33 protein-coding genes are annotated in these 40,937 nt (G+C 41.9%); 24 read left to right on the forward strand and 9 right to left on the reverse strand.

Annotation, left to right across the window (positions count from 1 at the left end; genetic code table 11):
- Positions 1-184 precede the first annotated feature (184 nt).
- Positions 185-1,372 carry a formimidoylglutamase gene (locus LY11_RS24560; protein WP_111636246.1) on the reverse strand — a complete coding sequence of 396 codons (1,188 nt, stop codon included), beginning with the start codon at positions 1,370-1,372 and terminating at the stop codon, positions 185-187.
- 73 nt (positions 1,373-1,445) lie between these two features.
- Here LY11_RS24560 and LY11_RS24565 point away from each other — a divergent pair, with 73 nt between their 5' ends.
- The 6 genes from LY11_RS24565 (at position 1,446) to LY11_RS24590 (ending at position 8,969) form a co-directional block, all read left to right on the forward strand.
- The gene (locus LY11_RS24565) at positions 1,446-2,414 is read left to right on the forward strand and encodes an NAD-dependent epimerase/dehydratase family protein (protein WP_111636247.1); all 969 of its coding nucleotides are present in this window, start codon (positions 1,446-1,448) and stop codon (positions 2,412-2,414) included.
- A gap of 1 nt (position 2,415) precedes the next feature.
- On the forward strand, positions 2,416-3,714 hold the full coding sequence (locus LY11_RS24570; protein ID WP_111636248.1) for an HAD-IB family phosphatase: 1,299 nt from the start codon (positions 2,416-2,418) through the stop codon (positions 3,712-3,714).
- Position 3,715: 1 nt separating this feature from the next.
- Entirely contained in the window at positions 3,716-4,675 is a 960-nt protein-coding gene (locus LY11_RS24575) for a tryptophan 2,3-dioxygenase family protein (protein WP_111636249.1), read from the forward strand.
- Between the two features lie 127 nt (positions 4,676-4,802).
- The gene (locus LY11_RS24580) at positions 4,803-5,867 is read left to right on the forward strand and encodes a branched-chain amino acid aminotransferase (RefSeq protein ID WP_111636250.1); all 1,065 of its coding nucleotides are present in this window, start codon (positions 4,803-4,805) and stop codon (positions 5,865-5,867) included.
- Between the two features lie 117 nt (positions 5,868-5,984).
- Positions 5,985-6,713 carry a DUF4377 domain-containing protein gene (locus LY11_RS24585; RefSeq protein WP_170132769.1) on the forward strand — a complete coding sequence of 243 codons (729 nt, stop codon included), beginning with the start codon at positions 5,985-5,987 and terminating at the stop codon, positions 6,711-6,713.
- A 135-nt stretch (positions 6,714-6,848) separates the two neighbouring features.
- Entirely contained in the window at positions 6,849-8,969 is a 2,121-nt protein-coding gene (locus LY11_RS24590; RefSeq protein WP_111636252.1) for a DPP IV N-terminal domain-containing protein, read from the forward strand.
- A 52-nt stretch (positions 8,970-9,021) separates the two neighbouring features.
- Here the strand turns inward: LY11_RS24590 and LY11_RS24595 are convergent, their stop codons facing one another.
- Both LY11_RS24595 and LY11_RS24600 read right to left on the reverse strand, forming a co-directional pair.
- On the reverse strand, positions 9,022-10,803 hold the full coding sequence (locus LY11_RS24595; RefSeq protein WP_111636253.1) for a hypothetical protein: 1,782 nt from the start codon (positions 10,801-10,803) through the stop codon (positions 9,022-9,024).
- A gap of 59 nt (positions 10,804-10,862) precedes the next feature.
- Positions 10,863-12,641: an AsmA family protein gene (locus tag LY11_RS24600; RefSeq protein WP_111636275.1), complete on the reverse strand. Its 1,779-nt coding sequence runs from the start codon at positions 12,639-12,641 to the stop codon at positions 10,863-10,865.
- Between the two features lie 184 nt (positions 12,642-12,825).
- On the opposite strand from LY11_RS24600, the gene miaB reads away from it, so the two are divergent.
- The 11 genes from miaB to LY11_RS24655 all read left to right on the forward strand — a co-directional run bounded on the left by miaB (position 12,826) and on the right by LY11_RS24655 (position 28,529).
- Positions 12,826-14,259: a tRNA (N6-isopentenyl adenosine(37)-C2)-methylthiotransferase MiaB gene (gene miaB, locus LY11_RS24605; protein ID WP_111636254.1), complete on the forward strand. Its 1,434-nt coding sequence runs from the start codon at positions 12,826-12,828 to the stop codon at positions 14,257-14,259.
- A gap of 36 nt (positions 14,260-14,295) precedes the next feature.
- Positions 14,296-15,531: a sigma-54 interaction domain-containing protein gene (locus tag LY11_RS24610; RefSeq protein ID WP_111636255.1), complete on the forward strand. Its 1,236-nt coding sequence runs from the start codon at positions 14,296-14,298 to the stop codon at positions 15,529-15,531.
- Between the two features lie 3 nt (positions 15,532-15,534).
- On the forward strand, positions 15,535-16,044 hold the full coding sequence (locus tag LY11_RS24615) for an LptE family protein (protein WP_111636256.1): 510 nt from the start codon (positions 15,535-15,537) through the stop codon (positions 16,042-16,044).
- A gap of 56 nt (positions 16,045-16,100) precedes the next feature.
- Complete coding sequence (locus tag LY11_RS24620; protein ID WP_245952883.1) at positions 16,101-17,192, forward strand: hypothetical protein; 1,092 nt, start codon at positions 16,101-16,103, stop codon at positions 17,190-17,192.
- Between the two features lie 14 nt (positions 17,193-17,206).
- Positions 17,207-17,566, forward strand: coding sequence for a preprotein translocase subunit SecG (gene secG, locus LY11_RS24625; protein WP_111636258.1), 360 nt, complete (start codon positions 17,207-17,209; stop codon positions 17,564-17,566).
- Positions 17,567-17,787: 221 nt separating this feature from the next.
- Positions 17,788-18,081, forward strand: coding sequence for a co-chaperone GroES (gene groES, locus LY11_RS24630; RefSeq protein ID WP_111636259.1), 294 nt, complete (start codon positions 17,788-17,790; stop codon positions 18,079-18,081).
- A gap of 50 nt (positions 18,082-18,131) precedes the next feature.
- Positions 18,132-19,772, forward strand: coding sequence for a chaperonin GroEL (gene groL, locus LY11_RS24635; protein WP_111636260.1), 1,641 nt, complete (start codon positions 18,132-18,134; stop codon positions 19,770-19,772).
- Between the two features lie 138 nt (positions 19,773-19,910).
- A complete protein-coding gene (locus LY11_RS24640) occupies positions 19,911-25,295 on the forward strand; it encodes a PKD domain-containing protein (protein WP_111636261.1) in 5,385 nt (1,794 codons plus the stop codon).
- 7 nt (positions 25,296-25,302) lie between these two features.
- Positions 25,303-26,331 (forward strand): PorP/SprF family type IX secretion system membrane protein, encoded by a 1,029-nt coding sequence (locus LY11_RS24645; RefSeq protein ID WP_111636262.1) that lies wholly within the window; start codon positions 25,303-25,305, stop codon positions 26,329-26,331.
- 75 nt (positions 26,332-26,406) lie between these two features.
- Positions 26,407-27,063 carry an MgtC/SapB family protein gene (locus tag LY11_RS24650; RefSeq protein ID WP_111636263.1) on the forward strand — a complete coding sequence of 219 codons (657 nt, stop codon included), beginning with the start codon at positions 26,407-26,409 and terminating at the stop codon, positions 27,061-27,063.
- A 38-nt stretch (positions 27,064-27,101) separates the two neighbouring features.
- Complete coding sequence (locus LY11_RS24655; RefSeq protein ID WP_111636264.1) at positions 27,102-28,529, forward strand: L-serine ammonia-lyase; 1,428 nt, start codon at positions 27,102-27,104, stop codon at positions 28,527-28,529.
- A gap of 6 nt (positions 28,530-28,535) precedes the next feature.
- Here the strand turns inward: LY11_RS24655 and LY11_RS24660 are convergent, their stop codons facing one another.
- From LY11_RS24660 to LY11_RS24680, 5 genes are all read right to left on the reverse strand, one after another.
- Positions 28,536-29,252 (reverse strand): SGNH/GDSL hydrolase family protein, encoded by a 717-nt coding sequence (locus tag LY11_RS24660; protein ID WP_111636265.1) that lies wholly within the window; start codon positions 29,250-29,252, stop codon positions 28,536-28,538.
- A gap of 61 nt (positions 29,253-29,313) precedes the next feature.
- A complete protein-coding gene (locus LY11_RS24665) occupies positions 29,314-29,649 on the reverse strand; it encodes a DUF2752 domain-containing protein (RefSeq protein ID WP_111636266.1) in 336 nt (111 codons plus the stop codon).
- A 5-nt stretch (positions 29,650-29,654) separates the two neighbouring features.
- Positions 29,655-30,209, reverse strand: coding sequence for a DUF5684 domain-containing protein (locus LY11_RS24670; RefSeq protein ID WP_245952884.1), 555 nt, complete (start codon positions 30,207-30,209; stop codon positions 29,655-29,657).
- A gap of 79 nt (positions 30,210-30,288) precedes the next feature.
- Positions 30,289-30,984, reverse strand: coding sequence for a lipoyl(octanoyl) transferase LipB (lipB, locus tag LY11_RS24675; protein ID WP_111636267.1), 696 nt, complete (start codon positions 30,982-30,984; stop codon positions 30,289-30,291).
- A gap of 11 nt (positions 30,985-30,995) precedes the next feature.
- Positions 30,996-31,673 carry a 4'-phosphopantetheinyl transferase family protein gene (locus LY11_RS24680; protein WP_245952885.1) on the reverse strand — a complete coding sequence of 226 codons (678 nt, stop codon included), beginning with the start codon at positions 31,671-31,673 and terminating at the stop codon, positions 30,996-30,998.
- Positions 31,674-31,696: 23 nt separating this feature from the next.
- Here LY11_RS24680 and dcd point away from each other — a divergent pair, with 23 nt between their 5' ends.
- From dcd to LY11_RS24705, 5 genes are all read left to right on the forward strand, one after another.
- Complete coding sequence (gene dcd / locus LY11_RS24685) at positions 31,697-32,233, forward strand: dCTP deaminase (protein WP_111636269.1); 537 nt, start codon at positions 31,697-31,699, stop codon at positions 32,231-32,233.
- A gap of 69 nt (positions 32,234-32,302) precedes the next feature.
- Positions 32,303-34,993, forward strand: a complete 2,691-nt coding sequence (locus LY11_RS24690; protein WP_111636270.1) for a carboxypeptidase-like regulatory domain-containing protein — start codon at positions 32,303-32,305, stop codon at positions 34,991-34,993.
- Between the two features lie 7 nt (positions 34,994-35,000).
- Positions 35,001-35,762 (forward strand): enoyl-CoA hydratase/isomerase family protein, encoded by a 762-nt coding sequence (locus tag LY11_RS24695; protein WP_111636271.1) that lies wholly within the window; start codon positions 35,001-35,003, stop codon positions 35,760-35,762.
- A 3-nt stretch (positions 35,763-35,765) separates the two neighbouring features.
- The gene (locus LY11_RS24700; protein WP_068404114.1) at positions 35,766-36,641 is read left to right on the forward strand and encodes an SDR family oxidoreductase; all 876 of its coding nucleotides are present in this window, start codon (positions 35,766-35,768) and stop codon (positions 36,639-36,641) included.
- Between the two features lie 100 nt (positions 36,642-36,741).
- On the forward strand, positions 36,742-37,023 hold the full coding sequence (locus LY11_RS24705) for an ATP-dependent Clp protease adaptor ClpS (protein ID WP_111636272.1): 282 nt from the start codon (positions 36,742-36,744) through the stop codon (positions 37,021-37,023).
- Here LY11_RS24705 and LY11_RS24710 read toward each other — a convergent pair.
- Complete coding sequence (locus LY11_RS24710) at positions 37,020-37,622, reverse strand: thioredoxin family protein (protein ID WP_111636273.1); 603 nt, start codon at positions 37,620-37,622, stop codon at positions 37,020-37,022. The two genes, LY11_RS24705 and LY11_RS24710, sit on opposite strands and share 4 nt — an antisense overlap.
- Before the next feature lie 95 nt (positions 37,623-37,717).
- On the opposite strand from LY11_RS24710, the gene LY11_RS24715 reads away from it, so the two are divergent.
- Positions 37,718-40,204, forward strand: a complete 2,487-nt coding sequence (locus LY11_RS24715; protein WP_111636274.1) for a TonB-dependent receptor domain-containing protein — start codon at positions 37,718-37,720, stop codon at positions 40,202-40,204.
- Between the two features lie 481 nt (positions 40,205-40,685).
- The coding region (locus LY11_RS24720; protein ID WP_146610911.1) for a transposase at positions 40,686-40,937 on the forward strand (252 nt) is incomplete at its 3' end.

The following is a 40,937-nucleotide window of genomic DNA, read 5'->3' on the forward strand; positions in this document are numbered from 1 at the left end:
AATGAAACAATCAATGGAAACCCAAAGGCATCAGAGAACTTTCGTAAAAGTAGCAAGCCTGGAAAGGTGACTGCGATGGAAATGTTGAGTACAATAAATTAAGACCACATTTTAGTTGTAAGCTGTGGTCACCGCGGAACTTTTGTTCATCAAAAACAAGACAAATGGACTTCATCCAATTAGTCTAAAGCAGCTTTTGATAAGTACGCCACCATAAATCAGGCACTTCCCCGTTAACAGCCATGGTATAATCTTCATAACGGCAAGGCACCAAATGGAAACGCTCATTTTTAGACACTCCCGAAGGATAGGGAACCTGCATCCACCAACGGTCAGATTTCTTGCTTTTCACAAAAAGCATTTCACCTGAACCATCGTTTAAGCTTGCACGATAAATTAAATATTGAGACTTAGGGTTTAATGGAAAATCTTTTTTACGGTTATAAAAACCATCTACAAAATACCAAACCATCTGGCCCAGCAACATTGCTGACTGGCTGCCATGATCAAACGTGGGGTTAAATTCATAAAAGCCAATAGAGGTTAACTTATCGTTTAATCCCGCATAATGGGCAATCTTGCAAGCCTGCTCTCCATAAAAACCATTAGGGCCGGCATTCCCGTTTCCAGAAGAATCTGAAGATCGGATGCACGAAAAGTCAAAGCTCATCATGTTTGCATTTCTAATGACAGGTTCAGCAGAACTCACATCAGTCAGAAACTCGCCCAAACGGTGAACATCGAAATATAGCTTATTCATCACTTTTAGACTATCTTGATTCACCAGGTAGGTCTGATAACCGATATTGCTAAAATTAAACAGGTAATTAGGCTGGTGCATAAAGATTTTATTCAGATAAGTATCCGATCTGGTCGCAATACTACCCTGCTCATTTTCATCCTCATCCAGATCAAATTTACTATCAACCACCACCAGATCTACTTTCTGCTCCAGCGCTTCGTAAGCCATGTATTGCGCATAAGTCAGATCCTGGCCACCACCAATAATAACCGGCACAATATCCAGTCTCATCAACTCAGTCACAACCATTTTAAGCGCGACATAAGTATCAGAAATCGTCGCTCCGGCTATAATGTTCCCCAAATCAACAATCCTGCTGTCAAATGCACCTTCATGCAGCAAATAAAACTGCTCCCTGAAGTAATCAGGACCTAAAGAACAACCATTATTGTTTACCGCAGCACGGTCATCCTTTACCCCCAGAATCGCAATATCGAACGTTTTATCACCCAGTTCAGGAAATTTTTCCGTGTAAAAACTAGCCTTCATTCCCAGCTGACTGGTATAAAAGCCCTGTTTAGGCGTGAATTTTTCGAGAGCTAAAGGGGAGAAAAAATCGGATAAGGACATAATTAATGGTATCTATGCTGTCAAATATCTATTTTTGAGATCATATATTAATGAACATCCTAAAAAAAATGAAATGATTTTAGTTACCGGTGCCACAGGATTTTTAGGAGCTGAACTCATTGACCAGCTTACCGGGCAAGGAAAGAAATTACGTGCCCTGAAAAGAGAAGACTCCGTAATACCTGCAATACTAACCGGCAATACATTGATTGAATGGGTAGTAGCCGACATTAATGACCTCTCTACGCTTGACGATGCTTTTGAAAATATCACAAAAGTATACCACTGCGCAGCTAAAGTATCATTTGATCCGAAGGATAAAGCAACCCTGCTGAAAGTTAACATTGAAGGAACCAGTAATGTGGCTAATTTATGTGTACACCATAACGCGAGGCTCCTTCACGTCAGTTCTGTTGCCGCATTGGGGGAACCTAAAAAAGGTATGCAGATTACCGAAAAAGACTTTTGGGAATACGATGCCAATGTCCACTCCTATGCCATTTCCAAATACGAAGGAGAAATGGAAGTATGGCGCAGTATGGCGGAAGGCCTGGACGCAGTGATTGTGAATCCATCGGTCATCATTGGCCCTAATGCCGGATATACAGGCAGTGGCGCGATCTTCAAACTCGTTAAAGACGGTTTAGGCTATTATACCAAAGGAGCAACCGGAATTGTGGATGTCGAAGATGTAGCAAAAAGCATGATCCTGTTGATGGAAAGTGAGATCACAGGTGAAAGATTTACAATATCAGCTGAGAATTACCATTATAAGCAGTTTTTTTCAGAGATTGCTAAAGGAATGGGTGTTAAAGCCCCATCCAAAGAAGCTAAACCGTGGATGCTTGGTCTTGCATGGCGGGCAGCAAAACTAGCCTCCTTATTCACAGGAAAAGCAGCCGCACTGACCAGCGATGCCGCTAAAAGCAGTTTAAATATCAGTTTATACAGTAACGATAAAATCAGGAATAGTACGGGTATCACCTTTAAGCCCCTGCATCAAAGCATTCAGGAAGTATGTGCAGGTTTAAAAAAACTTTAAAATGAAGCAAAAGAATATTTACATCATTGATTTCGACAGCACTTTCACACAGGTAGAGGCTCTGGATGAGCTTGCCCGCATTTCCCTCAAAAAACATCCCGATAAAGAAGCCATCTTCAAGAAAATTGAAGACCTGACTAACCTGGCAATGGAAGGAAAACTATCATTTGGTGAGAGTCTGGCGCAAAGAGTAAAATTACTGGAAGCCTCAGAAGATCACCTGAAACAATTGATCACCCGGTTAAAGAAAAAAGTATCAAAATCTTTTTCCCGCAATGCGGAGTTCTTTAAAAAACATGCAGACCAGGTATTGATCGTATCGGGTGGCTTTAAAGAGTTTATTACCCCGGTAGTGAGCCAGTACCATATCAAAAAAGAAAATATTTACGCGAATACTTTTGTGACTACAGGTGATGGCAAAATCATTGATTATGATCATGCCAATCCATTAAGTGAAGAAGGTGGCAAAGTAAAATTAATGCAGCACCTGAACCTTGAAGGCGATTTATACGGCATCGGTGATGGTTATTCGGATTTTCAGCTTCGTGAGAGCGGAATGATTAAAAAATTCTTCGCCTTTACAGAGAATATTTCCAGAGAAAGTATCGTGAGCAGGGCTGACCATGTGACCCCAAGTTTTGACGAATTCTTATACGTTAATAACTTGCCGCGGGCGATTTCTTATCCGAAAAACAGGATTTTATGCCTGGCAATTGGAGATATTCCGGAAGAAAGCCTGGCACTTTTAAAGAAAGACGGTCTTTCTATCCGTCACAAAACGTCTTTTGAAGACAAATATGTCAAAGATGTCCATATGGTTCTGCTGGGAAAAGGTGAGAAAATGGACCCGGAGAAATTAAGGCTTGCACTGAAGTTAAAAACGATTGGTTACCTGGGCAGTACCACCAGCAAACTGGATTTGCAGGCATGTACAGCTATGGGTATCGTAGTTTTTGAAGATCCGAAGAATAACCCGAGAAACGCCAATTTCATCCCTAAAAGGATGTTGGATTTCATGAACAAAGGGACTACTTATCTGAGTGTTAACTTTCCGAATTTACAGTTGCCGAGAATTGATGCTTCACACCGGTTAATTCACGTCCACCATAACGTTCCGGGGATTATGGCTCAGATTAACACAGTTTTTGCGAAACATAATATCAATATTGTAGGCCAGTTCCTGATGACCAATCCACTGATTGGTTATGCAATTACAGACATCAATGCAGAATATGATAAAGACCTTTTTAAGTCTTTAAAGAAAATTGAACAAACTATAAAATTCAGAGTACTTTATTAAAATGGAGCTTACACCAGAAATAAAAAGCAAGCTGGATAAATTACAGGAAAAGTATGAAGCTATGGGCCAGGATATGGCCGCCTATCTGGATGGGTTGCTTTATGCCGACTTCTTAACTTATTGGGATTATATCCATCTTGACACCTTACTGAGTCTTCAGAGTCCTAAAACACCCTTTCCGGACGAAGAGATTTTCATTATGTACCATCAGATTACAGAGCTTTATTTTAAGCTTTGCCTGCATGAGTGTAAACAAATTGCAGAACATCCTGCGCTGACCGTTGAGTTTTTCACGGCGCGCGTGAAACGTATCAATGCCTATTTCAATGCACTAACCAGCTCTTTCGACGTGATGGTAGACGGGATGGAAAAGGAACAGTTCCTTAAATTCAGAATGTCTCTGTTACCAGCCAGTGGTTTTCAATCTGCGCAGTACAGAATGATCGAAATTTGTGCAACTGATTTTACCAGGCTGGTCGATAAGAGTAAAAGAGAAGAGCTTGTCAATGCCAGTTTAGAGGAGAAATTTGAAAATATCTACTGGAAATTCGGGGCTACTGAATTATCGAGCGGAAAACAAACACTCACTTTAAAACAGTTCATTACCAAATATGCTGCACAGTTTTTGCAGTTGGTTAAAGACCGGGAGTTCAACAATTTTTCTGCTTTGTATACGCGCTTTGAAAAGGAAGGTCAGAATGTGAGTTTATTGGCTGAAGAGTTAAGAAAACTGGATCTGTTCGTGAATGTGGAGTGGCCGTTGTCACACTATAAATCGGCAGTCAGATATTTAGAGCGTGACCCGGTAGACATCGCTGCCACCGGAGGAACGAATTGGCAGAAATACCTGCCTCCGCGTTTCCAGAAAAGAATCTTTTACCCATTTTTATGGACGGAAGAACAATTGGAAGAATGGGGTAAGTCGTGGGTGCTGGGTGTACTGAAAAGTATCAAAAAATAAGTCAATGACTATAAACCGCTCTTTAATGACAACACAGTGCCCGGCACCGGACAAATGTCATAAAGAGAAATAAAATATTATATAAGACGAATATTTCGTAATTTTGTACTGACAAATAAGAGAAACCGTGATAGATACATTAACTATAAAAACCACAAAAGCTGGTCATTCCAGACTGGCTGAAACAGATTATACTGACTTGCCTTTTGGAAAAGTTTTTACAGACCATATGTTCGTGGCTGATTACGAAGACGGTGAATGGAAGAATTTTGAAATCCTTCCTTATGGCCCGATTCCGATGAGCCCTGCTATTTCTGCTTTACATTATGGACAGGCAATTTTCGAAGGGCTGAAAGCTTACAAACAGGCAGACGGTGGCGTAAGTGTGTTCAGAGCTGATAAAAACTTTGCACGTTTTAATAAATCTGCAACCCGTATGGCGATGGCAAATATTCCTGAGGAAGTTTTCATGCAGGGTATTGCAGCGCTGATCGACATTGATAAAGCATGGGTTCCGGCTGAAGAAAATTATTCTTTGTACCTCAGACCAGTGATGTTCGCTACAGATCCTGTTTTAGGCGTAAGACCGTCCGCAACTTACAAGTTTGTAATCCTTGCCAATCCAAGTGCTCCTTATTACAGTAAACCTTTAAAAGTTAAAATTGAGACGCATTATACGCGTTCTGCTGAAGGTGGTGTTGGTGCAGCAAAAACTGCAGGAAACTATTCAAGAGCAATGCTGCCAACTGTGGAAGCGCAGGCTGAAGGTTTTGATCAGCTGATCTGGACTGACGCTAAAGAGCATAAATACCTGGAAGAATCTGGTGCAGCTAACCTGATGTTTGTCATTAATGGTAAAATTGTAACCCCTGAAGTTCGTGAAACGATTCTGGACGGAGTTACCAGGGACACGATTATCCTGCTGGCAAAAAGCATGGGTACTGAAGTAGAAGAAAGAAGAGTACTGATTCAGGAAGTGCTGGATAATATCGAAAACGGAAGCTTAACAGAAGCTTTTGCTGTAGGTACGGCTGCAACAGTTACGCAGATCAGCGAGATCACTTATGAGGGTAAAACTTACCAGCTGACAGATCCTGCTACACGTACAGTCTCTACTGCAATTGCTAAAAAATTAAACGATATACGTTACGGAGTTACGGCTGATGAGTTCGGCTGGAACTGGTCGGTTTAATTCAAAATAAAATAATTTAAAAAAATGGGGATGTTCATAGTTTATGAGCATCCCTTTTTTTATATTTATGGAAAGGTAGCCATTCCGGCATCCTGTTGGGGTAACACAGCACACAAAATGAAAACACAATTAAAAAACTTCAGCACAAAATTAATTCTGACCCTGGCTTTCATAGCGGGTCTTTCCAGCTATAGCAAAGCGGAAGATATCCGGATGGTCGTTAAGGAAGAACGTGCAAACTGTACAGGCATGGGCCCTCAAACCTGTTACCTTGTTAAATATACAACCAGTAAAGATTGGGAATTCTTTTATGGCGGTATTGTAGGTTTCACTTATCAGCCGGGTTACCGCTATACCTTGCTGGTTTCCCGTACTAAACGGGCAAATGTTCCAGCAGATGCTTCCAGCTATATCTACAAAGTGAAAAGGGTTTTAAAGCGCCAGAAAATATCGCGCGGTATCGAAAGCACCTTAACAAATACTGCCGAGGCTAATTTCGTCTTTAACCATAGGTGGAACTTAATTCAGCTAAACGGTATTACACAGGAACAATCACCTGCTTATTTGATCTTTCACCGCGAAGACCAGCGTTTTAATGGCTCTGCGGGCTGCAATAATATTTTCGGAAGTTACGAGTTCAGTAAGGGTGCCATTACGTTTAAACAAATCGGAAGTACGATGATGGCCTGTTCAGAAGAGAAAATGAAACTGGAAAATGATTTTGTAAACCTACTGAATGATAAAACCTTCAGATACGACATTGCTGATCAGACTTTAAACTTTTATCTGGGCAATAAACTGGTCGCGATGTTTGGCATGACTGATCTGGAAACCGGTACGCAATAATAAATTCAAAAACATATCTTCAGGAAAGCATGGTGCATTAAACGCAGCATGCTTTCTTTTTATCAGGTAACATCTATTACACAATACAGATAATGCGCCGCCACTTTCTTAGTTTTGTGTGACTAAAATTCACACATGAAGAATTCTTTACTATTCAGTCTGGCAGCCGGGCTTTGTTTCAGTTTCAATCTGCAAGCCCAGGAGCACAGACTTAATTTTGCTCAAACGCAGGGTAACTTTCCTTCGTTAACGAAAAGCCTGAATAAAGTTACAGGATGGAGTGACGAAAATCATTACATAGAAAAAGACGATAAAACACACCATTTATATGCGGTAGATATAAATTCGGGTAAAAAAACGGCTTATACCCCACCACCTGAAAGCGATGTGGAGGTCACAGTAAAAGACAATGATATTTATATTCAATATGGTAAATCAGCGCCTAAACGCTTAACCAATACTCCTGAAGAAGAGTTAAACCCAACGCTTTCCCCGGATGGTAAATATGTAGCATTCACCCGTAAGAGTGATCTTTACGCTGTTGATGTGAATACAGGTAAGGAAATCAGGTATACGACTGATGCTACGGATGTGATTTACAACGGTTATTCTTCGTGGGTTTATTTCGAGGAAATACTGGGCCGTCCAACAAAATATAAGGCATTCTGGTGGGCCCCGGATAGCAAGCACCTTGCTTTTATGCGTTTCGATGATACCAATGTACCGATGTTCCCGATCAATGGTTCAACAGGACAACATGGTTACGTGGAGAAAACCCGTTATCCAAAAGCTGGAGATCCTAACCCTGAAGTTAAAATAGGATTTGTTCCTTCGGCAGGCGGTAAGATTGTATGGGCTGATTTCAATGAAAAAGACGATCAGTATTTCGGTACGCCATACTGGAGCTATGATGGCAGCAATATGATGGTGCAGTGGATGAACCGCGGACAGGACAACCTGAAATTTTATGCGGTTAAACCAGAAACCGGCGCTAAAAAAGAAATCTATAATGAGAAACAATCTTCATGGGTAGATCTGGATTACGATGGCCGGATTACCTATTTAGAGGATAAAAAACATTACATCTTAAAAAGCGATAAAACAGGCTGGGCACATTATTACCTGTACACACTTGACGGCAAACTGGTCAATGTGCTGACCAGTGGTAAATGGCAGGTGAAAAACATTGTTAAAGTTGATGAGAAAAACAAAGTAGTTTATTTCATGGCGAATAAAGAAGCAAATACGACAGCCGATTTATACCGTGTAAATTACAATGGGAAAGACTTGAAAAGATTGACTTTCGGTGCTTATACGCATGAAGTAGAAATGTCTCCTTCGGGCGATAAATTTATTACGACCTATTCCAATGTTTCCACACCCACTAAACAGGCTTTAGTGGATAACAATGGAAAAATCATCAAAGAAATCGCGGACAGCAAATCTGCTGATTTTGCCAGTTACACTATCGGAAAAACAGAAATGATTACCATTCCAACTGATGATGGCTATAACCTGCCAGCAGTGATCACTTATCCTGTAGATTTTGACCAGACTAAACAGTATCCTGTAATATTCAGTATCTATGGGGGCCCTGATGCTGGAACAGTAAAGAATACGTGGAAAAAAACTGATTTACAGTGGTGGGCAAATGAAGGGATTATACAGATAGAGGTGGATCACCGTGCTTCTGGTAAATTCGGTAAACAGGGTGTCGCGTTAATGCACAGAAACCTGAGTAAATGGGAAATGAAGGATTATATTACGGCTGCAAAATGGTTAAAAGCAAAGCCATGGGTTAATAACAAAAAGCTGTTGATTACTGGCCATAGCTATGGTGGTTATATCACTACGATGGCTTTGACTTATGGTGCTGACTACTTTGATTTTGGTTATGCAGGAGCTCCGGTTACGAGCTGGGAACTTTATGACAGCGTATATGCAGAGCGCTTTATGGATACGCCGAAGGAAAATCCTCAGGGCTACAAAAATGCTTCGGTATTGACCTATACAGAAAAATACAAAGGTTTGCTGCGAATTATGCACGGTGACATGGATGATAATGTTCACATGCAAAACACGATTCAACTGATCAATAAGTTAGAGGACGAGAATAAACATTTCGAACTGATGATCTATCCGGGTGGCAGACATGGTTGGAAAGGTGTGAAAAGCAAGCATGATTTTTCAGAGCGTGCCCGTTTTTATTATATGAACCTGTTAGAAAAACCAGCACCTGCAGAGGTTTTGCAATAACAATAAGCGCTTTAAAACAGTAAAGGCTGAATGACTATATGGTTGTTCAGCCTTATTTTTTTCTTTTCCGCCGCGCCTCTCTCCGCTGCTCCCGATCACTCTTCATCTTCTCAAACTTCGCAATCTGCGCATCAATCTCTGCCTGTTTTTCCGGTGTTAAGCCAACCGTATATTTGATGCCCTGCAACAAGGTCTTCCAAACGAAACTAAAAAAGGAAATCCTCGGATCGCGCTGAAAATAAATGGAAGCCCCAACCATCTTACCCTTCTCATCCGGGTTATCCGGCCTGATGACCAATGAGTTTGCCAGCATCGAAAACAACCCAAGCTTCACTAATCTGTTTTTGCCCTCGACCTTCTTCATTAAACCAATCGACAAATCCTTATAGCGGAAACTCAAATCACCACTAGCCTTTGCCTGATCTGCCACCACATTAAAACTCAACTTCTTCACCATGCCGCTATTTACCTGCAACATACCCAAAGGCTTCGTAATTCTGTTTAAAAAGCCCCCATCCATATCTCCAAGCTCACCTTGATAAGAAAATGCCCCGTTCTTAGCATTAAGATCAAACTTAAAATTGACCATTAACTTCCCCTGCCCCATCATGTAGGTATTCAGATTAGCCAGCATAAAAGGGTTCTTAGCCTTTACCTTCGCCTCATTCGTGACATTTAAAATCGTTCCTGAAGTCTTTTCAAAAGTAATCCTGCCCTTCTGTTTACTATCACTGTCAAACTCCGCATAACTAATATCCACGTCACTCAAATTCAACTTCTTCACGGTTAACTGTGCCTTAACCAGCTGTAACAACTGATGCGGAAATTTCCCCATCCGCTCTACCCCCTGCGAAGGCAGCTCATTATTATTGAAAACTGATACAAAACCATTCGTGATATTCATTTCTTCAGCCGCAAGTTCCTGCTTCTTGATATATAGCGGCAGATCGATCCCGCTCAAACTAATATCACTGAGCTGAATACTAAATCTTTCTTTAGAAAAACCAACCTTACGTCCAAAATCCATTTCCGAATACCGGGGCACTACCGCAAACTTCTTCACATTCAATTTCCCCGTCGAAGCCGCAAAAGAAAACTCATTTAACTGTATATGATATAAACTATCCGGCGTAGCGAACTGATAATCATTCAAATTGATCAATACATCTTTTAACAGGTAAATCCGGGTCGGATCTGTAGCCGACTTCGCATCAATCAGCCAGTCTTTCAACGTAATATCCAGCTTATCCAGAGAATCTACCTCTGGCACAGGTACATTTTTATTGATATACTTGAAACTCACATCCTTTAAACTGATCGTGTTGACACTCACCAGCTTCAAAAACTTAGAAATATATTCGTAAGGAGATTTATTAGGTCTTGGAGGCTTGTTTTCATTGAAATCAAACTGCCTGTTAATCATCACCACCTTAGGATGCTCAAATAACAACTGCTCCACACTCAGCTCTTTATTCCTGTAAATACTGAAAGGATGAAAATTCCGGATGGTCAGTTTCTTCAGGCTAACCTCATAAATATTATTCGGTGCCCGTTTGAGCTTAATCAGCTTATTAAAAATAATAGTATCAGGGATAATTTTCACATCACTCACAGACGCATTCCCCAACAGGAAGTTGGTATTTACAGTAGAAAACTCAATACGATACAGGCTATCCGTAGAATTCAGCACCAAATCCTTCAGTTCCTTCATAATAACAGGCCTTAGCTTCACGCTAAGATACCATGACATCGCGTCTGCCGCTGCAAACAGCAAAAACATGACAGCCGCAACCCATTTAATTACCGTAAATGTTTTTCGGGTTTTTCTCCTCATGCCTAACCAGCGTCTAAAAATTACAATATACGTTTTTAGGAAAATAAAAACCAGTCATTTTACCTCTTCCCGTTAATTCTTTCCGCCTTTTTTACCTGGCGCTCCTTTAATTTATTCACCACCTCTTTCCGGCTTTTTTCCGGACTCTGCATCGGGATGATCCCCAACCCTATCGTTTCTCTCATACCAACAAAAACGCTCTTCCATAATAAGTTGAAAAATGAAGCTCCCGGAGGCCGTTCAAAATGAATCTTCGCCGTCCTCAAATCTCCGCCCTTAGACGGGTTTTCATCCTTAATAATCAATGTATTCGCTAAGAAAGAAAGCAGGCCCTTTTTCTGAACAGGTTTCCCATTCTCCCCTTCTTTTAATAATTTCACTTTCAACTGATTATAATACAGCTGCATAGTCCCGTCAGAACCCTTTTCATTCGCCTGAACATCAAAGTCTATTTTCTGTATCTGCCCGGTTTCAATTTCCACCATACCCAAAGGCTGAGCGAGCGGATTCAATTTCACCATGTCCAGCTTTCCAATATGTCCTTTAAAAGAAAAAGCACCATTTTTTGCCAGTAAATTGAACTTAATCATGATGCTCAGCTGTGCAGCCTTAATCATCAGTGCATTTAAATCGGCCACGGCAAAGTGATTTCTGGCCAGTGAAGAAGGATCATTCGTTACATTCAGTACGTGACCGGTCAGCTGGTCAATATTCACCGTTCCACGCTGCCGGGACATCGGATTATACTCAGTATAGGCCACACTTACCTTATTCAATTTTAACGTATCAATCGTAACTGGTACCGGTAAGCGTTGCAAGGCCATATGCGGAAAGTTATTCCCTTTATTTGCTGCGCCCGGCGGCATTTCCCGGTTCATAAAAACCTTAGCGACAGTTTTACTGACCTTCAGGCTCTGCGCATGGATTACCCGGTCTGTATTAAATTTCACAAAATTAATCCCTGTAAAAGCAATTTCACCAAAAACCAGGTCATACCGATCTTTCTGAACTTTAAGCTTCCTGCTGAAAGCCAGGTCAGGATACATCGGGATCATTTTAAATCCTTTGATCCTGATCGTCTGACCAGTTGCAGATCCGGTTATCGTATCTACTTTCATCGTATAAAGCTTATCCTTCGTTAAAGAATGATAACCTGCCAGTTCAAATGATACATCTTTTGCATAATAAAACCGCGTTGTATCTTGTTCGGTAGCCGCATCCAGCTTAAAATCACGGATCTGTACGTTCAAATGTCTGACTGAATTCAGTAGGCGGCCATCTGATCCGTTGATATAGTCAAAATCAGCATCTGCAATCTTAATTCCTCCGATATGAACAGCTGCAAGCGTTTTTGAAATCAGTTCATAAAGACTGCGTTTATCTTTTTTAACGGTATCAGGCTTTTTATCAATTTTATTGTAAATCATATTAATCGAAGGGTTCTCCAGAATAATATCATTCATCAGTATTTTTTTATGCCGCCAGACTTCAAATATCCCGATATGACGCAATCTTAAACGTGCTAACTTTACCTGGAACAAGTGTGTAGGTGCTGTTCCTAATTTCTTTCTTGCGTTAAAAACTGCAGTATCCGGTGCCAGCAAAATACTGTCAACGGTCACACTTCCGGAGAGCAGGTTCAGGTGAATATCCTTAAAGTCAATTTCATAAAGATCAGCTGATCCTTTGGAAACCACCTCTTTAATCTTTTTAGTCAGCACAGGTTTCCACTGCATACTCAAATAAAGTGATGCGCAGCCAACAGCGATAATCAGGGTTAAAAGTACTCCAGCGAGCCATTTCCATATTTTATTTTTCCCTGATCTACGGTCTGTCATATTTCTGTATTTAACTAATATTACAGATAATGCCTTATAATGTTTTTGATATTTACAACGTTCAATGTCAGTATAGCGTCTAAAAGGGCAAGTTATGAGGTTAAACCTGATTTTTAAATGCTGCCAATTTGTCATTTACAAATTAAATTTAGTATTTTTGTCCCTTTAAGAATGTTACTCCTTTATGATCGATTTACAGCTAACAGACAAAACACATGATGAAGGCCGCCAGGGCGAAGCTCTGCTTGTTGATGCCCCAAAACTGCTTAATGCGAGGAAGCTATACATTGAAAGTTATGGTTGCCAGATGAACTTCGCTGATAGTGAAATTGTTGCCTCTATCCTGTTAGATCAGGGTTTTGAGACGACAGGTAATTATCAGGAAGCAGACGCAATTTTTATCAACACCTGCTCGATCAGGGAAAATGCCGAACAGCGTGTCCGTAACCGGTTATCACAGTTTGGTATAGAAAAACGTAAAAACCCTAAACTGATTGTCGGGGTTTTAGGCTGCATGGCAGAACGTTTGAAATCTAAATTCCTTGAAGAAGAGAAATTAGTGGATCTGGTTGTTGGCCCTGATGCTTACCGCGATTTACCACAACTGATAGAACAGGTGGGTGATGGTCAGAAAGCAATCAACGTTTTGCTATCCAGAGAAGAAACCTACGCAGATATTAGTCCTGTCCGCTTAAACGGAAACGGGATTACTGCTTTCATTTCCATCATGCGTGGTTGTGATAATATGTGTTCTTTCTGTGTAGTTCCTTTTACAAGAGGGCGTGAACGCAGCCGTGATCCGCATTCTATTCTTGCTGAAGCGCAGGATTTACACGACCGCGGTTATAAAGAAGTTACCCTGCTTGGACAGAATGTAGATTCGTACAAGTGGAAAGGTACCGCAGAAGCCGAAGATGGCGCTGAGATTATGGTCAACTTTGCCCAGTTACTGGAAAAAGTAGCACTGATCAGCTCTGAACTACGTGTTCGTTTCTCGACTTCTCATCCAAAAGATATTACAGACGAAGTACTGCATACTATTCAGAAATATGATAACATCTGTAACAATATCCACTTACCGGTACAATCGGGAAGCAGCAGGGTATTGGACCTGATGAACCGTACTTATACCCGCGAATGGTATATCAACCGGATTGATGCGATCAGAAATATTATTCCTGATTGTGCAATCTCTACAGATATTATCGCTGGTTTCTGTACAGAAACGGAAGAAGAGCATCAGGAAACCTTATCCATGATGGATTATGTGGGTTATGATTTCGCTTTCTGTTTCAGCTATTCTGAAAGACCAGGAACAATGGCTGCAAGAAAACTGGAAGATGATATTCCGGAAGACGTTAAAAAACGCCGTTTACAGGAAATCTTATTGAAACAACAGACTACTTCTCATTACAGGTTACAGAAATCTGTAGGAAAAACAGTCCGGATCTTAGTAGAAGGTTTCTCTAAAAAGTCTGACAAGGACCTTTGCGGAAGAAATGACCAGAACGCCATGATCGTATTCCCGGCAGTAGAAAATGTGAAGCCAGGACAATACGTAAATGTGATTATTGAGCGTTGTACATCAGCGACTTTACTGGGCAGGATTACAGCTTAAAAAATATACTCCAGTGAGCATTTAAATATAATTATTTTGGACGTACAAGATATTAAAAACCGATTTGGGATTATTGGTGGTTCTCCACTTTTAAACCGTGCTATAGATATTGCCAGGCAGGTAGCGCCAACGGATATGTCAGTATTAATTACTGGGGAAAGTGGTAGTGGAAAAGAAGTGTTTTCACACATTATCCACCAGATGAGCACCCGTAAACATGGTGCTTTTATTGCCGTAAACTGTGGTGCGATTCCCGAAGGCACAATAGATTCAGAATTATTCGGACACGAGAAAGGCTCTTTTACTGGTGCTCATGAAGCACGTAAAGGGTATTTTGAAGTAGCAAACGGAGGAACGATCTTCCTGGATGAGGTTGCGGAATTACCTTTAGGTACGCAGGCCCGTTTATTAAGAATACTGGAAAGCGGGGAATACCTGCGTGTAGGTTCTTCCAAAGTACAGAAAACTGATGTCCGTATTATTGCAGCAACCAACGTAGATGTGTATAACCGGGTAAAATCAGGTAAATTCCGTGAGGATTTATATTACCGTTTAAACACCGTGCCTTTGCGCATTCCTGCTCTACACGAAAGAAAAGAAGATATTTTCCTGCTGTTCAGAAAGTTTTCTGCCGATTTCAGCGATAAATACCGTAGCCCGGGTATTCATTTAGAACCGGATGCGATACAGATGCTGAGTAATTACAGCTGGCCGGGAAACGTCAGACAGCTTAAAAACATTGCAGAACAAATTTGTGTACTGGAAAAAGACCGGAATGTAACTGCCGGTGCTTTATTGAATTATATTCCGAATGAAGGAGGCAGCAATTTGCCAATGGCATTGAATAACGGAAGTAATAAAGAAGATTTTTCCGAACGGGACATCCTGTATAAAGTTCTTTTCGACATGAAAAAGGACATGATGGACCTGAAGAAACTCGTTGCTGAAATTATTCAGAGTGGTGGCAATACTTCACATATCATGGAGGAAAACCCGCATTACATCAACCAGCTTTACCAGGAAGTAGATCAGACCGTGAGCAATGATTCCACTTTCATGATTAAAAAATCTCCTCAGAATGCCCCTGTAGACTATAACTACACGCATGATGCGGAAGAGGTGGAAGAATCACTTTCTTTGATTGACAAGGAGTCTGATTTAATCAAAAAGGCGCTTAAAAAGCATAAAGGCAAGCGTAAGTTCGCAGCTCAGGAACTGGGGATTTCAGAACGTACGCTGTATAGAAAAATCAAAGAACTCAATTTAAATTAGGTCATGAAAAGAATCTGTTTATTGCTATTGCTTCCGCTGGCAACTTTAGTGAATTCGTGTTCAGTAAAGTTAAGCGGAGCCTCTATTCCTGCGGAAATGAAAACGGTAGCTGTGTCGTATTTTGAAAATAATGCGCCACTGGTTATCCCTACATTGAGTGCAGACTTTACGGAGGCATTAAAACTGCGTATCCGGAATCAAACCCGCCTGATAGTTACCCAGAGTAACGCGGATGCTATTTTTGAAGGCCGGATTACAGGTTATGACATCCGCCCTATTGCCCTTCAGAATAACAATGCACCAAGTGCAGGTGGAAACAGGCTGACCATTAAAGTAAGTGTAAAATACACGAACAACCTGAATCCTAAACAAAGTTTTGAAGAATCATTTGAGCGGTTTAAAGATTTTGACATGAGAGGCCAGAGCCTGGAATCTGTTCAGCTCCAGTTAAATAAAGATATTAACGCACAGCTTACTGAAGATATATTCAACAGGGCCTTTGCGCAATGGTAAAAGAGCTGAAAAAACCGGTATATTAAATGAATTTCAATTGTTAACTTAGCCTCATAATGCTGGATAAAGACATACAACAACAACTTGCTGAATTAATTGCGGACCCTCAAAAGGTTTCTCCGCAGCATACGGCTATGTTGAGCGATTTGTTGCAGACTTACCCATATTATCAGCCATTGCATTTGTTATTAGCCAAAGCCGATCTGCAACGTGCAAAAAGTACGAACCAGCTTGTTCAGGCTTCTCTATATACCAACGGTTCAATTTTACACCAGTTTCTGTTCAAAAAAGAAAATACACCAACTACCTTTTTGATCGTCAACGGGTGTGCAGGGATCAGAGAAGAGAATGAACAGGAAAGTTTCGATGAGCTGGAAGAAGTGTTTGAGGAGATCGCAGAGGTTGACCATACCAATTACCGCCCATTCAGAAATTCAGAGTCCGGTGCTGAAACAATAACTACGCACGAAACTACAGAACGCAAGAATTCTCTGGAAGATGATTTCGTTTTTGAAAGTATTGCCTCTTCAGATTTCTTCGCCTTTGAACAGAACTTCAGTACCACAGAGGTTGCTGAACCACAGCATCAGCAAAAGGTTGAAGAAGCTCCGGTTATTGAAGAGCATGAATCACAGGCGGCGGCCGAAGTAGAAACCAGTCAGGTCAGCAATTACCATGACGAAAATCTGCCTTACACCTTTTTATGGTGGCTTGCCAAGACCCGCAAAGAGCATCAGAGCATATTTCAGCCTTATGCTCTACCCAAAACAAATAACGCCCAGGAATTACAGCAGCAGTATGTGGAACATATTTTTCATATTCAGAGCCATCTGACCGGAAGTGAAGCCTTGCTGGGTACCGAAGAACAGCCAAGGCCTGTCACCAAAGATGCAGAGATCATCGAAAGCTTTATCAAAAATGATCCGCAGATCCTGCCCCCTAAACCTGAGCAGATCGACAATGAAAACAAGGCAAAGAAAAGTGCAGAGGATCAGAATGACCTCGTATCTGAAACACTGGCCAATATTTACATCGAGCAAATGCTTTACGACAAGGCGATAGATACTTATGAAAAATTAAGTTTGAAGTTTCCAGAAAAAAGACGTTACTTTGCCGACCTTATCCAATCTATAGAAAAGAAAATTTAACCATTTAACATACTATGCTTTTTTTAATTATTTTATTGATCATTATTTGTGTTGCATTAGGCCTGTTTGTTTTAATACAAAATCCTAAAGGCGGTGGTCTGGCAACAGGCGGGTCGGGAAGCAATATGTTCGGTGTACAACGTACAGGTGATGTACTTGAAAAAGGCACCTGGGTTCTTTTAACTTTAGTTGTTGTAATTTCACTGGCAATTACTGCGATTGGAAAAACAGGATCAACCGGAGCTACTGGCGGCGGCGATTCTAAAATTCAACAGCAATTGGATAAAACACCTACGCCTTCTCCAATTGGCGGTGGTATTAAACCAGCTACAACTCCTGCTCCTGCAGCTACGCCGGAAGCACCAAAAAAATAAGCTTAACTACAGTATTAAAGAAGCCCGTCAGAAAACAATTCTGACGGGCTTCTTTCGTTTATCCCTGCCAGTCTGACACAAAAAAATAGGCGCTTAATCTATTAGCTGACAAGCCTGTGTAAATTTGGCAACCGAAAGCTCCTTGGCATAAAAACTGTTGTGCCTTTAGCGTTATTATACAATTTATACGTTAACCTTTAAATTAAAACAATAATTAAGTTATGGCTTTAAACATTAAACCCATTGCAGATAGAGTAGTTGTTGAAGCTGCTCCTGCCGAAGAAAAAACTGCTTCGGGTATTTATATCCCGGATACAGCTAAAGAAAAACCTCAGCAAGGAACAGTAGTTGCAGTTGGCCCGGGTAAATATGCCGAGTTAACAGGAAACTTAGTACCATTGAGCGTTAAAATTGGTGATGTAGTTTTATATGGCAAATACGGAGGTACTGAAATTACTTTTGAAGGTAAAGAGTATCTTATTATGCGTGAAACTGATCTTTACGCAGTTCTTTAGTTGTTGGTTTAACCCGGCAAATCTCACCAAATATTAAAAAAAAGTTAAAAATGGCAAAGCAAGTAAAATATAACGTAGAAGCCCGTGACGCACTGAAAAGAGGTGTTGATACTTTGGCTAATGCAGTAAAAGTAACTTTAGGTCCAAAAGGACGTAATGTAATTATTGATAAAAAATTCGGTTCACCAGCAATTACGAAAGATGGTGTTACTGTTGCAAAAGAAATTGAATTAAAAGACCCTATCGAAAACATGGGTGCTCAAATGGTTAAAGAGGTTGCTTCTAAAACTGCTGACATTGCAGGAGACGGAACAACTACTGCAACTGTATTGGCTCAGGCGATCGTTACAGCGGGTATCAAAAACGTTGCTGCTGGTGCAAATCCAATGGATTTGAAACGTGGTATCGATAAAGCTGTTACAGCAATTGTAGCAAACTTAAAATCTCAGTCTCAAACTGTTGGTGAAGACAATAACAAAATCAAACAGGTTGCATCTATCTCTGCAAACAATGACGAAGTTATTGGCGCACTGATCGCTGAGGCAATGGGTAAAGTAGGTAAAGATGGTGTAATTACTGTTGAAGAAGCAAAAGGTACTGAAACTGAAGTAAAAACAGTAGAAGGTATGCAATTTGACCGTGGTTACTTATCTCCATACTTTGTAACTAATGCTGATAAAATGGAAGCGGAATTAGAAAACGCTTATATTTTGATCTATGACAAAAAGATCAGCAACATGAAAGAATTGTTGCCGATTTTAGAGAAACAAGTTCAGACTGGTAAACCATTATTGATCATCGCTGAAGATTTAGATGGTGAAGCTTTAGCTACTTTAGTAGTGAATAAAATCCGAGGTTCTCTGAAAGTTGTTGCTGTTAAAGCTCCAGGTTTTGGTGACCGTAGAAAAGCAATGTTAGAAGATCTTGCTATCTTAACAGGTGGTACTGTAATTTCTGAAGAAAGAGGTTACAAATTAGAGAATGCTGACCTTACTTATTTAGGTACTGCTGAGAAAATCGTTGTAGACAAAGACAATACAACGATCATTAACGGTGCTGGTTCATCTGATGATATCAAAGCCCGCGTTAACCAGATCAAAGCTCAGATCGAAACTACAACTTCTGATTACGATAAAGAAAAATTACAAGAGCGTTTGGCTAAATTAGCTGGCGGTGTTGCAGTTCTTTACGTAGGTGCAGCTTCTGAGGTTGAAATGAAAGAGAAAAAAGACCGTGTTGATGATGCTTTACATGCAACCCGTGCGGCTGTTGAAGAAGGTATCGTTGCTGGTGGTGGTGTTGCTTTCATCCGTGCTATCGAAGCTTTAGAAGGAATGAAAGGATCTAACGAAGACGAAACTACTGGTATCGCAATCGTTAAACGTGCTATCGAAGAGCCATTACGTCAAATCTGCCAGAATGCAGGTATTGAAGGTTCTATCGTAGTTCAAAAAGTTAAAGAAGGTAAAGGTGATTTCGGTTACAATGCCCGTACTGATGTTTATGAAAACTTAATCAGTGCAGGTGTTATCGATCCAACTAAAGTTGGTCGTGTAGCTTTAGAAAACGCAGCTTCTATTGCAGCGATGTTGTTAACAACAGAGTGTGTATTAGCTGATGATCCTGAAGATAATGCAGCAGGTTCTGCTATGCCTCCTATGGGTGGCGGTGGAATGGGCGGAATGATGTAAGTCAATTCTGTTAATTGCTGATTAAAGCCTCCAGTCTTAAAACTGGAGGCTTTTTTACGTCTAAGAAATTTCAACTCTTTGTAAGGCAGGTGCTTGGAAAAATAGATTCTATTTTCTAAATTGATATACCGATACAATATGAGGAAAATTCTAACTGTCTTTCTCGCTCTCTTCCTTAATATTATATCCTTTCATTCCAGTGCTCAACTTACCCTTGGAATGGTGGATGGAGGACCTTATGCGCCCGGATCGAGCCTTAGTGCCACTTTTAGTATTGGAGAAAGCAGCTGTATCCGGATAGGTAATACGTTTAGCCTGGTTTTAGTCAACAATGCAGGCAACGAAATTACACTCGGCACTTACAATGGGTTCTATACCACTTTTGTCAACGGAACGATACCAGCAAATACACCAGCCGGCACAGGTTATAAAGTAAGGGTTAAATCTTCAAACCCTGTATTGAGTACTGATTTGTCAGCTCCTTTTGAGATCAAGGCCGGAATGCCGGTTACAGCTGCACTCAGCAGTGTAGCCTCTACAATAAATACGAATCCGTTGACTTTTGGTTCCTGTAACAGCGCAGCAGGCACGGAATTCAACTTCACGAATGAGTCCACGACCGATATAGCCACAGCCACAGTTAGCAATGAATTAAATCCGGGAACTCCGGTTACGTTAACCTATTCAGCCGCAACTAAACTTAATACTTTCACAGCAGATCAGGCGCACTATACCGTTTTTGTGAAAGCAGCTTCCCCCGATGGGATAATAGGTACGCAATCCTATTTTTTAATCAACAATCTTGCAGTCACTGCCTTTACGACAACCAGCAGCAATACCGTCTGCTTTCCGGTTGGTTCTTTTGAATATGGGGTCGAAGTAAATAAAATTACGGGTATCGCGGCCAATTTTCCGGGAAATACTTATAAAATAGATTGGGGGGACGGGAAAACAGATGAGTATACGATTTGTGACATCAAGGCGAACAACAACAAGGTACAGCATACGTTTACGAAATCATCTTGCGGATTTACATATACAACAGGCAATCAAACGAATTACAATGCTTTTGGAATTAATGTCGGCGTTTATAGTCCGTATTGCGGGGCTATTGGAACGCCTATTTCAACAACAGCCAGGGTAGTTTCCAGGCCCGTCAATAAGTTTGATGCACCTTCTGTAGTTTGTGTGGGTGACCGGGTAATCATGAGCAACCAATCTACCGCCGGACAAAATCCAAATTCCAGCTCTACGGGTTGTAGTGATAACAATGTACTTTATACGTGGTATGTGGATGGGGTCAGAGTATTAACTGATGTTTCGTTTGCTACTCCGCCGCCAAGCCCTGTTTTCACAACCAAAGGCCCGCACGTGATCCGCATGACTTCAAAAAGTAACGGCAATTGCCAGGCTGATGACGCGGAGAAAACTATTTGTGTACAAGATCCTCCAAAACCTTCCTTCACCTTGGGGAATCCGGTGATTTGTTTAACTCCGGGCACGTTAACTCCTGTCAATACTTCTGTACTGGACAATACCTGCCCGAATGCCGGCCCTGTTTATACGTGGGCAGTTACTCCGGCAACCGGGGTTACCTTTGATGCAAATACCGCTACTCCGCAATTTAAGTTTACGCAGACCGGGGTGTATAATCTAACGCTGGCTGTTCAGTCCGGAACCTGTACAGTGACCAGTGCTCCGCAGAAAATTGTGGTCAATACACAGCCCGAAGCTACTTTATCGCCAGATGTTACGCTGTGTGCTACTGGAAATTACACTTTTAATCCTACCGCAGGCCCTACGCAAACCACACTGAATGGAACAGCAGAAGAACCCAGCGGAACTTATACATGGACAGTGACCAGTACGGGTAATTACACTTTTATATCACCTGATGGCCCAAATACTAAATATCCAACACTTAATTTTGCTGATTACGCTGTTTATACGGTAACGCTGACGCATACTAACAATTGCGGGACTATAACAAAAGCGCAGAAAATCACACTTTCCAAATCACCAAAACCTGAAATAACTGCCGCTGCCAACCCGGTTTGTTATAATTCAGCGATCAGTCTGACCGGGAATATTATTGACAATAATCCAAATACCACTTTTGAATGGGTAAGTAATGGAGGTGTATTTTCCGCACCAGATAATCTAATTACAACTTACACCCCTACTGCTGCTGAACGCAATGCCGGAGCTGCAATGGTTATTCTCAGAGTCAAAACTGGTCTTCCCGCACCTTGTGCAAGCGTTGAGGCAAATATTTCCGTACAGATTTACCCTAACAATACCGGAACAAATACGACGCAGAATATTTGTTCCGGTCAGGCTGCTTTTCATACGCCTGCATCCATTGTAACAGGCAGTACTTTTACGTGGACAGCTGCAAATGCCGACGGAATGGCTACCGGGTTTTCAGCAACGGGGTCTGGCCCGGTTAATCAGGTCATCACCAATACAAATGCAACAGCTAATGCTGTAGTCATTTATACGGTTACCCCTAAAAGTAACGGATGTGATGGCGTACCTTATACTTTTACTGTAACGATTACACCCATACCAGTAGTTACAGCCACCGCAGCCCAACCCACAATCTGCGGAAATGAAGCTGCTGGAATTACACTGAATTCCACGATAGCCAATACTAAATATACCTGGACAAGTACTGCCACTGCAGGCATCACCGGGAATACAAATCAAGCCATTCCAATTGCAGTCACTGCAATTCAGGATATTTTAGTGAACAGCGGTGCCACACAGGGAACGGTAACTTATACGATTACCCCGGTTTCCACAACCAGTTGCCAGGGAACACCAGTTACCATTACTGTCAAAGTGGATGCGGCGATTACGATTGCCAGCGCCGGGCCAGCACAGATTTTATGCGCAAAATTAAGTACATCAATGGCCGGGAACACGCCTAAAACAGGAGAAACAGGACAATGGTCTGTGGTATCCGGGACACTGGTCATTGCTGATCCTTCCAACCCGCTAACGCAGATTACCGGACTTACCCCAGGCCAGACTTATGTGTTAAAATGGACAATCGCAGGCGCTGCAAACTGTACACCAACAACGGCTGAGGTAACCATTACCAACCTCCCTGCTGTCAGCAATACGATTAGCAGCAGCAGCGCTGAGGTATGTTATGGACAAACAATTGACATCACAGGTGATACGCCAACCGGAGGAAACGGGACCTATACTTACCTCTGGGAAAGCAGCACCGACAATGGGGCTACATGGAATGTGATTAGCGGACAAACCTCAAAAGACCTGAATTTCAAACTTTTATCTACTTTAAGTTTCCGCAGAACAGTAACCAGTGGCCCCTGCCCTATGCTGAGTAATGTGATTCAGATAATTGCCCAGCCTCCAATCGGCAATAACACTATCACTGCTGACCAAACAATCTGTACAGGCTTAATTCCCGCAGCTTTGACTGGCAGTACGCCCACCGGATCTGACGGTCATTTTAATTATCAGTGGCAATCCAGTCCGGATAATACGGTTTGGACGGACATTAGCGCAGCTGTATTTTCAGGCTATATACCACAAGCGTTAACTGCCACTACTTTTTACAGACGTGTGGTGAGTACACAGGCTTGTAATGGAGCTTTACAGAGTATCAGTCCTTCCGTAAAGATTACCGTCAAACCCAATGCGAAAGCTGAATATACTTTTACCGCAGATAACGGCTGTATTCCTTTTGTTTTAAATATAACAGCCATTACTTATCCCGATCGCAATGCTAGCTACACCTGGTATGCTGACGATTTACAAATTGGAACTGGCAGCAATTTCCCGGGTTATACGATGAAACTCAGCAATAGTACAGTTGTGATTAAACTGGTGGTCACCAGCAGCCTGGGCTGTACGCAAGATGAATTCAGCCACACCTTTAGTACGATTGAGAATGTCGTCCCTGCTTTTACACAAAGTGCCAAAGAAGGTTGCGGCCCGCTGAAAGTCAATTTCATCAATACCTCTACCTCTTTGACCAACGCAACTTTCTTCTGGGATTTTGGGAATGGCGTAACTACCACACAGGTTATGCCCGGACAGGTTACTTTCCAGCCAGATCCGCTCGGTAAGGACACCACTTATAAAGTTGCACTGACTGCCACAACCTCTTGTGGAAAGGTTACCGTGGTATCAGGAGTTTTTGTAAAAGCCAGACCCATTTCTTTATTCTCTCCTGATCAAACCGTTGGCTGTTCGCCGATGAAAGTAACTTTCAGCAATACTTCTCCCGGGGGGACCAATACCTATTACTTTGATTTCGGGGATGGCACGTTGCTGACCAAAACTGATAAATCACCCGTAACACATACCTATACCACAGGAGCTGTTAAAGAATATGTTGTAAAAATGGCTGCGCAGAATGAGTGCGGAAGAGAAGAAACTTCTTATACGATCCGGGTTTCTCCGAATACCATTTTACCGGAATTAGTTGTCAATGCAGATGAAAAAGAAGGGTGTGCACCTTTGAAAGTTAATTTTTATAACAATAGCAAAGGCGCAAGCAGTTTTCAATATGATTTTGGGGATGGAACTACCTTAATTACCCGGTCTGCACCCGAAGTTGTGGCGCATACTTTTACGTCTTCAGGAACCTTTACCGTGAAACTGACCGCTTCAAACGGGTGTTCTGACACCACAACTACCGAAACTATCAAAGTGCTTCCACAGCCCGCTGTTGCCTTTAACGGGGATATACTTTCAGGCTGTCCGGGACTGGCTGTACAGTTTAAAAATACCAGCAGTGGCGGGATCAGTTATTTATGGGATTTCGGGGATGGGACAACATCCTCCGAATTTCAGCCAGAACATACCTTCGGCGGCAGCAAGGAATTTTACACGGTTACCTTAAAGGCGACCAATTCTTTAGGTTGTTCCAATGTTTCGGCGCTAACCGATTATATCCATATTGTACCCCCTCCAGTTTCGCAGTTCAACGTCTCTCCTTCAACGGTTATCAGTATCCCGGATTATACGTTCCGGTTTGAAGACGAAAGTACCGGAAGCCCGGCAGTGTGGTTCTGGGATTTCGGAGATAAACAAACTTCGATCCTGAAGAGTCCTTCTCATACCTATCTGGATACAGGAACATATGTAGTTACCTTAAGAGTAACCAATCAGCAGGGCTGCTTTGCCACCACCTTCAAGAAAGTTTCTGTGGTTGGTGTGCCGGGCTATTTGTTCCTGCCCAATTCCTTTATGCCCGGTAGTGAAACACCCGAACTGCGGATTTATAAAGCCAAAGGATCGGGAATCAAAAACTGGCGGATGAGCATTTTCAATAAATGGGGACAAGACTTATGGGAAACAACCCTGCTCGACGATGGCCGGCCTGCTGAAGGATGGGACGGGTTATTCAAGGGCAGCCCCGCCCCCCAAGGCGTATACTTTTGGAAGATTGATGTAGAATTCATTAACGGCATGGAGTGGAAAGGAATGACTTACGATTCTTCAGCACCAAAAAGAACAGGAATTATCCACTTAATCAGATAACCGGAATATGAAACTGAGATCAACCTATATTTTGCTGTTCTGCTTGTTCGCCAGGTCAATTGCTGCATTGGCTCAGGATCATATTTACTCCCAGTTTTTTAATGCCCCATTATATCTCAACCCTTCACTGACCGGGCAGTTTGAGGGTGACATCAGGATGAATATGATTTACCGGAACCAGTGGACGGGATTGAATGGTACGCTTTCCTATATCAACGCATCGGCCGATTTGAATATCCCCCGGTTTGGCGGCGGAGTTGGCTTACAATTCAACCGCAGCTCTGAAGGGACAGCCTTCCTGGTGAAAAACAATATAGCAGCGACTTATTCTTATAGCGTAGGCACGGATGATTTCATTTTATCTTTTGGTATCCAGGCTGGGTTTACCAGCAGGCAGATTGACTGGAATAAACTGGTATTCTCTGATCAGATTGACAACCGGCTTGGTTATATCCCGGGAAGTATCAGTGCGGCGCAACCACCCAACCAGGCCACTAAATTTTTCTTTGATCCTGCGGCGGGAGCCAACCTGGTGTACGGGAATTTTATGGCGGGTGTGGCTTCACATCATATCAACCAGCCAGATGAATCTTTTAGTGGCGCGCAGGCGAAGCTCCCCATGCTGCTTACCGGTTATGCGAGTTACCGGATCGCGCTGACCCAGAATTACACTTATGGAGTGGATGAAGCTTCTTACGTCATTCCTTCAGTTGTGTATTATAAACAGGGAAATGTATCCTCTATGAGTGCAGGTGCGCAGTTTAAACACAAGGGGCTTAACTCTGGCCTCTGGTATCGCACAGCAGGTGAAGGCGGGCCGGATGCAATTGTCGTTTCGCTGATCTTCGATATTTTTACCGGACGGCAGAACGGGGAAAAATTAAGACTGGGCATCAGCCATGATGCGACCACTTCCAAAATAAACTATACCAATACCAACGGCACCACCGAGGCGAGTGTCGGGTATCAAAAGTATTTCCCCAATAGTTCCAGCTTTAATAAATTTAATGGGTTGCGGTGTTATGACTTCTACTAAACCTATCTTTTCAGCGTTCTTTACTTATCTTTATAAAAGTTAAAACTTTAAGCATTTTTTTATCTTTTTGATACCATGGAAGAATTTATTGAAGGTAACCACTTTCTTACCCAAAGCGAAGTATATAAGTTTTTACTGACCATACTCCTGTGCGGGCTTATTGGTATTGAACGCGAATTAAGAGCTAAACAAGCCGGCTTAAAAACCATGATCATGATAGGTCTGGGCTCTACCCTTTTTACTATTTTATCTATTAAAATTGGTACAGGAAGCCAGGACCGTATCGCTTCGAACATTGTGACCGGAATCGGTTTTCTGGGTGCGGGTGTAATTTTCAAAGAAGAAAACCGGGTGAGAGGGTTAACCACGGCATGTGTAATCTGGATTGTGGCTGCCATAGGTATGGCTGTAGGTGCTGGTTATTCAGAACAATCTATTGGTGTAACCATCGTTGTTTTACTCGCGCTGATTTTCTTCCCTTATGTGGAAGAATTCGTGCAAAGCCGTTCTTCTTCCAGAGAATATAAGATTGTCAAACAATATGAAAACGAAGGACTGGATAGCTATGAAGAGCATTTCAAGATTGCGGGTTTAAGGTTAAACCGTGGTCAGCAGCGCATGTCCGAAGGAATTATCAGCGGAACATGGACTGCGGTAGGGTCACCAAAAAACCACAAGCTATTTGTCGATCATATGTTACAAGATGAAAAAATTCTTGAATTTCAGTTCTAACCCCCTATTATTCATCTTAAACTATTTAGCTTTGCAGTATGAATAGAGAACAGATCTCCGTATTTGATATTTTTAAGATCGGGATAGGCCCGTCGAGTTCACACACCCTTGGCCCCTGGAGGGCTGCCCAGCAGTTTACAGCTTCGTTAGCGAACAAAGACCTTTTGAATGGTGTGGAACAAGTAAAAATATTGCTTTATGGTTCTCTTGCAAAAACAGGTCATGGCCACGGTACTGACATTGCCATTTTATTGGGAATGATTGGCGCAGATCCGGTAACTTTTGATGTAAACGCTATTGATTCTACCGTAGCTGCTATTAAAGCCGACAAGCAATTGGTATTGGGAGGCAGTCATCAGATCGCTTTTGATTATGCGGATGATTTAATTTTCCTGTACAAAGAGAGTTTACCTTTTCACCCGAATGCAGTTACTTTACAGGCTTTTCTAACCAATGGCAGCGCGTTTTCTGAAACGTATTACTCCATTGGAGGTGGTTTTGTCGTGAAAGAAGGTGAAACAGGCGGCGATAAAGAGCAGGTAGAACTTCCTTTCCCCGTTGAAATAGCCGGAGATCTATTGCACTGGTGTTTAACTACAGGCTTAAAAGTTTCTGAAGTCGTGATGGAAAATGAGCTGATGTGGCGTACCGAAGCGGAAACCAAAAAGGGCATGCTTCAGCATTTTAAAGTCATGAAGGAGTGTACTTTCCGCGGTTGTCATACTGGTGGATTTTTACCCGGAGGATTAAATGTGGGCCGCAGAGCAGCAGCTTTAAATAAAAGGCTGATCGGCAACAGGCCGTATATAGATTACGAAAGCTGGATTCAAGCGATCAGAGCTGGCGGAAACAGCTTTAATTACACCTTAGACTGGGTAAGTTGCTTTGCACTGGCTGTCAATGAAGAAAACGCATCATTTGGCCGTGTAGTCACTGCACCAACCAACGGTGCTGCAGGTGTAATCCCGGCAGTATTACAATATTATATTGCTTTTTGTGATGGCTTCGACGAAGAGAAAATCACACAATTCATTGCCTGTGCTTCTGAAATCGGAAGTATTTTCAAAAAAGGAGCAACCATATCAGCGGCAATGGGCGGCTGTCAGGCAGAGATCGGTGTTTCTTCAGCAATGGCCGCGGCTGCATTAACAGAATGTATGGGCGGTTCTCAACGCCAGGTGATGATGGCGGCAGAAATTGCCATGGAACATCATTTGGGCTTAACCTGTGACCCGATAGGCGGCCTGGTGCAGATCCCTTGCATCGAACGGAATACAATGGGCGCAATTAAGGCCATCACTGCAAGTCAGCTGGCTTTACAGAGCAACCCGGATAAGGCAAAAGTAAGTTTAGGTGCAGTTGTCAAAACGATGTGGGAAACTGCCCTGGATATGAACTCAAAATACAAAGAAACTTCGGATGGCGGTTTAGCGACCAACATCCCAATCAGTTTACCTGAATGTTAACGGTATTTATTTAAAAGCTTTATTAACGGATGGGCTGAGTTGATCTGCCCATTCTTTATACATTTTTCCCGAAGGATGCAAACCGTCTGAAGCGACCAGTGCAGCATCAGTTGCCGCATTTCTTGAAGCTGGCGTAATATCAGTATAGCTGATCCCTGCTTTGAGGCTTTCTTCTTTATTCACCGCATTAAAAGCATCTATTTCTTTCGCAACAATTTTCATATCCCTGCCGCTTTGCACACCGTAAGGGGTCACTCCCCAATCAGGTATAGAGACTACAAATACATGGGCTGCATTTCCACCGGCAAAAGTAACGGCTGTTTTTAGCAGCGCAATAAACTCTTTACGGTAGGCTGCTATGGAATATCCCCGGTATTGATCATTTACGCCAATCAGCAAAGTCACGAGGTCATATTTCGGCAAAAAGGTTTCTGCTTTAATTCCTGCAATCAGTTCTCCGGCAGTCCATCCGGTTGTGGCCACAATTTTAGGCGCTGAAAAATGAAGTGACTGCTTGTTCAGGTTTTCTCTGAGCTGATAAGGAAAGCTTTCTGCCTGTTTCACGGCTTCACCAATGGTATAAGAATCTCCTAGTGCGAGATAAGTCAGCTGATCTGTGGGTGGATCAATTGGAGTTGTATCAATTTTATTCATACCGTTTGTCGGGTTTTTCCCACATCCTGACATACAAATCATCAGGATAGCTATTGTCGTTAACTTCATTTTAAAATCTACGAAAGATGCCAGGAATCAGATGTTGAAGGTAATAATTTACAGGTATTTATTAATGAACATGGGGCATGAAAATCTTCAAAAGATAACTGATCGTAATGATTGATCCGGTAAGCACAAACAATACATTAACGAGTGTCTTGCTTTTCGCCCCACAAAAGTAATTGGCACCCAGGCCTATCACAAAGGTCAGCAGGATGGGAACCGTAGCCGGATACAGCTGAAAGCTCTGCGCAAAATCACCTTTGAGCAATGCGAGTAAGGAGCGCTGGAATCCGCAGCCGGGACAATCATATCCAGTCAGATATTTAACGGGACATGGCAGCATATAATTACCCGCTTTCTCCAGTAAAAAAGAGAAAGCGGATAAAAGAAATATTTCAGGCATTTAAATTAAGCCTCTGGTGTTGTTGGCGGTGTTGGTGGGTTCGGTGCCGCTGGTGGTGTAGTTGGTGTAGTTGGCGGGGTAACCGGAGGTTGGTTAAATGGATTGTTTGCTCCAAAAGGAGTATTTCCATTGAATGGGTTGTTTGCACCAAATTGATTGTTACCACCAAATCCATTCGCTTCTTTAGCTGACGGGCCCAGATATTTAGCATCTGTTAGTCCAAGTAAAGGGAAAAAGATAAAAGGAAGCAGAATCAAACCAATGGTGAAACCTTCAGATTTACCAAAGCTTTTAGCCAGCAGGTTCAATGCCCAGATACCAAAAATAATGTTAGTACATGGCAATAGCATCCATAAAATCCAGATTGGTGGTTTGCCTATAATTTCCAGCAATACAATAATGTTGTAGATGGGAACGATTGCTGCCCATCCTGGTTTTCCTGCTTTTTCGAAAACTCTCCACATTGAGTAGACTACCAGGACAAGAATAGCGAGGTAAGTAAATCCTCCAAAAAGGCCTACTCCTGTAGACATTGGTGAAGTTGAAGCGTTATAATCCATAGTTTATTTAATTTTATCCCCGTAAGGTAAGAAAAAAAATAAATAAATGTTTTACTAAAGCCTGACAAATAACAAAGAATTAATATAGTTCCATGTGGAACAAATTAGAAATGTGCTTTTTAAGTATGGCTTTCACCTCAGCTAAATTTAATTCGTAACCAAGCTCTCTTTGCATCGAGGTTACATCCTTATCATCTATTCCACAGGGAATTATATTCTTGAAATAATCCAGATCTGCATTTACGTTAAAAGCAAAACCATGCATGGTCACCCAGCGGCTGCAACGCACACCAAGCGCACAAATTTTTCTTGCTTTCTCATTGTCAGCATCCAGCCATACCCCGGTAAATCCGGTATATCTGCCAGCAGTAATCCCATATTCGGCCAAAGTCAGGATAACCGCTTCTTCCAGTGTTCTGAGATATAAATGAATATCAGTAAAGAAATTATCCAGGTCCAGAATAGGATAACCTACAATCTGACCCGGCCCGTGATAAGTAATGTCACCGCCGCGATTCGTCTTATAATAGGTGGCGTTCTTCTCTTTCAGCCCTTCTTCATCCAGCAGCAAATACTCTGCATGTCCGCTTTTTCCCAAGGTATAAACATGAGGATGCTCACAAAATACCAGGAAATTAGGGGTTTCGACAGTAGTCTCTTGTATACGGTTATTTGTTTTAACGGCTATAGTATCTTTAAAAATAACTTCCTGATTGTCCCAGGCTTCCTGATAATCCAAAAGCCCCCAATCAATAAATTTTACCTTTTTATTCATGTCTGTTAAAATTAAGCGACCACGTATCCCAGCATATAGCCATCTGCGGTTTTGAAATAATTCGCGGTCAGCGTTCTCGTTCCTTCCGGCAAATCAACTATAGCGGTCAGTGTCCCCTCCTGCTGCAGCCCGAAGGGTTGTATATGAATGTGTTTTTTAAATTCCAGTCCTTTTTTGCCATACCATTTGTAGATGGCTTCTTTAACACACCAGCAAACATAAAGTCCGTCGGTATTGTCTTTGACATGCAGCAGTTCTTCTGGAGACAGAAATTTCTGCTGAATCCGGTGGATCTTAGGCTCTATCCTTTCAATATCCACGCCAACACCTTTTTCTTTCCCGATCATGACCGCCGCATAATCAAAAGAATGACTTAAGGAAATGGTTGAAGCAGAGTTCACCAGGTATGGCTTTCCATGGGCATCAATCCGGCAGTCAATATAGTCTGCAGTATTCAGCATCGTGCGTAAAAGTAAACGTGTACTTAACCAGTGCAACAGGCGCTTGCCATTGTTCAAAGTAGCCAGAAAATCGAGTTCATGCGCCTTTAATTGCAGGCCGGAAATCAGGTCTTCTTCGCGTTCCTGGATTTTCCATACAGCAAGTATGGTATGATCGTCAACATCTTTATTATAGATTACAGGCATCGTATTTAAAAAATCAATGCAAAAGTATCTTAAATTAATCATAATTTCGCCCAAAGACTTTACAAATGATACTTTCCGATAAGCGTATTCTAGAAGAGATTGACAGAGGGACAATAATTATTGAGCCCTTTAAACCAGACTGTCTGGGCACAAATTCCTATGATGTTCATCTTGGAAAATACCTGGCTACTTATACCGACAGAGTGCTTGATGCCAAAGCACACAATAAAATTCAGCATTTTGAGATTCCAAAAGATGGGTTTGTTTTACAACCCGGAACTTTATACCTGGGGGTAACCCTTGAATATACGGAGACCCATGCACATGTTCCTTTTCTGGAAGGAAAATCAAGTACCGGACGTTTAGGAATAGATATTCATGCGACTGCCGGAAAAGGTGATGTAGGTTTCTGCAACACCTGGACACTGGAAATTTCCTGTGCACAACCCGTAAGGATTTATGCAGGGATGCCGATTGGCCAGCTGATCTACTTTGCTGTGGAGGGTGATATTGAAACTTTATACAACGCGAAGGACGATGCAAAGTATAGTAACAAGACTACCAAGCCAGTAGAAAGTATGATGTGGAAGAATAGCTTTTAAACTTCCTATTAATTTATAGTATTTGAGCCTCAATATCCCTATATTGAGGCTCTATTTTTTTACTATATTATGAAAACCAAATACCTCTATGCCTGCCTTTTCCTGCTGGTCTGCGCTTTCTCTTTAGCATTCAGAATAGCAGATGACCCTTTCGAAACCCTGTTAAAGAAACTTGCTGATTATACGCAGGAAAATCCACAGGAAAAAGTTCATTTACATCTGGACAAACCTTATTATGCGATTGGGGACAACATCTGGTTCAAAGCCTATGTGACGGATAACAGTACCGATCAGCTTTCCAAAATCAGCCAGGTTTTATATGTAGACCTGATCAATGAGAATGATTCAGTAAAGAGTCAGGTAAAACTGCAGCTGGTTTCCGGACTGACCTGGGGCGATTTCAAATTAACGGATACGCTGCCCGAAGGAAATTACAGGATCAGGGCTTATACGCAATGGATGAGAAATGCCGGGCCTGATTTCTTTTTCGACAAAACGATTAAAATTGGAAACGCCTGGGCCAATAAAGTCCTGACCAATACCAAATACACCTACAGTAAAAAAGACAATGAAAATAAGGTGAACGCAATCATTAAGTTCACAGACAAAAAAAATGATCCTTATGCAGAAATCCCGGTGACCTACACAGTAAGGCTGAGGGATAAAACTGTAGAAAAAGGAAAAGCAGTAACGAATGCACAGGGAGAAATCTCGCTCGGTTTCAGCAGCAAACAAGCTGAGGTGCTGACTTCCGGAAGAATCACCGCCACCCTTACACTGGGCAATAAAGAGAAAATCGTTAAAACCATTCCGATTAAGGCAGTTGCTGAAGCGGTCGCCGTACAGCTATTTCCTGAAAGCGGAAATCTTGTAGAAGACCTTCCTTCGAGAATTGGGATCAAAGCAGTTGGATCTTCAGGTCTTGGAGAGGATGTTACGGGTATGGTGGTGGACAATGAAGGAACAGAAGTTCTTCCTTTTAAAACTACACACCAGGGAATGGGTAGTTTCATCCTAAATCCGCAGCCAGGAAAAGCCTATACAGCGAATATTAAATTGAAAGACGGTTCGGTGCAGCAGGTTCCTTTTCCTAAAGTGCTGGCTGCAGGTTATGTGCTCGCGGTGAACAATGCAGACAGCAATAAAGTAAGTGCTAAGTTATTAGTGAGTCAGTCGCTGTTGAATAAAGGGGAAATGAGATTGGTAATCCAACATAACAACCTGGTCATTGCGGTATTGAAGGCAAGTACACAGAAACAAATTAATGCGCTTTCCCTGAATAAGAAGGAACTTCCGTCGGGCATTCTTCATTTCACGTTGTTTTCTCCTGAAAATATTCCGGTTGCTGAAAGGCTGATTTTTATTAACAATCCGGCCGATCATATCAATCTGAATGTACTGAATTTAAAAAACTCCTATAAGATCAGGGAAAATGTACCGATTGAGTTCTCGGCTACAGCTGAAGGAAAACCTACTTATGGCAGTTTTTCTGTTGCTGTAACCAATGCAAGTATTGTAGAGCCTGATGTGGACAACGAAAGTAATATCATGACTTCTTTGCTGCTGAGCTCCGATCTGAAGGGGTACATTGAGAAACCTAATCAGTATTTCAGGGATAACAGTCCGCAAACCAGGGAGAACCTGGACCAGCTGATGCTCACCCAGGGATGGAGCAGGTTGTTATGGAAAGACGTGATCGGGAATACGGTTGTTAAACCTGTTTTTGCAGTTGAAAAGTCTTTAAAAGTAAGTGGTATAGTGACTACGCCAGGCGGAAAACCAATCGCTAAAGGAAAGGTTACGCTATTTTCCAATACAGGAGGTTTCTTTATGCTGGATACTTTAACGGATGCTTCCGGACATTTTAATTTTGATAACCTCAGGTTTGGGGACAGTACAAAGTTTGTTGTTCAGGCCAGAAATGCCAAGGACAAAAAGTCTGTTGAAATCAAAATAGACAAGGTTCCCGGACAAATAGTGACATCAAATAAAAACACAGGAGATATTGAAATCAATGTGAATGAAGCGATACAGAGTTATATTATCAAGAGTGAGGGCTATTTTGATGACCTGACTAAACGCGGACTGCTGGAAAGATCTTACACGCTTAACCAGGTCAATATTGTTCAGCAGAAATTAAAGGCGAAGAACTCTGCAAATCTAAATGGTGCCGGCCGTGCAGATCTGGTGATCAAAGGCTCCGATTTAAGTTATTGCACAACTTTGGCGCAATGTCTGCAAGGTAGGGTTCCCGGCCTGACAATCCGGGGATCAGAGGCTTTCCTGGCCCGTAACAATGGGGTACCGATGCAAATTATTCTGGATGGGACAAGTGTAGGGTCAGATTTTCTGGACAACGTACAGCCTCAGGATATAGAAAGTGTAGAAGTGTTAAAAAGTGGGGGTACGACTGCAATTTACGGATCAAGAGGTGCTGGAGGGGTATTAATCATCACTACAAGAAGAGGAGGCGATACAGGTTATTCTACTTATGCACCGGGGATTATTAACATTACTGCTGAAGGTTATTATGCAGTACGTGAGTTTTATTCTCCAAAATACAATGCTTCCCAAAATATAAGAGCAGCAGATAAGCGGACGACTGTTTACTGGAACCCTAATGTGGTGACCAATGAAACGGGAACCGCTAAATTTAATTTCTATAATACAGACGAATCCGGAACTTATAGAGTTGTTATAGAAGGGATGAACCTGGATGGCCGCATGGCTAGAAAAGTATATACTTACGAAGTAAAATAAAAAAGCTATGAACACAATCAATGTGACAATAAAAGACCGTTTAGCACTGATTACGCTTAACCGCGGTAAATCCAATGCCCTGAACAGGGAAATGATCACTGAGCTGACCGATATACTCCATAACATTGCAAATGATGACAATATTGGCGGAGTAATCATTGCAGGCCGTGATAACTTTTTTTCTGCAGGACTGGACTTAATCGAGCTATATGGTTACAATGAAGAAGAGGCCGAGTCTTTCTGGCACTTATTCCTGGCGTTCATTGCTAAAATCACAGCTTTTAAAAAACCGATGGTTGCTGCAATTAATGGTCATTCTCCAGCCGGAGGATGTGTGATTGCTTTAGCTTGTGATGCAAGGGTAATGGCTGAGGGCAAGTTCATTATTGGTTTGAATGAGGTTCCTGTGGGAATTATCGTACCTGAAAGTATTTTCAGCTTGTATTCTTTTTGGTTAGGTAAAGGCCATGCCACCAGAAGTTTATTGGAAGGTAAATTATTCAGCCCGGAAGAGGCTTTAGCGATTGGCCTGGTAGATGAACTGGTCAATCAGGACAGCATCATGACCGCTTCGGAACGCAAGATCAGAAAATATATGGCGCTGGAGCCTAATACCTGGCAGCAGAGTAAACTGAACATCAGAAAAGAGCTGATTGCAGCAACTTCTGCAGATCAGTCTGAGGCATTGAAAATTATGCTGGCACAGTGGTGGTCACCGGCTACGCGGAATATTTTGAAAATGATTATTGACAACCTTCAAAAGAAATAAGTTATGTACAATCAACCGATGTTAAGAGACGATGCTTTAAAAGGCAAAACAATTGTAGTTACAGGCGGCGGTACGGGGCTGGGTAAAGCAATGGGTACCTATTTCCTAAAGCTTGGCGCTAATCTGGTCATTACCAGCCGCAAAGCTGATGTGCTGCAGAAAACGGCAGATGAACTGGAAAAAGAAACCGGCGGCAAAGTCCTGGCAGTCACTTGCGATGTACGCGATTATGAGCAGGTAGAAAATGTACTGGCAGAAACGCTTAAAACTTTTGGACGTGTAGATAGCCTGCTGAACAATGCGGCAGGAAATTTTATCTCCCCTACGGAGCGTTTATCGGCCAATGCCTTCTCTACGGTTATAGATATTGTTTTAAAAGGATCGGTCAATTGTACGCTTGCTTTTGGTAAACACTGGATCAAAGAGAAACAGGCAGCAAGTATTTTAAATATTGTGACCACTTACGCTTTTACGGGTTCAGCATTCGTTGTGCCTTCGGCTTGTGCTAAAGGTGGCGTACTGGCCATGACGCGTTCTCTTGCGGTGGAGTGGGGAAAATATGGGATCCGGACAAATGCTATTGCGCCTGGTCCTTTTCCAACTAAAGGAGCCTGGGAACGTTTGCTTCCGGGAGATCTGGCAGAGAAGTTTGATTTCAAGAACCGGGTTCCGCTGAAACGTGTGGGGGAACATCAGGAACTGGCAAACCTTGCTGCATTCCTGGTCAGTGATTTCTCAGGTTATATTAACGGGGAAGTGATCAGTATAGATGGCGGGGAATGGCTGCAGGGTGCCGGACAATTTAATGGACTGGAAGCCATCCCTGGTGAAATGTGGGATGCGTTTGAGCAAATGACAAGATCAGCTAAAGGCAGTTAACAGGGCTTGTTCTGCATAAAATCGTTTAAAGTCTATAAGGGCGTGTTTAAAATTATAAATTAAACACGCTCTTATTTTAATAATAGTTTATTTTTGTATCATGTCAACAGAAACAAAAGAAGAAACGTTTACACTGGAAGAGATTTTAACCTCCCTTAAAACCTCGCATCGGCTCATTTTATGGAATGATGATGTAAATACTTTTTATCACGTAATCTATTGTATGACAAAATACCTTGATTATACAGATTCGCAGGCAGAGAAAATTGCCTGGGAAGTGCATAATAAAGGTAAGTGCGCTGTACTTGAAGGCTCTTTCACTGAAATGGAAGTCTACCGTAAAATCCTTCAGCAGGAAGGATTAACGGTAACTGTAGACTAATTTTCCAGATCGCCGATCAATGCGGTAAGTTCCAGCTGGGTCGTTTGTGTTTTATCTTTGGCATACCATAGGTGCAAACGCTCTGCTAATTCAAACATATCAGAGATTTCAGTCTTCCATTCTCCTAATAAATGCTGCAGAACTTCTGGTCGTGGCCCCCATTTGGAAATCAGTTCACCGTTCGCATCCAATATCAGTAAAACCGGGATAGCGCGGCCCCCGTGTGTAAGGTGTGCATCAATCAGTGGCAGATTTGTGTCTCTGAGCACAAAACGCAAGGCGAATTTCTCTGGTGCAAACTCCACCATTTTCTGAAATAAGGGAACGATCTGTGCAGCGTCGCCACACCATCCTTCGGAAATCACCAATAGCTGATAGCTTTTATCCAGCTTGTTAATGGCTTGTATAAAAGCTTCATTGAGCACGCCGGTCTTATCGACTCTGCTCATTCGCTGTACATTCATTTTGCTGTAATGCAGCATGGCTTCGCTGTGATCGTCGCCCGTTGTTTTATTGCTTTTAAGAAGAGAATCTATCAAATTCCTGTACTCGGAATAAGTTAATCCTTCATTCACAAAAATATTACTGTAATTACTCATAATCGCGTTGTAATAAAATAGTTACCCCCGTTTTTTCTCACTCTCAGGCCGTTACTTTGCCGCTATAAAAAAAATCTAAACACAGACTATTCTAAATGAAGAACTATTGCGCAAAGTTTCTATTCGTAACTTTCACTATTTGTACCACAATCTTTCAACTAAATGCACAAACTCCTGCTACTGGTAAACTTACTGGAAAAGTAGTAGACATCCAAAATAATGAAACAGTTCCTTTTGCTACGGCAATATTAATTAACAGAAAAACAAAAGCCACTGTAAAGGTGGCACAAACTGATGCAGATGGTTCTCTGCTGATGAACGACATCCCTGCAGGGGTTTTCACTTTCAAAATCAGCTATATTGGTTACCAGACGATGGTGAGGGATTCTGTAGCCATCACTAAAAATCAGCGGATAATTAACCTGGGCACCATAAAAATGAAAGCCGCAAAGGGAAATGTGCTGAGTGAGGTTACGATTACGGGACAGAAAAGCCCTATTCAGCTGGGTATTGATAAAAAGGTTTTCTCGGTAGAGCAAAGTCTGGTCAGTGAGGGTGGTTCTGCGAGTGATTTATTGCAAAATGTACCTTCTGTACAGATTGATGTGGATGGAAATGTGAGTTTGAGGGGTTCTACGGGGGTAAAGGTATTAATTGATGGCAAACCGTCTTTGATTGCGGGTGGAGATATTGCGCAGGTATTGGCTTCGATCCCGGCCAGTTCAATTGAGACGGTAGAGGTAATCACAAATCCGTCTTCAAAGTATGATGCGGAGGGACAGTCTGGTATTATTAATATTGTCCTGAAGAAAAACACGAAGTTAGGTTTCAATGGAAATGTAGCTTTAACAGCTGGAAACAGGGATAATTACAATGGAAATGTAAGTTTAAGTTTCCAGAACAAGAAGATCAATATTTACGGAAATTATGGGTATCGTTATGGTACCCGCCCTGGTGGTGGTTATAATAATATCCAGTATCTGAGTCGTAAGGATTCTCTGGCTTATGCGGATCAGCTGAGCAAGTGGGAGTCTGTTGATAAAACGCATAATTTAAAGACGGGATTAGATTATTATCTGACCGATAAAGATATTTTAAGCTTTTCGGGCGGGTTCAATAGCAGGATTAATGACCGCACGGAGTTTTTGGATATTAACAAGTATGCGGCGGGAAGGGTTCCTTTGGAGTTCAGCAAAAGGGTAAATACGAACAATGGGAGTGGCCATAGTTATGATCTGAATTTAGATTATAGCCATAAGTTTAAGCCGAACCAGGAGCTGACTTTCAATTTTGGGTATTCAACGGGTACGAATGATAATTTCCAGGTTTATAATACTTCGGTTTATAGTGTGAATGGGGTTCCTGCCTCGTCAGCTGCAGATATACTGAACAATACGAATGATGGAACGAACAAGAATTATAATATTCAGCTGGATTATACCATGCCTTTAGGGAAATTAGGAAAGATTGAAACTGGTTATAGAAGCCAGATCAGGTATTCTGATGCAAATACAGTGGCGAAAAGGTTTGATAATGCTTCGGGTTCTTATGTGGATAATCTTCCTTTGTCGAATGATTTTGATAGCAAGGATCAGGTTCATGCGATTTATTTAAATTATCAGAACCAGATTAAGAATTTTGGTTATCAGTTTGGGTTAAGGGCTGAGGATGCGCTGCTGAATACAAATTCGGGTGGGTATGATCAGTCGGGTGTGTTCGGAACTGCGCCTGCAAGGATTGCTTATAAGCGGTTATATCCGAGTGTTTATTTAACGCAGAAGTTTACTGGTGAGCAGCAGGTCCAGCTGAGTTATACCAGAAGAGTAAACAGGCCAAGACCGTGGGATACGAACCCGTTTATTGATTATTCTGACCCGCTGAACTGGCGCAAGGGTAATCCGAATTTATTGCCGGAGGATGTGCATTCTTTTGAGCTGGGGTATAGCAAGTTCTGGCCTAAGGTGACTTTGATTTCAAGTGTTTATCTGAGACAGACGAATGATTTAATTCAAAGGGTAAGGTCTGTGCCTGATGCGGATGGGGTAATTATCACTACGCCTGAGAATTTAACGAGGGATCTTTCGAGTGGTTTGGAGTTTATTGCAAAGGTGGATGCGTTGAAGGTGTGGAATTTTACAGGGAATTTAAATGTTTACCATAGCAAGATTGACGGGGTCCCGGCTTTTGGGATCCAGGGGAATTCCGGGTTCAGCTGGAATGCGAATTTGACGAATAATATTATTTTACCGCATAGTATTACGTTGCAGGTAAGGGCGGATTATAATTCTTCGCAGGTGTTAGCGCAGGGTACGAGAAAGGCGATGTATGGTGTTGATGGGGGCGCGAAGTATGATTTTAAAGGGAAAAAGGCTTCTCTTAGTTTCAATGTGAGGGATATTTTTAATACGAGAAAGTTCGGGATGTTAACGCAGGATGCGAATTCTATTGTTGATTTCCAAAGGTATCAGCAGGGGCCAATGGGGAATTTGACGTTTTCTTACAGGTTCGGGAAAACTAGTTTTATGAAAAAGGGTAAGAAGGTGGAGCAGCAGGATAGTAAGCCTGACGAAGGTTCCTTCTAAGGGGGATTTGTAAGGGGTTTCTCCACCAGGGTTTTAAAAAAAAGCAGCCCTGTATTTTGACGGATTTCTCTGAAGAGAGAAACATTGTCAAAATACAGGGCTGACTTTTTTATTAAAACTCATGATTAAGAGGAGAAACTCATAGTACTCATGCCCTCCTTCTGCGTCATGGGAAATAGGGCGGATAACTTGACTGAGGTTTTAGGAGAAACTTTTAGACGGGACTTTTAGCAGAGCCCTTAGGATAAGATTCAGATATACCTTTTCTTATATTTTTAGACGGGACTTTTAGCAGAGCCCTTAGGATAAGATTCAGATATACCTTTTCTTATACTTTTAGACAGGACTTTTAGCAGAACCCTTAGGATAAGATTCAAATATACCTTTTCTTATACTTTTAGACGGGACTTTTAGCAGAATGGAGTTGCTATATTTGAGTAGACACAGAGTTAAGAGGATTTACATATCTTAACAGAATATTATGTCACGAGAGAGAAAAGCATACCCGAAGGAGTTCAAGCTGATGAGCGTTGAACTGAGTAACACCCGTACAGATCTAATTGCACTTGCGAAAGAACTGGATATCAATGTGACTTTATTATATAGATGGCGTAAGGAATTCACCAGCAAGCAAGGCAGCAGTTTTCCTGGGAATGGAAAGGTTATCCTCAGCGCAGCTGAGCAAGAGGTGGCTAATTTGAAAAAAGAACTGCGTGAAACGCAGATGGAACGG

Origin of the sequence: Pedobacter cryoconitis (assembly GCF_003259615.1) — a bacterium.
Lineage (GTDB): Bacteria > Bacteroidota > Bacteroidia > Sphingobacteriales > Sphingobacteriaceae > Pedobacter > Pedobacter cryoconitis.

What these genes read in the sequence shown, in the direction of transcription:
- LY11_RS24690 (WP_111636270.1), top strand. Translation starts at nt 32,303, where the DNA reads ATGAAAACCAAATACCTCTATGCCTGCCTTTTCCTGCTGGTCTGCGCT.
- LY11_RS24670 (WP_245952884.1), bottom strand. Translation starts at nt 30,209, where the DNA reads ATGGATTATAACGCTTCAACTTCACCAATGTCTACAGGAGTAGGCCTT.
- LY11_RS24575 (WP_111636249.1), top strand. Translation starts at nt 3,716, where the DNA reads ATGGAGCTTACACCAGAAATAAAAAGCAAGCTGGATAAATTACAGGAA.
- LY11_RS24710 (WP_111636273.1), bottom strand. Translation starts at nt 37,622, where the DNA reads ATGAGTAATTACAGTAATATTTTTGTGAATGAAGGATTAACTTATTCC.
- LY11_RS24565 (WP_111636247.1), top strand. Translation starts at nt 1,446, where the DNA reads ATGATTTTAGTTACCGGTGCCACAGGATTTTTAGGAGCTGAACTCATT.
- lipB (WP_111636267.1), bottom strand. Translation starts at nt 30,984, where the DNA reads ATGAATAAAAAGGTAAAATTTATTGATTGGGGGCTTTTGGATTATCAG.
- LY11_RS24655 (WP_111636264.1), top strand. Translation starts at nt 27,102, where the DNA reads ATGAATAGAGAACAGATCTCCGTATTTGATATTTTTAAGATCGGGATA.
- LY11_RS24650 (WP_111636263.1), top strand. Translation starts at nt 26,407, where the DNA reads ATGGAAGAATTTATTGAAGGTAACCACTTTCTTACCCAAAGCGAAGTA.
- LY11_RS24695 (WP_111636271.1), top strand. Translation starts at nt 35,001, where the DNA reads ATGAACACAATCAATGTGACAATAAAAGACCGTTTAGCACTGATTACG.
- LY11_RS24715 (WP_111636274.1), top strand. Translation starts at nt 37,718, where the DNA reads ATGAAGAACTATTGCGCAAAGTTTCTATTCGTAACTTTCACTATTTGT.
- dcd (WP_111636269.1), top strand. Translation starts at nt 31,697, where the DNA reads ATGATACTTTCCGATAAGCGTATTCTAGAAGAGATTGACAGAGGGACA.
- miaB (WP_111636254.1), top strand. Translation starts at nt 12,826, where the DNA reads ATGATCGATTTACAGCTAACAGACAAAACACATGATGAAGGCCGCCAG.
- LY11_RS24590 (WP_111636252.1), top strand. Translation starts at nt 6,849, where the DNA reads ATGAAGAATTCTTTACTATTCAGTCTGGCAGCCGGGCTTTGTTTCAGT.
- LY11_RS24665 (WP_111636266.1), bottom strand. Translation starts at nt 29,649, where the DNA reads ATGCCTGAAATATTTCTTTTATCCGCTTTCTCTTTTTTACTGGAGAAA.
- LY11_RS24570 (WP_111636248.1), top strand. Translation starts at nt 2,416, where the DNA reads ATGAAGCAAAAGAATATTTACATCATTGATTTCGACAGCACTTTCACA.
- LY11_RS24640 (WP_111636261.1), top strand. Translation starts at nt 19,911, where the DNA reads ATGAGGAAAATTCTAACTGTCTTTCTCGCTCTCTTCCTTAATATTATA.
- LY11_RS24560 (WP_111636246.1), bottom strand. Translation starts at nt 1,372, where the DNA reads ATGTCCTTATCCGATTTTTTCTCCCCTTTAGCTCTCGAAAAATTCACG.
- LY11_RS24620 (WP_245952883.1), top strand. Translation starts at nt 16,101, where the DNA reads ATGCTGGATAAAGACATACAACAACAACTTGCTGAATTAATTGCGGAC.
- LY11_RS24615 (WP_111636256.1), top strand. Translation starts at nt 15,535, where the DNA reads ATGAAAAGAATCTGTTTATTGCTATTGCTTCCGCTGGCAACTTTAGTG.
- LY11_RS24595 (WP_111636253.1), bottom strand. Translation starts at nt 10,803, where the DNA reads ATGAGGAGAAAAACCCGAAAAACATTTACGGTAATTAAATGGGTTGCG.
- LY11_RS24585 (WP_170132769.1), top strand. Translation starts at nt 5,985, where the DNA reads ATGAAAACACAATTAAAAAACTTCAGCACAAAATTAATTCTGACCCTG.
- LY11_RS24680 (WP_245952885.1), bottom strand. Translation starts at nt 31,673, where the DNA reads ATGATTAATTTAAGATACTTTTGCATTGATTTTTTAAATACGATGCCT.
- LY11_RS24700 (WP_068404114.1), top strand. Translation starts at nt 35,766, where the DNA reads ATGTACAATCAACCGATGTTAAGAGACGATGCTTTAAAAGGCAAAACA.
- LY11_RS24600 (WP_111636275.1), bottom strand. Translation starts at nt 12,641, where the DNA reads ATGACAGACCGTAGATCAGGGAAAAATAAAATATGGAAATGGCTCGCT.
- secG (WP_111636258.1), top strand. Translation starts at nt 17,207, where the DNA reads ATGCTTTTTTTAATTATTTTATTGATCATTATTTGTGTTGCATTAGGC.
- LY11_RS24645 (WP_111636262.1), top strand. Translation starts at nt 25,303, where the DNA reads ATGAAACTGAGATCAACCTATATTTTGCTGTTCTGCTTGTTCGCCAGG.
- groES (WP_111636259.1), top strand. Translation starts at nt 17,788, where the DNA reads ATGGCTTTAAACATTAAACCCATTGCAGATAGAGTAGTTGTTGAAGCT.
- groL (WP_111636260.1), top strand. Translation starts at nt 18,132, where the DNA reads ATGGCAAAGCAAGTAAAATATAACGTAGAAGCCCGTGACGCACTGAAA.
- LY11_RS24705 (WP_111636272.1), top strand. Translation starts at nt 36,742, where the DNA reads ATGTCAACAGAAACAAAAGAAGAAACGTTTACACTGGAAGAGATTTTA.
- LY11_RS24660 (WP_111636265.1), bottom strand. Translation starts at nt 29,252, where the DNA reads ATGAAGTTAACGACAATAGCTATCCTGATGATTTGTATGTCAGGATGT.